Below are 42374 nucleotides of genomic sequence, written 5' to 3'. Positions count from 1 at the left end.
GGGGGGGGGGGGGGGGCCTTTTTCCCTGTCGGTTCCTGGCGGGGGGGGGGGGGGGGGGGGGGGGCCGGCCCCCCCCGGGGGGGGGGGGGGGGGGGCCCGGCGCCCCCCCCCCCCCCCGCCCCGACCGTGGTCGCGTTCTCGTGCGTCGGCCTGATCAGGCCTGCACGTCGCCCCGCCACCCGGTGTCGGTGGGTGCCGACTCGACGCGCTCCTTGTAGTTCTGCAGATCCTTCTTGATGGCGTGACCGCCGACGCCGACCGCTGCGCCGAGCTTCTCGAGGAAGCCGGAGGGCTCCCAGTCGATCTGCGCGGTGACGCGGGTCTCGTCGTCGGACAGCTTGTGGAAGGTGACGACGCCGGCGTGGTCGGTCTCGCCGTCCTTGACCGTCCACGCGACCCGCTCGTCGGGGTGCTGCTCGGTGATGAGGGCACGGAACTCGCGCTCCTGGCCGGCGACCTTCACGGTCCAGTCGGTGGTCTTGTCGTCGACCTGGACGATCTTCTCGACCTCGTCGAGGAACTCGGGGAACTCCTCGAAGCGGGTCCACTGGCCGTAGGCAGCTGCGACGGGGACGTTCACGTCGACGGTTTCGATGATCTGAGGCATGACCCGGACGGTAGGCGGCCACGGCTGGGCGCCGTACAGGGGCCTGTCCCCCGGGGCGCACTAGTGTGAGGGAGATGACTGAGCACGGGAAGCACGCGTTCCACGAACGGGACGAGCACGGCATCCTGGTGCGCCCGGCCCTGGCGTCGGACGTCCCGCACATCCAGCGGCTCATCTCGCCCTACGTCGACCGGCGGATCCTGCTCGGCAAGGAGAACGTCGCGCTCTACGGTTCGATCCAGCAGTTCCGGATCGCCGAAGGCCCCGACGGCGTCCCGATCGGGTGCGGTGCGCTCGCCGTGTTCTGGGACGACATCGCCGAGGTGCGCACGCTCGCCCTCGACGCCGACTGGATCCACAAGCGCGTCGGCCACCGCATGCTCGAGGCACTGGAGCACGACGCCCGCGAACTCGGCGTCGCCCGCATCTTCTGCCTCACGTTCGAGGTCGACTTCTTCACGAAGCACGGGTACCTCGAGATCGGCGAGAGCGTCGTCTCGCCCGAGGTGTACGCCGAGCTCGTCCGGTCGTCGGACGAAGGGGTCGCGGAGTTCCTCGACCTCGCACGGGTGAAGCCGAACACGCTCGGCAACACCCGCATGCTGAAGATCCTCTGACGCTTTCGCCTGCCCTCCGGCGGGGTTCCCTCGTCGGGCTCGCGCCGTTGTCTACCCTGTGCGCATGTCGTCGTTCCGTCACCCCGTCGGGCCCGAGAAGCCGGGCGTCTACTGGCGCCGTCGTGCGATGGTCATCGGGGTGCTGCTGCTGATCGTGGTCGTCGTCGTGTTGATCGTGGTCGGGCGGGGTGGGGCGTCTGCTGACCCGGGTTCTTCTCCCGCTTCCGCCTCCGCATCGTCTGCCGGGCCGTCGTCGTCGCCGCGTGCCACTCCCTCTGCAGCCGCTTCGCCCTCGGGGTCGGCCTCGGCCTCGGCTTCGGCGTCGGCGTCGGCGTCGGCCAAGGACGGGTCGACGTGTGTGAAGGAACAGATCGAGCTCACGCCCGTCGTCGACAAGACCTCGTACGGCCCCACCGAGGACCCGAAGATCGCGATGTCGATCAAGAACACCGGGTCGAACTCGTGCCACATGGACCTCGGGTCGTCCCAGCAGGTCCTCACGATCTCGTCCGGCGAGGAGCAGTACTGGTCGTCGAAGGACTGCCAGACCGGTGGGACCAACCAGGACGTCACGATCAAGGCCGGGCAGACCCTGACCACGCCGGCGATCGCCTGGGACCGGACGCGGTCGTCGACGTCGACGTGCGACTCGTCTCGGCCGTCGGTGACCGGTGGGGGTGCGAGCTACCACCTGCAGGTGGCGGTGGGGAACATCGAGTCGAAGGCGTCGGTGCAGTTCATCCTCGGGTAATCCGGCGGTGCTCACCGGCTACGATGAGGGCAAGTGGATTGGGAATGCCCGATCGGCGTCAACCCCCGGATCTCCGGGGGTTTTCGCTTGTCGCGGGGGTGTTCGCTTGTCAGGGGGAGGCCTTTTGAGGCCACGGTCCTCGGCGCTGTAACCGTGTCGTGAAATGGGAACGGGCCCGTCGTCACGAGGACGACGGGCCCGTTCGGGCTGGAGGAGATCAGCCGATGACGGAGATGTTCTCCGCCTGCGGGCCCTTGCGACCCTCGGTGATGTCGAACTCCACCTTCTGGTTCTCCTCGAGCGACTTGTAGCCGTTGCCAGCGATCGCGGAGAAGTGAGCGAAGACGTCAGCGGAGCCGTCGTCCGGGGCGATGAAGCCGAAGCCCTTTTCGTTGTTGAACCACTTGACGGTGCCGGTCGATGCCATGATGGCGTTCCTTACTTTCTTGCCAGTCGACATCTGCAGTCGACTGCCTTGCGATGCGGTATTCGCTACCGCCGATCCACCGACGGATGTCGTCAGATCGATGCGTCCTGCGGGCATGGGGCCGGTAGAACGGGTTCGGGGCCAGGCGGCCGGGGAAGGCCAGTGACCGATGGCGCTCGAGGTGCTGTGCACCGGAAGAACGATGGACTCCCGCCGAAGCGGTTGGTACCAATCTACAGTCTTGTGGCCACAAGGGAAGAGCCGAAGTCGCCGAACGTCCATGAATCTGGTGGACTGGGTCCCGATGGCAGACAAGGAACAGCGTTTCCGGAGCGAACAGCTCGAGGCGGCGCTCGAGAAGCAGGACGTCGCGGCGGTGGCCTTCGCGCTCCGCAACGACATCGTGATCGTCCCCCGGCTCGTCACCGGCAAGAAGGACATGCAGGTGCGGGTGTTCGGGCGTGAGGGCTCGGACAAGCGCATCCTGCTGCTGTTCTCGTCGGCAGACGCGTACACGGCGATGGTGCCGGACGAGAAGGTCCGGCAGGTGATGGTCTACGACGGGCCGCGACTCGAGGAGTTCATCGCGGCGCATCTGGACTCGCTCGAGGGTGTCTTCTTCGACATCGCGGGCCCGCACACGATGCAGGCGACGCCCGAGGACCTGCTGGCGGCGCTCCGAGCCTGACTCGCACTTGCGTGTGCGTCGTTCCGCGGCGTGTCGTACCGCCGGCTCTGCCGTGATCGGTGCTGCCGTGATCGGTCAGAACGCTCGATCGAGTTCGCGCTCCCGCTCGTTCGCGGCCAGGGAGAACGCGACCCGCAGTGCTTCGCGGAGGTGCTGGGCGTCCGCGCCGAGCACGGTCGTGAACCCGAGGCGTGCGGCTTCGCTCGCGCGCTGTTTCGTGCCGGTGGTCGGGCGGATCTCGCCCGCGAGGCTGATCTCGCCGACGGCCGCCAACGTGTGCGGGTACGGGCGGTCGCGGGCGGCACTCGCCAGGGCCAGCGCGATCGCGAGGTCGGCGCCGGGCTCGGTGAGCTTCATGCCGCCCACCGTGGAGACGTAGACGTCGGCATCCGACAGCTTCAGGCCGGCGCGACGTTCGAGCACGGCGAGCAGCATCGCCACGCGGGACGAGTCGACGCCGTTCACGACCCGGCGCGGCTGCGGCGCCGAGCTCGGGACGACGAGCGCCTGCACCTCGACCGGGAGCGCTCGGCGTCCCTCGAGCGCGACGGTCACGCACGTGCCGGACACCGGCGCGCCGTTCTTCGACATGAACAGGCCACTGGGGTCGGGGACCTCGTGGATGCCGTCGCCGGCCATGTCGAAGCAGCCGACCTCGTCCGTGGGGCCGAAGCGGTTCTTGAGCGCGCGGACGAACCGGAGTGCGGTCTGCCGATCGCCCTCGAAGTGGCACACGACGTCGACGAGGTGTTCGAGCAGTCGGGGTCCGGCGATCGTGCCGTCCTTCGTCACGTGCCCGACGATGAGGACCGGGAGAGCCCGGTCCTTCGCGACGCGGATCAGCGTGGAGGCGACCTCGCGCACCTGCGACGTACCACCGGCGATGCCGTCGATCGAGCTCGACGAGATGGTCTGCACCGAGTCGGCGATGAGGAGGTCCGGCTTGACCTGGTCGATCTGGCCGAGGATGACGCCGAGGTCGACCTCGCTCGCCAGGTAGAGGTCGTCGTGCATCGCCCCGGTGCGTTCGGCGCGGAGCCGGACCTGGTCGACGGATTCCTCGGCGCTGACGTAGAGGACGCGCTTGCCCGTCGCTGCCGCTCGTGAAGCGACCTCGAGCAGGAGCGTGGACTTGCCGACGCCGGGCTCGCCGGACAGCAGGACCGCCGCACCCGGGACGACTCCGCCGCCGAGGACTCGATCGAATTCGCCGATGCCGGTCTGCCAGCGTTGGACCGTCGTTCCACGGGATTCCGTGATGGGCCGTGCCACGCGGTTGCCCGTGACCGCCACCGAGGTGGTGCCCCGGACGCTGGCGGTGGCCGCGGTCGAGTCTTCGACTGTGCCCCAGGACTGGCACTCACCGCAGCGGCCGACCCACTTGATGCTGGTCCAGCCGCACTCGGTGCAACGGTAGAGGGACTGAGCGCGCGCCATGATGGCCAGGCTAGGCGGTGCCGCCGACATCACCCGTGCGATCGTCCGAACCGTCGGGGCGCTTGTCGGGTCCGGCGTCGGGCAGGGTGACGGATCCGGTCATGCGCTGGCGGAGGCGGTCGATGCGACCGGGACGCTCGGCGTGGTCGAGGGCCTCGGCCCCCTCGGTGTCCTGCTCGGCCCGCGCGGTCGCCACCGCTCCGGCTCCGGCACCGAGGTCTTCTGCCTCGCGCGCGGACAGGTAGTGCCGGATCGCGGCGACGACGTCGACCCGGGCATCGACCGCGGGTTCGAACGCGCTCGCCCAGATCTCGTAGCCCCGGTCGTTCGGGTGGAACAGATCGCCGTAGCTGTTGAAGAACGTCCGGCGCAGCCCGACCCGCTTCGTGATGGTGTGCAGCGGCGCGACCGTGAGACCGAACTCCTCCGCCACCCGGTGCACGATCTCGTTCGCCACGGCGACCTTGCGCTCGCGGTCGGGGACGAACATGCACGGCAGCTCGGCGACGATCGCGTGCGACGGGACCGCGCCGTAGATGTCGCGGATGTTCCGCTCGAACTTGTCGGGGTGGAAGTCGGCGATGTCGTTCGCGCCGATCGACACGGTGCAGATGTCGGGCGTGTAGTTGCGGAGCTTCGGGAGCTGGTCCTTCCGCGCGCCCCACGTCGTCGAGCCGGACACGCTGAGGTTCACCACGCGGACCGACGACCGGGAGCGGTGCCGGATCCGGCGGGCGAGCAGTCCGACGTACCCACGGTGGGGCTCGCTCGCACCGACGCCCTGTGCTGCCGAGTCGCCGATGGCCAGGTACGTGATCTGTCCTTCGTGCTGCAGGCGCTCGCGCCACCAGTCGGCGTGCACGGGCAGCAGTTCGCCGACGCGACGGGCAGCGGCGCGCTGGCCGCGGACGCCGGCCCGGGCGCCGAAGGCCGCGCCCCCCAGGACAGTGAGGCCACCGACGACCGACGACAGCAGTGCGATGAGCGTGCGAGATCTCATGCGGTGGACGTTACGCGGACTTCTTCGGGACGCGATCCGTCCCGACCTGGCCGTGGACGAGCGCTCCGGACCGGCCACCTGTGGAGGGGGAGCCGACGCGCGGTGGTGCGTCGCGCCTCCTGGATCGTGTAAACTCTTTCCCGGTACCGTGTCCGAGCGGCCGAAGGATCATGTCTCGAAAACATGTGTGGAGGCAACTCCACCGTGGGTTCAAATCCCACCGGTACCGCCACAGAAAACCCCCGTTCACGCGGGGGTTTTCTCTTTTTGAGGAGCCGCCTTGATGCATCTCTGGTGGGCTCTCGTGAGCGCACGACTCCGCACCGTGGCTGCCTCATCCTGACCAGCGGGGTCAGCCAGAGTGCGTCCGACCCGGTGTCCGAGGTTCACTCGCCCGTTCCTCGAGTGTGCGCAGCGAAGCGCAAGCTGTCACGTCAGTCTTCCCTAACGGCCTCGCCACTGCGATGCGCCACTCAAGCTCTAGATCAGCGCGAGGGGGGCCATATAACCACAGGTGTGCAGCTGGCCGCGACCGTGGCGCTGGGACATCTCCACGACCTCAGTGTCCTGAGACGGCTACGGCGGTATGAGTCGGCAACCCTACGGTTGCGGATGGGTGAGGAACTCTCGTAGGTTGCAGCTAACGAAGGAGATCCCTTGACTGAAGCAACAGCCCGCGCGGCGGAGCCCGACGAAGTGGACGAGATTGACGATGATCCTGATCTGAATTCCACCGCCGAGCAGGCAGAAGCCCTGAACTTGAGCACAGAGGAGAGGCGCCTCGTTACGCAGCCCTACGACCTCGGTGTGCGGGCGATCAGCGATGACATCAAAGCGGGCCGTATCAGTCTCACGATTGAGTACCAGCGCAAGTATGTGTGGGACCTCGGGAAAGCGTCCCGCCTGATTGAGTCCTTACTCCTCAACGTGCCAATTCCTGTCTGCTATTTTGCAGAAGACTCTAATGGCGTATTCGAAGTAATTGATGGGTTGCAGCGCCTGAGCACCATCAAGCAATTCCTTGATGGGGACGTGACTCTCACAGGGCTCTCGGTCCTAACGGAGCTCGAGGGGAAGGTCTTTGCCGAACTGGCGCCCCGTGATCAGCGACGTCTCGAGGGACGAACAATTCGGTGTATTGTCATCACCGAGGATAGTCACCCTGACATCAAGTTTGATGTGTTTGAGCGCCTCAATACGGGGGCGGCATCTCTCACTGCCCAGGAGTTGCGAAACTCGGTGTATAGGGGTTCCCTCAATGACGCACTGAAGACCCTGGCCAAGGAGCCGTACTTCACCCCGCTCATGGGTGTGCACGGGAACAAGCGGATGGATTACGAAGAGATCATCCTCCGATACCTCGCGCTCGTCACGGGTGAAAGCTACAAGCCGCCTCTCCGGCAGTTTCTGAACGAGTATATGCGAAGCAACCAAACGTCGACGCTATCGCGGGCAGAAGTGGATCGATTCGAAGACGTATGTCGAACGGTCTCTGAGGTTTTGGGAGATTCGCCATTCAGGCTGGCTGGATCCAAAACGCCGGTGAACAAGGCGTTTTTTGATGCCGTAATGGTCCCCGTTGCTTTCGCAGACCGCGATCAGGTGCGGGCCAAGGCGGGAGAAGTCCGCCAATTCGTCGAGAGCCTGAGCGACAACGACGACTTCCGAGCATCGATTGGACGTGCCACGGCTGACAGGACCCGGATGGTTAGTCGCGTCAACGCTGTCTCTGATGGGTTGGTGGCTCTCGGTGTGACGGTCAGTCTTCCGAGTCACCTTGCTCGGGCTTGAAGAATGGCCATGGATGCGGGGCCGCTCGGCAGCTTTGCTGCGGGAGTCGCAGAAGTTAGGACACTAGCCGCACTTACTGACGGTCGAACTGACGATGAGGCGGTGAATGCCTTATGTCGATCCAGCGTCGTGCTATTGGTGAGCCATTTTGAAGCCTTCGTAGGCAATTTGGCGGAAGACTTCATCGATGTATTGAGTACTGGCGAATTGTTCGCGCACCAAATCCCCGTAGGCGTGAGGGAGGTGCACACTCTGCCGCGACTCCAAGCAATCATCGAATCTAACGATGCTGAGCAACGCGGGGCCCTACTTAAAAAGCTGAGCGATGTAACGGCTTTATGGAATCCTCAAGCCAAACCGGCACCGGGAACGTTGAAACCGGCAACGTTGAAGCGCGAGGTCACCAACGCCCACGCGGAGACAATAGATGGGCTGTTTCATTTGATGGGCCAGCGCGGTGCGGTCTGCGACGGTGATCTTGATTACTCCGACGACGACAATGGTCGTACAAAAACGGCAAACATTCGTTTTTCCCTGCGGGACGCTGTTAAATGCAGGAATGACATCGCGCATGGCGATGTCGACCGGAAGCCGACGCCGGCCGACGTGAGCCGATATCTCAACTTCTTGGTCGCGCTGGCTGAGCGGCTTAGTCGAAAGCAAGACGATCTTGTCGAGCCGTACAGGCAGTTGGTTGTTTCTGAGCAGGGACAGGCCGCATCCTGACACGAGGTACATAATTAGCGCTTGACATTCGGTTCGGCGCGGTCGGACGAGCAGTTCTTCGGGTCCAACCAAGAGCCGGTTTGGACACCACGCCTGTCGCGATCGCTCTGGGCGTCGTCGAGGTCCGCCTGCGGTGCGATTTGGCGCATCGCCATCTGTCTCAAGGTGGCTCAGCTCGGCTCGATCAGCCAGCGGAAGTCCCGCAGACGCAGCGATTCGACCATCGGTCTCGTCCGTGCGGATGCGCGGCGATGGGTTCAAATCCCACCGGTACCGCCACAGAAAACCCCCGTCGACGCGGGGGTTTTCTTCTTTCCTGGTAGCCATCGGCATCACGAAGCGCCGCGCCCGCCTCCTGGACTGGCTGGCGCGGCTCCCCGTTAATGGTTGGTGAGCATCAGGGTCTGCCGATGCACCCGACGCGGCGACGCCTGGACGTACTGCCCGGTCCGGGCGCGCGAGGTCGTGCCGCTGACGTAGGTGCCTCGGGCGGTGGCGGGGACGCCGGTGAAGGTACCGACTCCGGAGACGACCAGGGAGCGGTTGACGTACTCCCCGGCTGGGACGGCCGGGACGGCCGGGGCCGCCGGGGCGGTTGTGACGGTCATCGTTCCTGCTCCTCAGATCTCGGGGTGCTGGTCGCGGACGGGGCTGACTGACTCGAGCAACGCCGCGACGTTGAACACGGTGGACTCGGCGTGCCACGGGCCGGCGATCTGGACGCCGATCGGCAGGCCGTCCGTGCTCGTGCCGAAGCGCATCGACAGGGCGGGCATCCCGGTGATGTTGAACTGGACCGTGAAGGTCTGGATGTGGGTGGCATCGACTGTCTGCCCGTCGATGACGAACTCGGTCTTGTCGTGCTCGTGCGCCGGGATCGGCAGGACCGGCAGCAGGACGGCGTCGAACCGCGTGAAGACCTCGGCGTAGGCGTCACGGATGCGCTCGAAGCCCTGCTCGGCCGCGACGTAGTCCTCGACGGAGGTGTCGGGGGTGGCGAGCATGGTCTTCGACATCGTGAACCGGAGGTCTTCGTGACCCTTGGTGGCTTCGGCCATCGCGGGCTTGAGCTCCATGACGTGCTGCTTGTTGAACAGCGCGAGCGGGTTGTCGTGGTGCAGGGTCGGGATGTCGATCTCCTCGACGAGGACGCCGGCGGCGGTGAGCGCTTCGGCTGCCTGGCGGACGGTGTCGGCGACCTGCGGGTCGACCGGCCCGAGGCCGGAGTCGGTGAACCACGCCACGCGGAGGTCCGAGGGGGCGGCGTCCGGCTTGCCGGTGTCGACCGTGTTCGGGGTGACGGCGAAGCCGTCCTGACCGTCGGGGCCGCGCATGATCCGGTAGCCGAGCTCGAGGTCGCGGACGGTGCGGGCCATGGGGCCGACGTGCCAGTCGCGTCGGGGGACGCGCGGCCAGACACCGGTCATCGGGATGCGGCCGTGGGTGGGCTTGATGGCGGCGATGCCGGTGTGGGACGCCGGGCCGCGGACCGAGATCGCGAGGTCGGTGCCGAGGCCGATCGGGCTGAGACCGGCGGCGATCGCTGCGGACTCGCCACCGCTCGAGCCGCCGGAGGTGCGGTCGAGGTTGTACGGGTTGTTCGTCCGGCCGGAGAGCAGGTTGACGCTCTCGGTCGAGTACGAGAACTCGGGCAGGTTGGTCTTGGCGAGCACGATGCCGCCGGCTGCCTTCATCCGGGCGACCGCCACCGCGTCCTCGTCGGGGGTCCGCCCCGTGAAGATGGGGGAGCCGCGCTGGGTGAGGATCCCGTCGGTGTCGATCGAGTCCTTCACCGTGAACGGCACACCGTGCAGCGGGCCGACCTCCTCGCCGGCAGCGAGCGCCGCGTCGGCGGCAGCGGCCTCGGCGAGAGCGTCGTCGTTGAGGGTGACGATCGCGTTGATCTTCGGGTCGACCGCCGCGATGCGGTCCAGGTACGCCTGCACGACCTGCACTGAGGTCAGCTGACCTGCCTTGATGCGAGCGGCCAGTTCGGTCGCGTCGAGGTAGAAGATGTCTTCGGCCATGATGTACTCCTTGCTAGTAGACCAGTCGTCTAGTGATGGTGGAAAGAGGACCGGGCCGGAGCCCGGTGGGTCAGAGGTGCAGTCGGACCTTCGTGCTGTCGAGGGCCCGCTGGAGTGGCTGGGCTGCGCGCTGGACCTTCGCCATGATGCTGGCGCCGAGCCAGATCTCGTAGAGCTCCTGCGCGAGCGACCGCGCGTCGTCGTCGAGGGTGACGGAGCCGTCGCGCTCGCCGGTGGTGATCATCCGCTCGAGGTGGTCGATGATGCCGGTGGTGCCGTCGACCAGCTGGAGTCGCATGGGCTCGGACAGGTCGGACACCTCGGCGGCGAGCTTCACGACCAGGCACTTCCCCTGGAAGTCGTCGAACGACTGCAGGTCGGTGAAGCGCTGCCAGTACTCGTCCAGCTGTTCCGCACCCGTCTTGGACGTGTCGCTCGCGATGCGGTCCATCGTCGCGAGGTAGTCGGTGAAGTAGCTCTTCATGAGCGCCTCGCCGAAGGCTTCCTTCGAGGAGAAGTAGTAGTAGAACGACCCCTTCGGGACATCGGCCTCGGACAGGACTTCCGTCAGGCCCACCGCGGTGTACCCCTTGCGCGCCATGAGGGTCTGGGCGGTGTCCAGGATGTGCTGCCTGGTGTCGATCTCCGTGGTGGCCATGGCTTGAGCGTACACGCTATTAGACCAGTCGTCTACAAGCGGGTCGATCCGCGATCCTCACTGCTCCCGCAGCAGTGTTCCGAGCAGCACGGCCAAGGCGCCGCGACCCGGTTCGTCGAGCGGTGCGAAGAGCTCCGACAGCACCTCCTCGGCGACGCGTCGACCGGACTGCAGGCGCTCCCGGCCCTCGTCGGTCAGCGCGTGCTCGATCCGTCGCCCGTGGCCGGCTGTTCGCACGATCAACCCCCGCTCGACGAGCCGGGTCGCGAGGGTCCCGAACGCCTGGTCGCTCTGGAACGTCGCAACGGCGAGGTCGTGCCCGGAGGCGTGGGGCATCCGGTCGATCGCCCGCAGCGCGTCCCACTGCACCAGGGTCACGCCGACCGGCCGGAGCGCTGCGTCCATCGTCCGGTGGTTCCGGTACTGCGCCCGCTTGATCGCCTGCCCGAGGGCTTCCAGGTCCGTCGTCACAGTGCTACCGTATCAACACCAGTAAATAAACATGTTGAGAAAGGCGTGCTCATGATCCCCACACTCCCCACTGACCTGCAGGTGATCGAGGCCGGCGTGCCCGGTTCACGGACGGCGCTGGTGCTGCACGGCGGCGGCGGCCCGCGGACGGTCGCGCCGCTCGTCGAGCACCTCGCCACGACGCACCACGTCCTCGCACCGACGCACCCCGGCTGGGACGGGACGAGCCGGCCCACGGACATCGACTCGGTGGCTGCACTCGCCGCCGCGTACCTCGAACTGCTCCTCGTCGACGGCGAACGCGACGTCGTGCTGATCGGTTCGTCGATCGGTGGGTGGATCGCCCTCGAGATGGCCGTCCAGGCTGCCGCCGATGACCGGTACGCGGGTGTGGTCGGCGCGGTGGTCGACGTCGACGGTGTCGGCGCCGTCGTCGAGGGCGAGCCGATCGCCGACTTCTTCGCGCTCGATGCTCGGGGTCTCGCCGAGGTCGCCTGGCACGACCCGGACCGCGGCTTCGTCGACCCGACCGCGCTCACGGACCAGCAGCGGGCGGTGCAGCAGTCGAACGGCGCGACGATGATCGCGGTCGCCGGGCGGACGATGAGTGACCCGACCCTCATGGAGCGGCTCGCCTCCGTCGCGGTGCCCACACTCATCGTGTTCGGGGAGAGCGACCGGGTCGTCACGCCGGCGTACGGTCGTCGAGTCGCAGCGGCCGTCCCGGGGGCGACGTTCGCCGAGGTGCCGGAAGCGGGGCACCTGCCCCACCTGGAGAACCCCGACGCGACGTGGCGCGTCCTCGACCCGTTCCTGCGCGAGCACTGACCCGCGGCCGTCGGGCCTCACGCCGGCCGGAAACGCCGCCCCACCGCTGCCGCGACCGCAGCCACGTCCACCTCCCCGTCGAGCGCAGCGAGCTGCTTCGCGAGCTTCCCCGGCCAGCAGACGTCGACACCGCGGACGGTGAACGACCCGCCCACGAGCGGCCAGTCCGCCCCGACGAAGCAAAGCGCGCCGTGCACGGGCACCGGGTCGACGAGCTCCCTGACGAGCGTCGCCTGGCGGAGGACACCGTCCACGAGCTTCGTCCGGTCGCCGCCGACGACGAGCTTCTCGACGCGCGGACGGAACAGTCCGCCCTCGACCACCAGCCGCGGCCGCTTGCCTCGGTAGTGCTTGGCGTCGACGATCCAGACGCCGGCCCGGGTGACGACGATGTGGTCGATGTTCGCGCGGGAGCCGGGGATGCGCCGGTCGTGGAGCACCACGACGTGGTCGGACGCGATGGCGTCGAGTCTCCGTCCGACCTCAGCCTCACCGACGGCGCCGGACCTCCACGCCGCGGTGCTCTGCCGCTCGCTCGAGAGTGCGACGGCGATCGTACCGATCCGCCCCTCGCCCCACGTCGAGCGGATCGTCGCCTCGTCGCGCGCCCTGCGGCGGTCGTACTCGCGCTGCGCGGACGCGCCGGCGCCGGTCGTGTGGTCGGTCCCCATGGACCCATCCAGGCAGACAGCCTGCCTCGTCCACGAGCCCCAGTGCGGGGCTCGCGAGCGACACGGCGGGACGGTCGGACCACCGGACTGGAGGTGCGGTGCCGGACGCCAGCCGCGCCTCCAGTCCGGCAAGCGGTCACGCTGGTCCGCGCGCGCCGACGGGGCGCAGAGTGGAGCGATGCCGACATCCGCACCCGATCCCTCCGCAGCGCCGCAGGCCGTGCGCCTCCTCGGCGCCCCCTGGGGCGACACGTCCCGCCGCGGCCGCCCCTACGCGAAGGACCCCTCCGTCATCCGGTTCGGCGGCCGGTACCTGCTGTACTGCTCCCTCCCGTCCGCGAGCGACGAGGAGCCCGAGGGCTGGTCCGTCGGCATCGCCGAGAGCGACGACCTCGTCACGTGGCGGACCGTGGCCGAGCTGCCGTCGTTCGGGGAGTACGACCGCAGCGGTGCGGCAGCGCCCGGCGCCGTGGTGATCGACGGACGCGTCCACCTCTTCTTCCAGACCTACGGCCGGGGCCGCGAGGACTCGATCTGCCACGCGGTCAGCGACGACGGCCTGACCTTCACGCCGAACCCGGAGAACCCGGTGTTCCGCCCGACGGGGGAGTGGACCTGCGGCCGAGCGATCGACGCGGACCTGGTGATCGCGGGCGACTGGTTGCTGCTCGGATGGGTGACGCGGGACCCGACGATGACGATGCAGCTGCTCGGGACGGCACGAGCGCCGCTGGGGAGCGCGTACGGTCGCGACGACTGGGAGCAGCTGTCCGTCGACGGGCCGGCGCTGGCCCCGGAGCTGCCCTGGGAGCAGGACTGCATCGAGGCGCCGGCGCTGCGGTGGGACGGCGAGACGTTCACGGTGTTCTACGCGGGCGCGTACAACAACAAGCCGCAGCAGATCGGGTGGGCGACGAGCCCGGACGGCCGGACGTGGACGCGCGGCTCCGACGAGCCGCTCGTGCCGGCGGGGCCCGAGGGGGCGTGGAACCACTCCGAGTCCGGCCACCCGGGCTTCTTCCGCGACGAGGACGGCCGCGAGTACCTGTTCTTCCAGGGCAACCCGGACGACGGACACACGTGGTGCATCGCTGCGACGGAACTGACCTTCGCCGACGGTGCGCCGGTCGTGCAGACGGACCCCGTGGGCTGACCCCGCCGGGTCGAGGCGGTCACGAACCGCGCCGTCGAGTGCGGGGCCGGCCCGCGCGCGTGGCAAGCTTGGACGTCCCCGACGCCCCCAACCAGGAAGGCCCCGGATGCTCGAGCTCCCGGCCGTGTTCGAAGTCGGCTCCCTGATCGCCATCGTCGCGATCCTGCTGGCCGACCTCCTCGTCGTCGCGCGGCGTCCGCACGTGCCGACGCTCAAGGAGTCCGGCCTGTGGGTGGGCCTCTACGTCGGCCTCGCGCTGCTGTTCGCCGTCGCGATGTTCGTCTTCGCCGGTGGGGAACCGGCCGGGCAGTTCCTCGCGGGCTGGCTGACCGAGTACAGCCTGAGCATCGACAACCTCTTCGTGTTCGTGATCCTCATGGCGCGGTTCTCCGTGCCGAAGGCGATCCAGCAGGAGGTGCTCATGCTCGGCATCATCATCGCGCTGGTCCTGCGCGGCGTCTTCATCCTGCTCGGCGCCCGCCTGATCGAGGACTTCTCGTGGATCTTCTACCTCTTCGGGGCGTGGCTGGTGTGGACGGCGATCCAGCAGCTCCGTGGCGAGGACGACGACGATGACAAGGACAGCCTCATCGTGCGGCTGCTCCGGCGTCGGATCCGCATCACCGACACCTACGACGGCATGAAGTTCCGCATCGTGCAGGACGGCGCACGGCACTTCACGCCGCTGCTGGTGGTCCTCATCGCGATCGGGACGACCGACCTGCTGTTCGCGCTCGACTCGATCCCGGCGATCTTCGGCATCACCGAGAGCGCGTTCATCGTGTTCACCGCGAACGTCTTCGCTCTGATGGGCCTCCGGCAGCTGTACTTCCTGCTCGGCGGGTTGCTCGAGCGGTTGGTCTACCTCAAGTACGGGATCGCGGCGATCCTCGCCTTCATCGGCGTGAAGCTCGTGCTGCACGCACTGCACGGCAACGAACTGCCGTTCATCAACGGTGGGGAGCACGTCGAGTGGGCGCCGGAGATCGGCACCGGGGTCTCGTTGCTGGTCATCGTCGTGGCGATGGGTGTGGCGACCGGGGCGAGCCTGCTGCGGATGCGCCGCGAGGACGAGTCGCACGACGAGGTCTCCCGCGACGCCGGCACGGCGTAGCGGTCCTGCACCGCGCCCGTCGCGCGCGTCCAGCTGTGGACGCACCACGAGACGGACTGGAGGCGCGGGTCGGGCCCGCACCGTCCCTCCAGGCACGGCCGTCACCCCGCTGGCGCGGTGCGCCGGAACCGGCTGGTGCGGTCCGCTAGCGTCGACACCGGACCCCGCCACCCCCTCACGAACCGGATCGAGCAACGATGCCTGACGTCCACCGCCCCGCCGACGACCGCTACGAGCGACTCCCGTACCAGCGCGTCGGGAGGAGCGGCCTGCTCCTGCCCCGCATCTCCCTCGGGCTGTGGAACAACTTCGGCGCCGACCGAGCGCTCACGACGCAGCGCGACATCGTGCTGCACGCGTTCGACCGCGGGATCACCCACTTCGACCTGGCGAACAACTACGGCCCGCCGCCCGGAGCCGCCGAGGAGCAGTTCGGTCGCATCCTCGAGTCGGACCTCCGACCGTTCCGCGACGAGATCGTGGTGTCGACGAAGGCCGGCTACGACATGTGGCCCGGTCCGTACGGCAACTGGGGCTCGCGCAAGTCCATGCTCGCCTCGCTCGACCAGTCGCTCGGACGCCTCGGGCTCGAGTACGTCGACGTCTTCTACTCGCACCGGCCGGACCCCGAGACCCCGATCGAGGAGACCGTCAGCGCCCTCGTGACCGCGGTCCGCTCGGGCAAGGCGCTCTACGCCGGCATCTCGAACTACGACCCGGCGCAGACGGCCGCCGCAGCCGAGGCGCTCGCCGCCGAGAACATCCACCTGCTCATCCACCAGCCGCGCTACAACATGTTCGACCGGGTCCCCGAGGACGGGCTCTTCCACGAGCTGCTCCGTCTGGGGACCGGCGCGATCGTGTTCTCCCCGCTGGCCGGTGGGCTCCTGACGGACCGCTACCTCGACGGCTCGGTGCCGGTCGGGTCGCGGGCGGCGGAGGGACGCTGGTTCGGCGCGGACCGGATCGACGACGAGTACCTGACGACCGCGCGCGCCCTGAACGACATCGCCGTGTCCCGTGGGCAGACGCTCGCGCAGCTCGCCATCACGTGGGTGCTCCGGCAGCCGGCGGTCACGTCCGCGCTCGTCGGGGCGTCGAGCGTCCGGCAGCTCGACGGGACGCTCGACGCGCTCGATGGTGCGCCGCTGACCGACGAGGAGCTCGCGGCCATCGACGCGCTGGTGCCGCGCGGCTGAGTCCGGGCGGCGCGCTGGCCGCGCGGCTGAGTCCGGGCGGCGCGCTGGCCGCGGGGCTGCGTCCGGGCCAGGATGGTCCCATGACGGACCACGCCGAGATGATCCACCCCGACGTCGCACCGAGCGGACCCGGGTGCGTCGAGTGCGACGCCACCGGGTCCTGGTGGGTGCACCTGCGCCGGTGCGCCGCGTGCGGCCACGTCGGCTGCTGCGACGACTCGCTCGACACCCACGCCACCCGACACTGGGAGGCGACCGGGCACGCGGTCATCCAGAGCTACGAGCCCGGCGAGACGTGGTCGTACGACTACCGCGACCACTCCACGTTCGAGGGCGTCGAGCTCGCGGCGCCGACGAGCCACCCCGTGGAACAGGCAGTCCCCGGGCCGGCGGATCGCCTGCCCGGGGACTGGTTGGAACTGCTCGGCGGGTCGCGCTGACCCGCCGGTGCCGATCAGGACGCGCTAGCTCGCGCTGACGGCCTCGTCGCGGCGCGGGAGCGTCCAGCCCGGGCGCACGAAGTGGCACGTGTAACCGTGCGGGTGCTTCTCGAGGTAGTCCTGGTGCTCCTCCTCGGCTTCCCAGAAGTCACCGGCGGGCTCGACCTCGGTGACGACCTTGCCCGGCCAGATGCCGGACGCGTCGACGTCGGCGATCGTGTCGAGGGCGACCTCACGCTGCTCGTCGGTGGTGTAGAACACCGCGGAGCGGTAGCTGCGGCCGACGTCGTTGCCCTGGCGGTCCTTCGTCGACGGGTCGTGGATCTGGAAGAAGAACTCGAGCAGGTCGCGGTACGAGATCTGCGACGGGTCGAAGACGATCTCGACCGACTCGGCGTGGTCGCCGTGGTTCCGGTAGGTGGCGTTCGGGGTGTCGCCGCCGGAGTACCCGACGCGCGTGCTGATCACACCGGGACGGCGACGGAGGAGCTGCTGCGCTCCCCAGAAACACCCGCCGGCGAGGATGGCGGTTTCGGTGGTGGTCATGGTGGCCTCCTGAGGTCGTCGTTGCCGCTGGCTGCGGCATCACCCGGTGCAACCGGCAACACCCGCCGACTGTTCCCGCGCTCAGCCCATCGTGCCCCTGGTCGCGCGACGCCGGAGGGCGGCCGTCCAGCCGAGGGACGTGACCCCGGCTCCGACCAGGGCCTTCGCGAGACCGCCGACGACGAAGGGGTACAGCCCGTACTCGAGCGTGTGCTGCAGATCGAGCCCGAGCGACACGGCGAGCCAGGCCATCCCGGCCGCGAACGTCACGACGGTGCCGAGCACGAAGGAGAGCAGCGCCGCGGTGAACCGGCGGTCGCCGAACCGCTCCGCGACCCACCCGACGAGCGCCGCGGCGGCGACGAACCCGACGACGTAGCCGCCCGTCGGGCCGACCAGGACGCCGGCTCCGCCGGTCCCGTCGGCGAAGACCGGCAGCCCCACGACGCCGAGCAGCGCGTAGACGAGCATCGACAGGGCGCCGCGACGCGCACCCAGGGCGCTGCCGACGAGCAGGACGGCCAGCGTCTGCCCGGTGATCGGCACCGGCCAGAGCGGGACGGACACCTGGGCGGCACCGGCGGTCAGCAGTGCGCCGCCGACGACGAGGGCGGTGCTGACCAGGGCGGTGCGGGGGAGCACGACGTCGGCGAGCGGGCGGAGGGCGGTGGTCCGGACGGGCGCGTGGGCGTGGTCGGTCATGGGGTGTCCTGTCGGGTCGTGTGTGGGTCGCGTCGTGTGTGTGTCGCGTCAGACGGCCGCTGCGGCGAGCAGGGCGTCGGCTTCGCGTCGGGCGGCGGCGACGGCGTCGGGGCCGAGCCCGCACGCGCGGAGGCAGGTGCCGGTGATCGCCTCGCGGTCGTGGTCGTCCACCTCGCCGGTGCGGCGCAGCTGGATGACGGTCTCGGCGAGCTGGATGAGGATGCCGCCCAGCAGCGCGGGCGCGACCGTGCCCCGGACGTCCTCGGTCGCGGCCAGGGCCCCGAGTCGGCCGTAGGTGTCCTGCAACTCCTGCCGATCAGTCCGGAAGCCCTCGTACCGCTCGCCCTGCACCTCCGGCAGGAGGTAGAGCGTGCCGATGTTGTGCGGCGTCCGCGCGAGGGTGTCGATGTCGATGAGGACCAGGGCCGCGAGTGCGCCCGCGGCGGAGACGGATCCGGGCACGCGTTCCTCGAGGCCGCGCACCACGTCGAGGCTCGGGCGGACCGAGGTCGTGAGGAGCTCGACGAGCACCTCGTCCTTGCCGGCGAAGTGGTAGTACAGCGAGGCCTGCCGGATGCCGACCCGTTCGGCGATCGCCCGGGTCGAGGTGGCGCTGAAGCCGTTCTCGACGAACAGGGCCGCCGCGGCGTCGAGGATCTGGTCGCGGGGGCTCAGCCCGGACGCGGTGTCCGGGACGACCCGCGGTCTGCCGAGTCGGGCGGGCCGGTCGTCGGAGGACATGGCCCCATCCTCGCAGCCGGCCGTCACACGCGCTCCCGGGCCGCGTGCTCCCGGTACGTCCGCCAGCCGCCGTGGTGCGTGATGTCCTCGGCGCCCTCGACGGCGACGGCCTCGACCGTGAACCCGGTGACGTCCGTGCCGTCGTCGAGCGTCACGGTGCCGATCGCCATCGGTGCGGGGAGCGCGGCGACGAAGGTCCCGAAGCCCGCCGCGGGGAGCCGCCAGACCTCTCCGGCGATGCCGGCGCCGTCCGGCGCCGCCGCCCCGGTGTCGGACGCGACCGAGCGCGTCCGGACCAGTCCGGGTTTGAGCGGCACCGTGTCGAGGGCGTACAGCCGGTAGTCGGAGGCGGTGCGCGCCTCCCGGACGAACGTCCCGCCCGCGGAGACGAGCTGCCCGTTCAGCGGCTGGTCCCGCAGGTGCGCGCCGACGACCATGACGTCGACCGTCGGTGCGGCGAAGGCCGCACCGAGTGCCGCGAGGCGGCGGTCGCTGAACGCGGGGCCGGTCAGCATGACGCCGAACGGCAGCCCGTCCACGAAGCCGGCCGGGACCGCGAGCGACGCCATGTCGAGCAGGTTCGCGAAGTTCGTGTACCGCCCCATCCGGCTGTTCGCGCCGACCGGGTCCGCGGCGACCTCGGCGAGGGTCGGGTGCCAGGTCGTGGTGGGGGTGAGCAGCGCGGTGGTGCCGTCGAGGGCGGCTCGACCGGCGGCGCCGAACGCGTCGAGTCGCTCCTGGTCGGCGAAGAGTTCTGCGGCGGTGGGGGTCGCGCCGCCGAGCACGATCCCGGCGACCGTCGGGTCGAGGTCGTCGCCGACCCGGTCGCGGTTCGCCTCGATGTGGGCGCCGACCGCGGCGTACCGCTCGGCCACGAACGCGCCCTCGTAGAGCAGCGCAGCGGCGTCGAGCAGCGGTGCGATGTCGACCTCGACGACCTCGTGCCCGAGGGCACGGAACCGGTCGACCGCCCGGCCGAACGCGTCCGCCCAGCCGGGTGCGAGCCCCTCGAGCTGCGACGGCAGCGGGACTGCGATCCGCGGCACGGCGGGGAGGACGACGAGCGAGCCGTTCACGAGCGCTGCGTCCGGTCGGGCGAGCGGGTCGATGCCGTCCGGGCCGGCCATCAGCTCGGTGGCGGTCCGGGCGAGGTCGAGCGACCGGGCGAAGACGGTGACGCAGTCCTGCGACCGGCAGGCCGGGACGACGCCGGTGTTCGGGACGAGACCCTTCGTGGGCTTCACGCCGACGAGGTGGTTCAGGGCAGCCGGCACCCGGCCGGAGCCCGCGGTGTCGGTACCGAGCGCGAAGTCGACGATGCCGAGGGCGACGGCGGTCGCGCTGCCGCTCGAGGAGCCTCCGGAGATCCGGGTGGGGTCCCAGGCGTTCCGGACGGCACCGAAGGGTGAGCGGGTGCCGACCAGCCCGGTGGCGAACTGGTCGAGGTTCGTCTTGCCGACGACGACCGCGCCCGCGGCCCGGAGACGAGCGACCGCGGTGGCGTCGGCCGTCGGCGTGTACGCGTAGGAGCGGGACGCGGCCGTGGTCGGGAGTCCGGCGACGTCGATGTTGTCCTTGACCGCGACGAGCATCCCGGCGAGCGGCAGGGCCGGGTCCGCGGCCGACGCCTCGGCGACGACGGCAGCGCGGTCGCGCAGGGTGATCCAGACCTCGGGGCGGTCGACGGCGTCGATCCGGTCGAAGGCTGCGTGCACGCGGTCCGCCGCGGTGCTGCCCCCGCTCACGCCGGTGCTCCGATCGCTGCCAGGACCTGCCCCGGGGCGACCTGGTCGCCCGGCTTGATGTAGACCTCCAACACGTGTCCTTCCACGGGTGCGTGCACCATCGACTCCATCTTCATCGCCTCCACGGCCAGCAGCCGCTGGCCCTCGTCCACCCGGTCGCCCGGTCGGACGTCCACCTGCCACACGGTCGAGGTGAACGGCGCGGTCACCGCGGTGGCGCCGGCGGGCAGGACCACCTCGTCCGGCAGCACCACGGCCGGTTCGTCGCGGACGTCGAACTCGCCCGAGGCCCGCCACCGTTCCTTCTCCTCGTCGAACGCCCGGGCCTGCTGGGCGCGGAAGTCCGCGATCGACGCGGCGTTCTCGCCGAGGAACCGCTTGTACGAGGCGATCGAGAACTCGCCGTCCACGGTCTCGAAGTCCCCGCGGCCGGCGTCGGTCTCGGCGCGCAGCTCGAGCAGTTCCTCCGCCCCGACCGGGTACCACTCGATGCGGTCGAAGAAGCGCAGTGCCCACGGGTCCTCCTGGAACAGGCCGCCGCGGCGGAACCGGTTCCAGATCTGCACGGTGCGGCCGACGAACTGGTAGCCGCCGGGCCCCTCCATGCCGTAGATGCAGAGGTAGGCGCCGCCGATGCCGACGGAGTTCTCCGCCGTCCAGGTGCGGGCGGGGTTGTACTTCGTCGTGACGAGCCGGTGCCGGGGGTCGAGCGGCGTGGCGACCGGCGCACCGAGGTACACGTCGCCCAGACCGAGCACGAGGTAGCTCGCGTCGAAGACCGTGCGGAACACGTCGTCCACGCTGTCGAGGCCGTTGATCCGCCGGATGAACTCGATGTTCCACGGCGTCCACGGGGCGTCGTTCCGTACGCCGGCCATGTACCGCTCGATCGCGAGCCGGGTGGCCGGGTCGTCCCACGACAGCGGCAGCTTGACGGTGCGCGACGGCACGACGAGCTGATCCGTCGGCGGGATCTCGTCCTCGAGCTCGCGCAGGAGGCCCGCCATCGTGCTCGCCTTCAGCACGCTCGCGTCGGTGTGCACCTGCAGCGAGCGGATGCCGGGGGTGATGTCGAGGATGCCGCGTGGCGCCTCCTCCTGCAGCTTCGTCATGAGGGCGTGCACGCGCATCCGCAGCGCGATGTCGAGGGTCATGTCGCCGTACTCGACGAGGACGTTGTCGTCGCCGTCGCGTCGGTACGCGACACCCGGTCGGGCGTCGGTCGCGTCCAGGCGCGCGATCACCCCGTCGTCGCCGTCGCCGCCGGTGCGGGGGACGGTCCGGGAGGCGCGGTTCGCCTCGAGCGCTGCGGCGTCGGCTTCGCGGACGGGCACGAACCGGACCGTGTCGCCCGGTCGGAGCTGGCCCAGCTTCCACAGGTCGCCGCTGGCGACCACCGCGGGGCAGACGAAGCCGCCGAGGGAGGGGCCGTCCGGTCCGAGGATGATCGGGGTGTCGCCGGTGAAGTCGATCGCCCCGACCGCGTACGGGGTGTCGTGGATGTTCGACGGGTGCAGGCCCGCCTCGCCGCCGTCGGTCCGTGCCCAGCCCGGTCGGGGGCCGATGAGCCGGACGCCGGTGCGTGCGGAGTTGTGGTGCACGGCGTAGTCGGTGGCGTAGAAGACGTCGAGGTCGGCGCGCGTGAAGAAGTCCGGCGCCGCGTGCGGTCCCTCGGTGACGGCGATCTCCCACGCGTCGGTGAGCGCGGTGCGTCGCTCGGCCGGGGTCGGGCCGCCGACCAGGCCGAGCCGGGTGCCGACCGGGAAGGCCGGGTGCGGGGCGTCCGAGTCCGGGGACCCGGGACGGAGCACGTCGCCGGCGAGCAAGGCCCGGCCGGCGTGGCCGCCGAACCCGCCGAGCGTGAACGTCGCGGCGGAACCGAGGTAGGTCGGGACGTCGAAGCCGCCGCGGACGGCCAGGTAGCTCCGGAGCCCGGGGCCGGGAGCGGCACCGATCGCGAGGGTCTGTCCGGCACCGACCTCGACGGGCTCCCAGAGCGGCACCGGCTCCCCGTCCAGGGTCACCGGAACCGGGGCGCCCGTGAGGGCCACGACGGCCGCGGTGGAGAACCGCAGCGTCGGACCGGTCGCGGTGATCTCCAGGGCGGGGGCGCCGTCCGGGTTGCCCACCGCACGGTTGGCCTCGGCGAAGGAGACACCGTCGAACGGACCACTCGGCGGCACACCGACCTGCCAGTACCCGACCCGACCGGGCAGGTCCTGGATCATCGTCATCGTGCCGGGCACGACGACGTCGATCCGCGGGTCCGGGTCGTCGGTCTCGTCGAGCGTCGACGTGGAGTGCGTGGCGGTGCGGAGCTCGAGGTCGTCGGTCAGGGAACGGAGCAGCCCGGCGTTCGTGACGATGCCGTCGACACGGGTGTCGGCGAGGGCGTCCCGGAGCAGGTCGAGGGCGTCGTCACGGGTCTCCCCGGTGGCGATGACCTTCGCGAGCATCGGGTCGTAGAACGCGGAGACCTCGGAGCCGGTCTCGACCCAGCCGTCGACGCGGACGCCGTCGCGCTCGGGGAACACCGCCTGGGTGACGAGGCCGCTCGACGGGAGCGATCCCTTGGCCGGGTCCTCGGCGTAGACGCGGGCCTCGACGGCGTGGCCGTTCGGGGTCCACGCGCGGGTGAACACCTCAGGGTCGATGCCGGCAGCGCCGTCGCGGGCCAGGCGGAGCATGAGCTCGACGAGGTCGACGCCGAAGACCTCCTCGGTCACCGGGTGCTCCACCTGGAGCCGGGTGTTCACCTCGAGGAACGACGCCTCCTCGCGGACCGGGTCGTAGACGAACTCGACCGTGCCTGCGCTGCGGTACCCGACGCTCTCGGCGAGCCGACGGGCGGACGCGTGCAGCGCCTCCCGGACCTGCTGGGGGAGCGCCGGGGCCGGAGCCTCCTCGATGACCTTCTGGTTGCGGCGCTGGAGCGAGCAGTCGCGGTCGCCGATCACGGCGACGCGGCCCTCGCCGTCGCCGAAGAGCTGGACCTCGACGTGCCGCGCCGGCCGGACCAGCCGCTCGAGGAAGATGCCGGCGGACCCGAACGCGGCGGAAGCGGTGCGCTCGACGCTCGCGTACGCCTGTCGGACCTCGTCCAGGGTCGCGCACGCCTGCATGCCGATCCCGCCGCCACCGCCGGTGGCCTTGAGCATGACCGGCAGGCCGATGCGATCCGCCTCGGCGACGGCCTCGTCGACGTCCGCGAGGAGACCGGTGCCCGCGAGCATCGGCACGCCGGCGGCAGCGGCGAGCTCGCGCGCCGTGTGCTTCGCGCCGAACTGCACGATCTGCTCGGCCGTCGGGCCGACGAAGCGGATCCCGGCGGCCTCGCACGTCGCGGCGAACGCGGTGTTCTCGGACAGGAACCCGTACCCGGGGTGCACGAGGCCGGCGCCGGAGTCGATCGCCGCGCGCACCACGGCGTCGATGTCGAGGTAGGACTCGCGGGCCGGTGCCGGGCCGAGCCGGACGGCGACGTCGGCCTCGCGGACGTGCGGGGCGGCGCGGTCGGCGTCCGAGTACACGGCGACGGTGCGCATCCCGAGCGCCTTCGCGGAGCGGATCACGCGGCGGGCGATCTCACCGCGGTTGGCGACGAGGACGGTGTCGGTGGAGAGCGCGGCGTTCACGGCTGGACCACGATCATCCGGAGAGGCGTGCAGGAGAAGTCGTTGCAGGGGTTGTTCATCTGCGGGCAGTTGGAGACGATCACGAGGACGTCCCGCTCGGCCCGGATCGCGACGCGCTTGCCGGGGGCGCTCATGCCGTCGACGATGCCGAGCGCGCCGTCCTCCTCGACGGGGACGTTCATGAACCAGTTGAGGTTCGACACGATGTCCCGAGCCCCCAGTCCGTGTCGGCCGGCCTCGGCGAGGAAGTTCTCGCGGCAGCCGTGCTGGTACTGCGTGTGGTGGCCGTAGCGGAGCGTGTTGGACTCCTTCGAGCACGCACCGCCGATGGTGTCCTGCCGGTCGATCTCGTTCGCGACGACCGTCATCAGGGGACGGCCCTCGTTCGACATGAGGACGGTGCCGGTGCGGACGTACGCGTTGCCCTGTGCCGCCAGGGTGTCCGGCACGCTGTAGCGCTCGTCGGGGTCGTGCGCGTCGTACACCAGGCAGTCGGCGCTCTGGTTGCCGCCGACGTCGACGATCGTGAGCACCTCGCCGGCGCGGACGACGGCGGACCACGGCGCGAGCGGCGCGACACGGTCGTCGCGGACGATCGTCCCGGGGACGAGGGACTCGCTCCAGTCGAGCGGGACGTCGGGGTCGTGGACGGCGCCCACCGGCACGGTCGTGGTCAGGGTTCCGGTCATCACAGGCCTCGCGCTTCCGCGTAGTCGATCGAGTTCAGGTGCGCCCGGTACAGCTCCGGGGTCGCGGTCGCCCGCGGGTCGGTGTGGGTGGTCGGCGTGCCGCGCCAGGCGTGCACGCGCAGGGGGCCGACCGTGTACTCGGGGCGGGGGTCGACCGGGTGGGCGACGTTCGCCACGAGGACGAGCAGGGGCAGCTCGGCGACCAGCGTGACGTGGTGACCAGGCCCGGCACTGCCCGTCGGCGTCAGCGAGCCGTCGGCCTCGACGTGGACGCCCTGGAAGAACGAGATGCTCGGGGGCAGGTCCCGCTTCGACAGCCCGTGCTTCGCCGCGGCCTTCGCGAGGAGCGACCGCCCGCTCGGCGTCGGTCCCTCGGGTGCCGCTCCGCCGTACTTGCGCTCGTTCCACGCGTCGGTGGAGGTGCCGCAGAAGGCGTCGTGGTGGCCGGAGGTGTCCTCGACCACGGTCGCCAGAACCCGGCCGTCGCCGCTGAGCAGGGGCGAGCCCTGGCCGAGGTACGCCTGCCACGGGATCTTCTGGGTGTCGGCCACGTTCAGGCGCTCCCACGGCTCCAGGGCGTTGAACACCAGCAGGTTCGCGCACGCGTCGCCGGTCGGGTCGTCGAACCGGAGCCGGGACCCGCGGGCGAGGACCTTGTGGGTGTACCCGCCCGGGGCGACCGTCTCGGCCCAGACGAGGTCGGCCGGGTCCACGCCCACTGGTGCGAACGGGGACGACGAGGCGGGGAGGTACGGCATCCAGTCGGACGTCGTGCCGCCCTGGGCGCGAGCGTCCGAGCGTGAGGCGGTCACGCTGTCGGTCTGGTGCAGGTCACGCACGGTGGTTCCTTCCGGTGGTGCGGGCGGTGCGGGTGCTGGTGTGCGGGGGCGGGCCGGTCCTGGCCGGTCCGCCCCTCGCTCAGGCGTCGACGGGGGTGGGTGCGGTGTGCGGCACCTCGGCCAACGTGATCGGCCCGTGTGCGCGGTGCCGCCACGACGACCACGCCCAGCCGACGAGCAGCACGGCGCCGATGAACAGCAGCGCGCTGTACTGCAGCCACCACGAGTCACCGGTGAGGTCGTAGATCTCCGGGCGGGGCCAGATCAGGTTGACCGCCATGCCGATCTGGAACGCGACGGCGAGGGCGTTCAGCGGGATCCCCCACCGACCGAGCGTGAAGAGCGGCGCCCCGGCCTCGTCGACGCCGCCGGGCAGCCCGGTGCGTCGGAGCCGGATGCGCTGGACGAGCAGCGGGCCCGTGACCCCGAGGTACGCCAGGTAGAGCATCGCGATGCAGAGGCTGGAGAGGGCGGTGAAGATCGCGGACTGGCCGATGTTGACGGCGAGGGCGAGTCCCGCACCGACGCCGACGACGACCGAGGCCGCGATCGGGGTGCCCGTGCGGGGCGAGACGCGGGCGAGCGTGCGGTGGAAGGGCAGCGCCTTCTCGCGGGCCATCGAGTAGACCATGCGGGCACCGGCCGTCTGCACCGCGAGCGTGCAGGCGAACACCGCGACCGCGACCGTGCAGAGGAGGAGTCGGCCGAAGACGTCGCCGAGGGTGGAGGTGATCACCCAGGCGAGCCCCTGCGTCGCGAGCTTGCCGTCGGTCAGGCTCGGTGCGGCGATGAGCGCGCCGATGATGAGCAGCCCGCCGCCGAGTCCGGACACGGTGAGCGCGCGGACGATCGTCTTCGGGGTCGTCCGCCGCGGGTTGTGCGTCTCCTCGGCGAGTTCGCCCGCCGAGTCGAAGCCGACCATCACGTAGGCGGCCATGAGCGACGAGGCGAGGAACGCCCACACGTACGGCTCGGTGCTCGTCGACCCCTCGGTCGAGAACACCACCGCGGGGCTCCGGTGCGGCAGGAGGAACAGGGCCGCGATCAGGACGACGACGCCGACGATCTCCACGAGCACGCCGAAGCTCGTCACGCGGGCCATGAACCGGACGCTCACGATGTTGACGACCGTGGTCACGGTGAGCATCACGAGCCCGAGGACCACCGCGTTGGCCGCACCGGTCGCCGAGGCGACGGACGGATCGGCGCCGGGACCGCCGACGACCTGGAAGCCGTCCCAGATCGCCGGCAGGACCGCCTGGACGGCGATCGCCGCGACGGCGACGGTGAGGATCTGGCCGATGATCATCGTCCAGCCGGTGAACCAGCCGAACCGGGGACCGGCGAGCCGGCTCGACCACTGGAAGATCGCGCCGGAGATCGGCCAGCGGGCGGCGAGCTGGGCGAAGTTCAGCGCGACGAGCAACTGGCCACCGAACACCAGCGGCCAGGCCCAGAAGAAGGCGGCGCCGCCGAGACCGAACCCGAGCCCGAACAGCTGGAAGACCGTGGTGAGGATGGAGACGAACGAGAAGCCGGCGGCGAAGGAGGAGAACGAGCCGACCCCGCGGTGGAGCTCCTGCTCGTAGCCGAGCCGGGCGAGGCCCTGGGCGTCGGCACTGGACGTGGCGCGGGGCGTGTGGAGCGGTGCTTCGGGAGAGCGCATGGCTGCAGGCCTTTCGCGGAGTACCTGTCGGGTGACAGGTAGTGCGACCAGTGTCGTGCCGGGCTGTGTCGTCGCCGTTGCCCGGCTGTTTCGGGCACGTGTCGGAAGTCGCCCGCGTGTAAACGTTCGGGGTCGTCGGGTGCGATCGGTGGCGCCCATGGACAAGAGGGATCCAAACCGATGTAGATTGGATCCGTCAAGTCCACCACGGTGAAAGGCACGTCGTGATCCAGACCGTCCTCGGGCCCGTCGAGTCGACCGGGACGGGCCCGGTGTCGATGCACGAGCACCTGCTCACCGACGCGAGCGCGCTGCAGCGGCCCGGGGTCGAGCAGCTCGAACCGAGCCTCGCCGTCACGGCGGACCTCGCCGCGGCCCTGCGGTGGAGTCAGCTGGCGCTGGCCGACAACCTGCGCCTCGACGACATCGACCTGCTCGCCGACGAGCTGCGGATCGCCGGTGCCGCCGGGCTCGGACTCGCGGTCGACCTCAGCTCGCTCGGCTTCGGGCCGGACCACGCCCGGCTGCCCGAACTCGCGCTGGCGAGCGGCGTCGACGTCGTCGCGGGCTACGGCGCCTACCTGCCGCGCCTGGTGCCGGACTGGTTCACCGAACTCGACACCGACGGGCGACAGGGGCTGTTCGAGCGCGCGCTCACCGACGCCGTCCCGGGAACCCACTACCGCGCCGGCATCCTCGGACTGATGGGCACCACGTCGGCGTTCGCCACCGCCGAGGGCACCGAGGAACGCCGGAGCCTGACGGCAGCGGCCCGGGCCGCCGTGACCACCGGTGCAGCCGTCGTCGTCCGGCTGGCGGCCGACGCCCGGAACGGGCTCGAGGTGCTCGCGCACGTGGTCGCCGAGGGTGTCGATCCGAGCCGCGTCGTCTTCTCGACGGTCGACGAGTTCCTCGACCTGCCGTACCTGCGGGACCTCGGGCAGGCCGGCGCCGTCCTCGAGCTCTGCTTCGGCAACGAGGGATCGCACGTCGGCCGGATCCGGAACGCCAGCGACCCCCAGCGCCTGGACGCCTTCCTGGCCCTGCGCGGATCGGCGCCGGAGACCCGGTGGGTGTTCGGCCACGCGACCTGGACCAAGGGGCAGCTCCGCCGTCACGGGGGACACGGCCTCGACCACCTCACCGCCCGCGTCGTCCCGGGGCTCCGCGCGCTCGGGGTGCCGGACGACGTCCTCACCCGCATCACGGTGGACGAGCCAGCCCGGTTGCTCGACCGCCCCTGAACCCACCACCGTTAGGACCCACCATGCGAGACACGCTCGCTCCCCTGGCCCCGCTCGAGCCGTTCCTCGTCGACGGGACCTGGACCGCACCGGACGGCGCCGAGCTGCTCGACGTCCTCGACCCGGCGACGGAGGCCCTGCTCACCCGGGTGCCGCAGGCCGGCCCCGTCGAGATCGACGCCGCCGTCGCCGCCGCCCGCCGGGCGCACGAGGACCGTCGGTGGAGCGGCATGAGCCCGCACGACCGCAGCCGGATCCTGGGTCGCGTCGCCGACCTCATCGAGGAGCGGCTCGAGGAGCTCGCTGTGCTCGAGACCCGCGACAACGGCAAGCCGATCGAGCGGTCTCGTGCGGACACCGCGACCTCGGCCCGGGTCTTCCGCTACTACGCGGGTGCGCCGTCGCGCCTGACCGGCACCGTCGTCCCGGTCGACGGCGGGCAGCACCACGTCTACACGACCCTCGAGCCCGTCGGCGTCGCGGCGCTCATCCTGCCCTGGAACTTCCCGATCATGACCGGGGCGTTCAAGCTCGCACCCGCGCTCGCCGCCGGGTGCACGGTCGTCGTGAAGCCCGCCGAGCAGACGCCGCTCACGATGCTCCGCGTCGCGGCGATCTGCGAGGAAGCCGGTGTCCCCGCCGGTGTCGTCAACGTCCTGACCGGTGACGGCCGCGTCGGCGCGGCGCTCACCGCGCACCCGGGCGTCGACAAGGTCTCGTTCACCGGCAGCACCGAGGTCGGTCGCAAGGTGATGACCGCCGCGAGCGCGGACTTCAAGCGACTGACGCTCGAGCTCGGCGGCAAGAGCCCGAACATCGTCTTCGAGGACGCCGACCTCGACGCGGTCGTCGTCACCGCGATGCGTGCGTCGTTCGGTCACTCCGGCCAGATGTGCACCGCCGGCAGCCGGCTGCTCGTCCAGCGATCGGTGCTCGACGCGGTCACCGAGCGTCTCGTCGCCGCCGTCCGGAAGGTCCCGGTCGGCGACGGCCTCGACGGCGGGATCACCGTCGGGCCGCTCGTGTCCGAGGAACAGCGGCAGCAGGTCCTCGGGTACATCGAGCAGGGCAAGGCCGAGGGCGCGACGGTCGCGGTCGGCGGCGGTGTCCCCGAGCGCCCCGGGTACTACGTCGAACCGACGCTCTTCACCGGTGTCTCGAACACGATGACCATCGCGCGCGAGGAGATCTTCGGACCCGTCGTCGGGGTCATCCCGTTCGACGACGAGGACGAGGCGATCGCCATCGCGAACGACCAGACGTACGGACTCGCGGCCGGCGTCTGGACACGCGACCTCGCCCGGGCGCACCGGATGGGCCAGCGCCTGCGCGCCGGGACGGTGTGGGTGAACACCTACAACTTGTTCGACCCGGCGCTGTCCTTCGGCGGCGTCGGGGAGTCGGGTCTCGGCCGGGACCTCGGCGAGGAGGCGCTGCGGGCGTTCTGCGAGTCGAAGAGCGTCGTCATCGCGCTCTGAGCCCACGCCCGGGGTCGCGACCCGGGCCGCGGCCACCGTCGTGCCTGCCGAGCGCGGGTACGGCGGTGAGCTGCAACAGGGCGAGCACCACCAGGGCCCAGCCGGAACCCACGGCGGACACCAGGACCCCGCCCGCGAGCGACCCCAGGGCGTAGCCGGCGCTCGTGACGGCCGAGAACACGCCCACACCGGTCGCGCGGCTGCGGTCGTCGAGTGCACGGGTGGCCAGGATCGTGAGCGTCGGGAACAGCGGCGAGTAGCCGGCGCCGACCAGCACGGCCCCGGCGGCGGCCGTCGGGAAGTCGCGCGCGAGGGCGAGGACGACGAGTCCGGCGGCGAGGACAACCAGGGCGCCCCTCGCCGTGCGGACGGGTCCGACCCGGTCCGGCAGGCCGCCGAGGAGCAGTCGCACGCCGACGACGCTCGCCGCGAAGACCGTGAAGACGTTCGCGGCACCGGTCAGCCCCTGCGCGCCGACGCCCTGTCCGACGAGGTGCTGGATGAGGAACGCGATCATGAAGCCCTCGGCGGCCCATGCGACGAGTCCGGCGGCGCCGGGGCGCACCACCGCGCGCAGCACCGGTGCGAGGCCGCTCCCCGTCGGCCGGGTCGAGCTGCGGTGCGCCGGCGAGGGAACCGGCGCCGACCCGCCGCGGGCGAGCAGCGCCACGGCGAGCCCGCCGAACTGTGCGCCGATCGCGACGATCCACACGGTGCGGTGCCCCGCGGACTGGTACAGGTTCTCGCCGACGACCGGCCCCAGCGCGAGGCCGATCCAGACGGCGAGCCCGAACAGGCCGAGTGCGCGGCTCCGCTGCGTCACGGGGATCTCGGCGACGACCCATGCGGTCAGGGCCGTGGCGGTCGCGGCGTTGCCCGCACCGAACACGACGCGGCTGACCGCGAGCGCCGGGAGGCTCAGTGCGACGAGCACGACCCCGAGTCCGCCCGCCGCCAGCAGCCCGGCGCCGAGCAGCACACGACGTGCTCCGAGCCGGTCGCTCAGGACGCCGGCCACGGGCATGGCCCCGATCGCGACGAAGCCCGCGAGCGAGACGAGGAGTCCGCCGAGTGCCGGGTCGGCGCCGAGCTGGTCCGTCGCCAGGCGCGGGACGACCGGGGTGCTCGCGCCGTTCACGACGTACCCGGCGGTCGAGGCCAGGACGAGGAACCAGAAGGCCGTTCCCCGGACGCCGGTCTCGGCGAGCGGTCTCACGCCCCGGCTCGGCGCGGGCGGCACTCCAGGCTGAGCCACAGCTCGAAGCAGGCGCTCCGCGACAGGGCCGTCGCGCCGATGGACGCCCGGCCCATCCGACCGACGTCCGGCCCGAACACGTCGAAGAGCAGGTCGCTCGCCGCGTTCGACACCTGGTTCAGCTGTTCGAAGCCGGGCGGGCAAAGGACGAAGCACAGCCCTCGGGAGAGTGCGGCGACCTCGTCCAGCGAGCCGAGTGCGTACCGGATCATGCCGAGGGCGTTCACCGCCGTGTACCGGGCGGCCTCCTGCGCCTGCTCGAGCGTGATGTCGACGCCCACGGCGCCCGGGTGCAGCATCGTGCCGTCCCGCGACTCCGGCGTCATGCCGCTCAGTTCCAGCAGGTCACCGGTGCGGTGGAACGCGCGGAGCGAACTGCCGTAGCGGCCACCGTAGGGCGGGTTCGCGTAGTCCGGGATGACGAGTCCGAGTTCCTGGGCGCGGGCTTCAGCGGAGTGCTCCATGCGGCAACAGTATCCGGCGGTGGCGTGAATGGATACAACCTGTTTATGATGGGATCCATTCAGCGTCCGGGGGTGACGCGCACGAGGGAGGACCCGCCACATGACGATCGGTCTGGAGGACGGCACACGCGCCGACCCGGCAACGGCGGTGATCGACGTGGCCGCCGAGCGGTCACGCACGGCCGGCACCGCGGGACGCCACTACTTCAACGCGGCCGGCGCCGGCCTGGTCAGCGACGGTGTCCTGGAGGCCGTGGTCGCCCACCTGCGTCGCGAACAGCGGGTCGGTGGGTACGAAGCAGCCAACGAGGTCGCCGACGACGTCGCGGCGGTGTACACGTCGGCCGCCGCGCTGCTCGGCGCCGAGGCGGACGAGATCGCCCTGTTCGACAGCGCGACGAGCGGCCTCCGCGGCGTCTTCGACGCGCTCCGGCTCGGTGCCGGCGACACCGTCGTCGCGCCACGGTCGAGCTACGTGAGCCAGGCGCTCCGGCTGCTCGCCATGCAGCGGCACGACGACGTCCGGCTGGTGGTCGTGCCGAGCGACGCCAGCGGTGCGATGGACCTCGAGGCGCTCGAGGGTGCCGTCGCCGGGGCCACCGGTCGGGTCGTGGTGAGCGCCGTGCACGTCCCGACATCGTCCGGGCTCGTCGAACCGGTCGCCGAGATCGCGGCCGTCGCCCGTCGGCACGGGGCCCTGACGGTCGTCGACGCCACGCAGTCCGTGGGTCAGATCGACATCGACGTCCGGGCCGTCGACTGCGACGCACTCGTCACGACCGGCCGGAAGTTCCTCCGTGGTCCGCGCGGGACGGGCATGGCGTACCTGCGTCGCGGCACGCTCGAGGGCGTCGGTGCGTGGGCGCCGGATGTCCGCGGTGCGGTCTGGACGGGCGAAGATGAGTGGACGATGGACGGGACCGCCAGGCAGCTCGAGACGTGGGAGTGCTCCGTCGCCGCGCGGCTCGGCCTCGGGGTGGCGCTGCGCGAGGCGCTCGAGCGTGGACCCGCGGCGACCGAGGCGCACCTCGTCGGCCTCGGCTCCCGGATCCGGGACGCCCTCGACGGTCTCGACGGCGTGCGCGTCGCCGACCCGGTCGCGTCACCCTCCGCGATCGTCACCTTCACGGTCGACGGGGTCGCCTCGAAGGAGGTCTCCGCGCGACTGCGCCACCGCCGGATCGACTCGATCTCGGTTCCAGCCAGCCACGCGCAGTGGGACCTCGGAGCCCGCGGACTGCCCAGTGTCGTCCGGGTGTCGCCGCACGTGTACAACGACGACGAGGACGTCCGGGTCCTGCTCGACGGCATCGCCGACGTCGTGGCCGAGGCCCGGGCATGACCGCGGTGCACGACGTCGTCGTCCTCGGTCTCGGGATCCACGGGTCCGCGGCGACACACGAACTCGCCCGCCGTGGCCTCGACGTCGTCGCGGTGGAGCGGTTCGCCCCGGGGCACACCAGGGGCTCGTCGCACGGCGCGACGCGGATGATCCGCCGCGCCTACCCGAGCCCGGTCTGGAACGACCTGGTCGACCGTGCGTACCGCGGGTGGGAACGGTGGGGGACCGCAGCCGGTGCGCCCTTCCTGCACCCGACCGGCGGACTGTACGCCCACCGGGGCGAGCCGACGATGCAGGGCGGGGCGAGCCTCCCGGTCGATCGCGAGGCGTGGCGGACGCTCGCGCCCTCACTGCGTCCCCCCGAGACGTACGGGGCGGTCCACGACCCCGACGCCGGCGTCCTCGAGGCCGCACGTGCGCTCGCCTTCGCGCAGTCGGCGGCCGCTGCGGCCGGAGCCGACCTGCGCTTCGGCGAGACCGTGCTCGACCGGCGGGTCGACGACGGCGTCGTCACGGTCCGCACCGACCGCGGCAGCATCCACGCTCGCCGCCTCGTCCTGGCCGGCGGCGCCTGGGCGTCGCAGCTCGTGCCGGAGGCTGCCGCGTTCTTCGAGGTCTGGCGCATCGTCACCCTCACCGTCCCGACCGGTCAGGCGATCGCGCAACCGCCCGCACTCGGGTGCTTCTCCGTCGACCTGCCGGAGGGACTCGTCTTCGGCCTGCCCGAGGCCGCCGGGTCGGGCGCCAAGATCGGGATCGACGCCGGCCCGGTCTGGGACCCCGACGTGCCCGTCGCACCGCCGACCGAGGCGGAGGCCGCCCACCTGGCCGAGCTCTTCGAACGGTTCGTCCCCGGGATCGACACCGCGGGCGGCGAGGCGATCGCCTGCCTGTACACGATGACGCCGGACAAGCGCTTCGTCGTCGGGGCGCTGCCGCACGAGCCCGAGGTCCTCGTGGCCGCCGCCTGCTCCGGGCACGGGTTCAAGTTCGGGCCGGCGATCGGCGAGGCCGTCGCCGACCTGGTCCAGGGCGTCGACCGTCCTGATCTCGACTTCCTCAGCCCCGCACGGATGGTGACCACCGCATGACCGAGCCCACCGCACCCGGGTCCCGCCGGGTCGCCGTCGCCGCACCGCACCCCGCCGCGCTCGACGCCGCGGCGGAAGCGGTCGCGGCGGGCGGCGACGCGATCGACGCCGCGCTCGCAGCCGCCGCAGCGCTGACCGTCGTGTACCCGCACCAGTGCAGCATCGGCGGTGACCTCGTGGCCCTCGTCCGTCGGCCCGGACACGGCGTGACCGCCGTGGTCTCCGCCGGCGCCGCTCCGAGCGGGATCGACGTCGCCGCGATCGCGCAGCAGGAGCGGATGCCGCGGCAGGGCGCGCAGACCGTCACGGTGCCCGGTGTCGTCGCCGGCTGGCAGGCGATCGACGCGCTCGGCGGCCGGCTGGGCCTCCGTCCGGCGCTGCTCCGAGCCGCCGGACTCGCGGCCGAGGGGGCACCGGTCTCCGCCGGCCTCGCCCGTGCGGTCGCGCTCCGCGAGCACGAGATCCGCGCCGACGCCGGCATGACCGACGTCTTCGGCGACGGCGCCGGCGGGCTGCTCGGCACGGGCGACCGGCTCGTGCAGCCCGCGCTCGCCGCGACGCTCACCGAACTGGCTGCGGACCCCGGGGCGATGTACCGCGGTCGGATCGCCGCGTCGATCACGGCACGGCTCCGGGAACTGGGCGGCGCGCACACCGAGGGAGACTTCGCCGCGCACGAGGCCGAGCTCGCCGAGCCGGAGCAGGCCGACGTCGCCGGCGTCCGATGGTGGGTGGCGCCGCCGCCCACGCAGGGCGTCGTACTCCTCGGCATCCTGCCGGAGGCGCTCGCCGACGGGGCGGGAGCCGCTGACCGCACGGCCGAGCTCGTCGACGCCGTGCACCGCGCCGCGCTCGTCCGGCAGGCCGAGCTGGGCGACCCCCGTGGCGGTCCGATCGACGTCGCCGCGATGACGGATCCGCGCGACACCGGCCGCGCGGGCGCCCTGCCCCGGGCCGGACGTGCACTCGGCGACACGGTCGCGGTGACCGCGGCGGACACCGACGGCACCGTGGTCACCCTCATCCAGAGCGTCTACCAGCTGTTCGGGTCGGGCATCCTCGACCCCGGTACCGGGGTCGTCCTGCACAACCGCGGCTCCGCCTTCAGCACGGACCCCGCGCACCCGGGCCACGTCGGTCCCGGGCTGCGCCCGCCGCACACACTGCTGCCGGTCATCGCCGAGACCGACGGTCTCGTCGTCGCCCTCGGGTGCCAGGGCGGCAGCGCCCAGCCGTGGATCCTCGCCCAGGTCGCCAGCGACCTCGTCGACGCCGACAGCGACCCCGTGGCCGTGCTCGGCCGCCCACGCTTCGTGGTCGGTGCGCGCGATCTCGGCCACGAGGAGATGACGCTCGTCGCCGAACCGGGGACCGACGACGCGATCGCCGCCGCGGGAGTGCTCGGCCTGCCCGTCGCACGGACCGCCGGCCCGGTCGACGAGGCCGGGCACGTGCAGACCGTCCGACTGCACGCCGACGGCCACCTCGACGCCGCGAGCGATCCCCGCGCGGACGGTCGCGCCGTCGTCCTGCACGCCAACTGATCCCCGATCCACCCGAGAAGGAAGCCCATGAGCAGCACCGCCCACGTCCTCGATCCGCTCACCTCCGCCGAGATCGCCTCCTTCGTCGCCGCGGTCCGCCGTTCCGGTCGGATCGGTGCACGACCGCGCTTCTGGGGGATCGCCCTCGACGAGGAGAAGGCCCGGGGGACCGTGGCCGGCGGTGCCCGGCCGGTCCGCATGGTCGTGATGGACCCGGACGCCCACGCCGCCTGGGAGGTGCGCGGCTGGACCGCGGGCCCGGACTCGCCGGCGATCGTCGAGCTGTGGACCGACGTCGACCACCGCCGCCCGGGTGTCTCGAGCGACGAGGCCCGGCTCATCGCGCAGGCCGCTCGGAAGTCGCCGCTCATCATCGAGGCGCTGGCCAAGCGCGGCATCACCGACACCTCGCTCGTCTGGGTCGACCCGGAGTCGATCACCGGCTTCGTCCCGGAGGACCTCGCCGACCGCCGTCTCAGTTGGGGCACCGTCTGGTACCGCGAGTTCCCCGAGGACAACGGCTACGCCCGGCCGGTCGCGGGGCTCGTCCCGATCCTCGACCTGGACACGCTCGAGGTCATCCGCATCGAGGACCACGGCGTCGTCCCGATGGCGAGCGAGACCGGCGTCTACACCTCCGGTACCTGGGGGCCCGACCGCGAGGTGTCGGCGCTCGACATCGTCCAGCCGAACGGTCCCGGCTTCACGATCGACGGGCACGAGGTCCGCTGGCAGAACTGGACGTTCCGTGTCGGCTTCTCGCACCGCGAGGGGCTCGTGCTGCACGACCTGTCCTACCGCGACGGCGACGTCGAGCGACCGGTGCTGCACCGCGCGGCCGTCAACGAGATGTACGTGCCGTACCTGGACAGCGACCCGACCGCGTACCGGAAGAACTTCTTCGACTGGGGCGAGTACGGCGCCGGCCCGCTCACGGCGAGCCTCGAGCTCGGCTGCGACTGCCTCGGGGAGATCCGGTACTTCGACGTCGACTTCCTGGACGGCCACGGCGAGCCGCAGACCATCGTCAACGGCATCTGCCTGCACGAGGAGGACGACTCGATCCTCTGGAAGCACGTCAACACCCGCACCGGCAGTGCCGAGGTCCGGCGCAGCCGTCGACTCGTGGTCTCGAGCTTCGCGACCGTGGCGAACTACGACTACGGCTTCTACTGGTCCCTCTACCAGGACGGCTCGATCGAGCTCGAGGTGAAGCTCACCGGGATCATGTCGGTGTCCGGCATCGCCGACGGGGAGACGCCGCGGTACGGCCGGATGGTGGCGCCGAACGTCCAGGCACCGACCCACCAGCACTACTTCGCCGTCCGCCTCGACACCGCCGTCGACGGGCCGTTGAACCGGTTGGTCGAAGTGCACGCCGAGCCCGAGCCCGACGAGGCCCTGAACCCCTACGGCAACGCCTGCATCGCGGTCGAGACGCCGATCGGTTCCGAGGCCGACGGCGCCCGGATGACCGACCCGGCGCGCGCGCTGCACTGGCGCATCGAGAGCGAGTCGGCGCAGAACCGGTACGGCGAGAGCACGGCCTACCGACTGGCCGTCCAGAACACGGCGCAGCTGCACGTCCGGCCCGGCAGCATCGTGGAGCGCAAGGCGCCGTTCGTCGCGAAGCACCTGTGGGCGAGCGCGTTCGACCCCGAGGAGCGCTTCATCGCCGGCGAGTACCCGAACCAGGGCGAGCTCGGTGACGACGGTGTGCACGTCTGGCAGCAGGCGGACCGGTCGCTCGAGAACGAGCGGCTCGTGCTGTGGCCGGTCCTCGGCGTGCACCACTTCCCGCGGCCCGAGCAGTGGCCGATCATGCCCGTCGACCGGATCGGCTTCCGGCTCGAACCGGACGGCTTCTTCGACCGGAACCCCTCGCTCGACGTCCCGCCGTCGGCGACCGACCACTGCGCGCCGGGCGCCGGCCACGACCACGACCACGCGGCGCACGACCACCACACCGACGCCGCACACGACGGGCACGTCCACGCCGAGCAGCAGCACGACCACGAGGGCGGCCGCTGATGCCCGCGCCCGAGCACACCCCGGAGCACCTCGCCGACTGGTCCGCCGTCCGCCTGGCCGACGCCGTCGCGAACCGCGAGGTGTCGGCGGTGGAGGTGATGCGCGCCCACCTGGACCGGATCGAGGAGCGCAACCCGCGCCTCCGGGCAGTCGTCTCCCAGCAACCCGACTCGGTCTCGCTCGCCGCCGCGGAGGCCGCCGACCGCCGCACCGCCGAGGCCCGCGCCGCCGGCGAACCCCTCCCGCTCCTGCACGGCCTGCCCACCGCGGTGAAGGACCTGATGGACGTCGCCGGTCTGCCGACCACGAACGGTTCGGCGGCCTTCGCCGACGCGCGTCCGGCCGAGCACGACAGCGTCCTCGCGACGCTCCTGCGCGATGCCGGCGCGATCATCATCGGGAAGACGAACACGCCGGAGATGGGGCAGGGCGTCCTCACCTTCAACCCGGTGTTCGGCACGACCGTGAACCCCTGGGACACCTCGCGGCACGCCGGTGGATCGAGCGGTGGGGCCGCGGCGGCCCTGGCCGGTCGGATGCTGCCGATCGCCGACGGCTCCGACAGCGGCGGGAGCCTGCGCTACCCGGCCGCGTTCTGCAACGTCGTCGGTGTCCGGCCGAGCCCCGGTCGTGTGCCGAGCGGCCGGACCGGCAACGCCTGGACGCCGCACGGGGTCACCGGGCCGATGGCGCGCGACTCGGCGGACGCAGCGCGATTCATGGACGCCCTGGCGGTCGAGCAGTCGGTCTGGCCGATGTCCGCGATGACCCGGCACCCGGTGCGTCCGGTCGAGGTCGAGGGACTCCGGGTGGCGTGGAGCGACGACGCCGGCGGCCTGCCGATCGACCCGTCGGTCCGAGCCGTGCACCGTGCGTTCGCCGAGCAGCTCACGGGCCTCGGGGCGGTGGTCGAGGCGTCCGAGCCCGACTTCGCCGGCGCCGACGAGGCCTGGGAGACCATCGAGACGTTCGAGTTCTTCCTCGGCGGTCGGCACGCCGTCGACGCCGGAGCGAAGGGGTTCCGACCGGACTACGTCCGCAACGTCGAACAGGGGCGCGCCACGACCGCGACGCAGCTGGCCGACGCGTACGAGCGGCGGACGCGCCTGTACCGGGACACGGCCGCGGTCCTCGACCGGTACGACGTGCTGGTCCTGCCGGCGACACCGGTCGTCGCGCCGCCCGCCGACGTCGAGTGGGTCGACGAGGTCGACGGGCACCGCTTCGAGCGCTACTTCACGTGGCAGATGCTCGCGAACCGGCTCACGCTGACCGCGCACCCCGTCGTGGTGACCTCCGCCGGGTTCACGCCGGAGGGGCTGCCGGTGGGCGTGCAGGTCGTCGGGCGGTACGGCCGCGAGGCGCAGCTGCTCGCGGTGACGCGCGCGATCGAGGAGGCCACCGGCTGGATCCGGCGGGCTCCGACCCGGTAGACGAGGCGGGAGGCCGGGAGGCGCGGGTCGACCCCGCCTCTCGGGCTCGGCCGGGTGCTCGACTCAGCCGGTGAAGACGGTGGACGAGCGGCGCTCGTACCAGTGGGCGAGGTGCTCGCCGGCCCGGAGCACGTGGTCGCGCATGAGCCCGGCCGCACGCTCGTGGTCACCGGCGACGAAGGCCTCGATGAGTTCCTCGTGCTCGCGGAAGTTCTCCTCGCGGTGCCGGGAGTTCTCGCGCAGCACGAGTGCCGAGACGTTGCGCGGGAACGCGTCGTTGATCTCGACGAGCATGCGGGTCAGTCGGGTGTTGCCGGACGCCTGGTAGATGAGCCCGTGGAACTGGTCGTTGTCGACGCCCTCGCGCTGCTTCGGCTGCTCCCCCTCGGCCGCGGCGAGCGAGCGCTCGTACATCGCCTGGTTCACCGACCGCAGCTGCGTGATGGTGGCGTCGTCGAGGCGGTCGACGGCGCGACGGGCGGCGAGGGACTCGAGCTCGGCGCGGACCTCGTAGGCCTCGCGGACCTCCCACGGCACGGGCACGCGCACGACGGCGCCGCGGTTCGGCACGACCTCGATGAGCCCGCCGGTCTGCAGCTGCCGCAGGGCCTCGCGCACCGGGGTGCGGCTGATCCCGAACTGTGCCGCGAGGTCGGCCTGGCGCAGCGGGGCGCCGATCGGGATCTCGCCGGACATGATCTTCGCGCGGATCCGGGCGGCGAGGTCGTCGACGAGTGCGTTGCCGTCGGTGGTGGTCACGGAAGTGGTCTCCTCGGTGCGTCATCGCAGCGAGCCCCCGCTGCGGATCCAATCCTGCCAGGTGTTGGATCCCGTTGCCGGATCCGACTCACCCATGATTGGATCCAATCATGACCGTGCTGATCGCCGTGACCCTCAGTGGGTCGCTCGTGGCCCTCGTGCTGGGCGCCGCCGGGCACCGGCGCGTGGGGTGGTCGGCGCTCGTCGGCGAGGTCGTGATGCTCGCCGCGATGGCGGACGTCCACCTGCCGGCCCTGGGCCTCGTACCGGCGCCGTTCTGGGCGGTCATGCTCGGCGGCTGCGCGATGGTGACCGCGCTGGTCGACCGGGTCCGCCGCCCGAGCCGCCCGCAGGGAGACCACCTGCACGCGCTCGGCATGCTGCTCGGCGCGGTGTTCGTGCTCCTGGGCACGGTGCACGCCGGTGGCGCCGGCGGACACCACCACGGTGGGGCACTGCTGCTGCCGATCGCCGTCGCGGTCGCGGTGCACGTCGGCGCCGTCGTGTGGGGCGTCGGGCGGCGCCGCGCCGCTCGCGTGGAGTCGGTGCGCCGGATCGCGTCGCTCGTTGGGGTGCTCGCGATGGGGGCGATGGTCGCCGTCCACTGAGCCACCCGGTCCCGTGACGGACGCGGACGAGGCGGGCCGCGCCTCCTGGACCGACCGGGCGCTACCAAATTGGATCCAATTCTGGCAGTATCGGATGACATGTGGGGCGGATCGTCCCCGCGAGCAGCCGACGAGGAGACGCCCACGATGATCATCGACGCCTACAACACCACGCAGGACCGCCGTGGCCGCAGCGACTACCTCAGTGGCGTCCGACCGGGCGAGGAGCCGCCCGCGTACACGCCGTTCGACGCGAACCGGATCCTCGACCGCATGGACGCAGCCGGTGTCGACCGCGCGATGGTGTGCTCGCTCGCCCAGGGGATCGAGAACGACTTCCTGATGGACCTCGTCGCCGCGCACCCGGACCGGCTGTTCGGCTTCGGGCAGGTGATGCCGCAGTGGGAGAACGCGACCGACGAGATCCGTCGCTTCGCCGACGGCGGACTGGTCGGCCTGAAGCTGCACCCGAGCCTGCACGGGTACCACGTGGCGGACCACGGCCTGCTCGACCCGCTGTTCGAGGTGTGCGCCGAGCTGGGACTGCCCGTGCTCATCAACGCCCTCGACGACGCGTTCTGTGCGCCGTTCGCGATCGAGGAGATCGCCAAGGGCTTCCCGACGGTGCCGACGATCATCGCCCACATGGGCGCGGTGTGGAACGTGCCCGAGGCGATCATCGTCGCCGAGCGGAACCCGCACGTCTACCTCGAGACCTCGGCGACGCTGATGTCCGACGTCAAGCGCGCCTACGCCCGGCTGGGCGCGGAGAAGATCCTGCTCGGGTCCGAGTGGCCGGGCAGCGACTTCGACCTCGAACGCATGAAGATCGCGAAGGCGATCCCGGACGAGGCCGACCGGGCGCTCGTCGAGGGCGGCAACATGGCGCGGATCCTGGGCTGGTCGTGAGCGACGGGCGCGCACCGGCGTCGTCGGACCGTCCGGTCCTGGACGGGCCGCCTCCCGGCATGGACGCGGCCGACCGTTCGCTGCTCGCCGTCGCGACCGACGTGCTCGAGCGCCGGTACCGCGCCGGCGTCCACGAGGTCGCCGCGGCACTCCGCCTGGTGGACGGCACCGTCGTCACGGGTCTGCACGTCGAGGCGTCGGCGGGCAGGGCCTCCGTGTGCGCGGAGTCCGCGGCCCTGAGCGCAGCGGTCGTCGCCGGCGCCGCGGTCGAGTCCGTCGTCGGCGTCCTGCGTCGACCGAGCGGGACGCTGCACCTCATCGAGCCGTGCGGGGTCTGCGCCGAGCTGCTCGGCGACCACGCCCCGGACGCGCGGGTGTGGGTCGCGGTCGGCGACGGGTTCGGCCCGGTCGGCGTGGCCGAGCTGCTGCCGTTCCGACGGCGCCGAGCGGCGCGGAGCGTGTCGGACTCCGCGAGCGGCGTCGAACTCCGCGACACCTGAGGTTTAACGCCGCTGTAACACCCATGACCCGTGCCGTGTCGGAAGCCGTCGGAGACTGGCGGCGACGGCGCGCACCGGTCCCCACCCGAGTGCACGATCCGTCGTGGAAGGAACCACCGCATGCTCGCCGTCTCCGGCAACCCCGTCCTGATCGTCGTCGACATCCAGGGCGGCGCCGCTTCGACGATGCCCACACCGGGCATCCCCGTCATGAGCGGTCGCGCGGAACGCGCGCCCCGCGTCCGCGACCTCATCGAGCACTGCCGGTCCGCCGGGGTGCCGGTCGTCTTCATCCAGGAGGTCCACAAGCCGGACCTCGTCGACATCGGCCGCGAACTCGACGGGGCCGAGGGCCCGCACTGCATCGAGGGTGACGAGCAGACCGAGCTCGCCTCGTGGATCGACCCCCGACCGGAGGAGTTCGTCATCCGCAAGCGTCGGTACTCGGCGTTCTTCGGGACGGAGCTCGAGATCGTGCTCAAGGCCTACCGCGCCGGCACCGTGCTGCTCGTCGGTGGTCTCACCGACGTGTGCATCCACTACACCGC

41 protein-coding genes and 1 tRNA gene (1 of these 42 cut by a window edge) are annotated in these 42374 nt (G+C 71.3%); 22 read left to right on the top strand and 20 right to left on the bottom strand.

Annotated elements, in window-relative coordinates:
• Window positions 1-154 precede the first annotated feature (154 nt).
• The gene (locus tag J2X60_RS09420) at window positions 155-607 is read right to left on the bottom strand and encodes an SRPBCC family protein (RefSeq protein ID WP_070417310.1); all 453 of its coding nucleotides are present in this window, start codon (window positions 605-607) and stop codon (window positions 155-157) included.
• 74 nt (window positions 608-681) lie between these two features.
• On the opposite strand from J2X60_RS09420, the gene J2X60_RS09415 reads away from it, so the two are divergent.
• Both J2X60_RS09415 and J2X60_RS09410 read left to right on the top strand, forming a co-directional pair.
• Entirely contained in the window at window positions 682-1224 is a 543-nt protein-coding gene (locus tag J2X60_RS09415; protein WP_070417309.1) for an amino-acid N-acetyltransferase, read from the top strand.
• A gap of 64 nt (window positions 1225-1288) precedes the next feature.
• On the top strand, window positions 1289-1975 hold the full coding sequence (locus tag J2X60_RS09410) for a hypothetical protein (protein WP_309887204.1): 687 nt from the start codon (window positions 1289-1291) through the stop codon (window positions 1973-1975).
• 217 nt (window positions 1976-2192) lie between these two features.
• Here J2X60_RS09410 and J2X60_RS09405 read toward each other — a convergent pair whose 3' ends face one another.
• A complete protein-coding gene (locus J2X60_RS09405) occupies window positions 2193-2402 on the bottom strand; it encodes a cold-shock protein (protein WP_022907629.1) in 210 nt (69 codons plus the stop codon).
• A gap of 304 nt (window positions 2403-2706) precedes the next feature.
• On the opposite strand from J2X60_RS09405, the gene J2X60_RS09400 reads away from it, so the two are divergent.
• Window positions 2707-3090, top strand: a complete 384-nt coding sequence (locus J2X60_RS09400) for an SseB family protein (protein ID WP_071296496.1) — start codon at window positions 2707-2709, stop codon at window positions 3088-3090.
• A 75-nt stretch (window positions 3091-3165) separates the two neighbouring features.
• Here J2X60_RS09400 and radA read toward each other — a convergent pair whose 3' ends face one another.
• Together radA and J2X60_RS09390 are read right to left on the bottom strand one after the other, a co-directional pair.
• A complete protein-coding gene (radA, locus tag J2X60_RS09395) occupies window positions 3166-4527 on the bottom strand; it encodes a DNA repair protein RadA (protein WP_070419292.1) in 1362 nt (453 codons plus the stop codon).
• A 10-nt stretch (window positions 4528-4537) separates the two neighbouring features.
• Window positions 4538-5527, bottom strand: a complete 990-nt coding sequence (locus J2X60_RS09390; protein ID WP_309887203.1) for an SGNH/GDSL hydrolase family protein — start codon at window positions 5525-5527, stop codon at window positions 4538-4540.
• Window positions 5528-5669: 142 nt separating this feature from the next.
• On the opposite strand from J2X60_RS09390, the gene J2X60_RS09385 reads away from it, so the two are divergent.
• The 3 genes from J2X60_RS09385 to J2X60_RS09375 all read left to right on the top strand — a co-directional run bounded on the left by J2X60_RS09385 (window position 5670) and on the right by J2X60_RS09375 (window position 8044).
• Window positions 5670-5759: transfer RNA gene (locus J2X60_RS09385), tRNA-Ser, on the top strand.
• A gap of 425 nt (window positions 5760-6184) precedes the next feature.
• The gene (locus tag J2X60_RS09380; protein ID WP_309887202.1) at window positions 6185-7318 is read left to right on the top strand and encodes a DUF262 domain-containing protein; all 1134 of its coding nucleotides are present in this window, start codon (window positions 6185-6187) and stop codon (window positions 7316-7318) included.
• A 3-nt stretch (window positions 7319-7321) separates the two neighbouring features.
• Window positions 7322-8044: an MAE_28990/MAE_18760 family HEPN-like nuclease gene (locus J2X60_RS09375; protein ID WP_309887201.1), complete on the top strand. Its 723-nt coding sequence runs from the start codon at window positions 7322-7324 to the stop codon at window positions 8042-8044.
• A gap of 380 nt (window positions 8045-8424) precedes the next feature.
• On the opposite strand, the gene J2X60_RS09370 is transcribed toward J2X60_RS09375, so the two are convergent.
• The 4 genes from J2X60_RS09370 to J2X60_RS09355 form a co-directional block, all read right to left on the bottom strand.
• A complete protein-coding gene (locus tag J2X60_RS09370) occupies window positions 8425-8652 on the bottom strand; it encodes a hypothetical protein (RefSeq protein WP_309777889.1) in 228 nt (75 codons plus the stop codon).
• 12 nt (window positions 8653-8664) lie between these two features.
• Window positions 8665-10071, bottom strand: coding sequence for an amidase (locus tag J2X60_RS09365; protein WP_309887200.1), 1407 nt, complete (start codon window positions 10069-10071; stop codon window positions 8665-8667).
• Window positions 10072-10141: 70 nt separating this feature from the next.
• Window positions 10142-10729, bottom strand: a complete 588-nt coding sequence (locus J2X60_RS09360) for a TetR/AcrR family transcriptional regulator (RefSeq protein WP_309777891.1) — start codon at window positions 10727-10729, stop codon at window positions 10142-10144.
• 57 nt (window positions 10730-10786) lie between these two features.
• On the bottom strand, window positions 10787-11200 hold the full coding sequence (locus tag J2X60_RS09355; protein WP_309887199.1) for a MarR family transcriptional regulator: 414 nt from the start codon (window positions 11198-11200) through the stop codon (window positions 10787-10789).
• 51 nt (window positions 11201-11251) lie between these two features.
• On the opposite strand from J2X60_RS09355, the gene J2X60_RS09350 reads away from it, so the two are divergent.
• Complete coding sequence (locus tag J2X60_RS09350) at window positions 11252-12028, top strand: alpha/beta hydrolase (protein WP_309887198.1); 777 nt, start codon at window positions 11252-11254, stop codon at window positions 12026-12028.
• A 17-nt stretch (window positions 12029-12045) separates the two neighbouring features.
• Here the strand turns inward: J2X60_RS09350 and J2X60_RS09345 are convergent, their stop codons facing one another.
• On the bottom strand, window positions 12046-12699 hold the full coding sequence (locus tag J2X60_RS09345) for a nuclease-related domain-containing protein (RefSeq protein ID WP_309887197.1): 654 nt from the start codon (window positions 12697-12699) through the stop codon (window positions 12046-12048).
• Between the two features lie 178 nt (window positions 12700-12877).
• On the opposite strand from J2X60_RS09345, the gene J2X60_RS09340 reads away from it, so the two are divergent.
• From J2X60_RS09340 to J2X60_RS09325, 4 genes are all read left to right on the top strand, one after another.
• On the top strand, window positions 12878-13852 hold the full coding sequence (locus J2X60_RS09340) for a family 43 glycosylhydrolase (protein WP_309887196.1): 975 nt from the start codon (window positions 12878-12880) through the stop codon (window positions 13850-13852).
• Window positions 13853-13958: 106 nt separating this feature from the next.
• A complete protein-coding gene (locus tag J2X60_RS09335; RefSeq protein ID WP_071296470.1) occupies window positions 13959-14966 on the top strand; it encodes a TerC/Alx family metal homeostasis membrane protein in 1008 nt (335 codons plus the stop codon).
• Between the two features lie 197 nt (window positions 14967-15163).
• Window positions 15164-16165 carry an aldo/keto reductase gene (locus J2X60_RS09330; protein WP_309887195.1) on the top strand — a complete coding sequence of 334 codons (1002 nt, stop codon included), beginning with the start codon at window positions 15164-15166 and terminating at the stop codon, window positions 16163-16165.
• A gap of 80 nt (window positions 16166-16245) precedes the next feature.
• Entirely contained in the window at window positions 16246-16605 is a 360-nt protein-coding gene (locus J2X60_RS09325; RefSeq protein ID WP_229085849.1) for a UBP-type zinc finger domain-containing protein, read from the top strand.
• A 24-nt stretch (window positions 16606-16629) separates the two neighbouring features.
• Here the strand turns inward: J2X60_RS09325 and msrA are convergent, their stop codons facing one another.
• The 8 genes from msrA to J2X60_RS09285 form a co-directional block, all read right to left on the bottom strand.
• Window positions 16630-17151, bottom strand: a complete 522-nt coding sequence (msrA, locus tag J2X60_RS09320) for a peptide-methionine (S)-S-oxide reductase MsrA (RefSeq protein WP_070417299.1) — start codon at window positions 17149-17151, stop codon at window positions 16630-16632.
• 81 nt (window positions 17152-17232) lie between these two features.
• A complete protein-coding gene (locus J2X60_RS09315; protein ID WP_309887194.1) occupies window positions 17233-17853 on the bottom strand; it encodes a biotin transporter BioY in 621 nt (206 codons plus the stop codon).
• A 48-nt stretch (window positions 17854-17901) separates the two neighbouring features.
• Entirely contained in the window at window positions 17902-18594 is a 693-nt protein-coding gene (locus J2X60_RS09310; protein WP_309887193.1) for a helix-turn-helix domain-containing protein, read from the bottom strand.
• Between the two features lie 23 nt (window positions 18595-18617).
• Window positions 18618-20339 carry an allophanate hydrolase gene (atzF, locus tag J2X60_RS09305; RefSeq protein ID WP_309887192.1) on the bottom strand — a complete coding sequence of 574 codons (1722 nt, stop codon included), beginning with the start codon at window positions 20337-20339 and terminating at the stop codon, window positions 18618-18620.
• Window positions 20336-23974 (bottom strand): urea carboxylase, encoded by a 3639-nt coding sequence (gene uca / locus J2X60_RS09300; RefSeq protein WP_309887191.1) that lies wholly within the window; start codon window positions 23972-23974, stop codon window positions 20336-20338. Before uca ends, atzF begins: the two co-directional genes overlap by 4 nt.
• Window positions 23971-24663, bottom strand: a complete 693-nt coding sequence (locus tag J2X60_RS09295) for an urea amidolyase associated protein UAAP2 (RefSeq protein WP_309887190.1) — start codon at window positions 24661-24663, stop codon at window positions 23971-23973. Before J2X60_RS09295 ends, uca begins: the two co-directional genes overlap by 4 nt.
• Entirely contained in the window at window positions 24663-25502 is an 840-nt protein-coding gene (locus J2X60_RS09290) for an urea amidolyase associated protein UAAP1 (RefSeq protein ID WP_309887189.1), read from the bottom strand. The genes J2X60_RS09295 and J2X60_RS09290 overlap by 1 nt, the downstream gene beginning before the upstream one ends.
• A 79-nt stretch (window positions 25503-25581) precedes the next feature.
• Complete coding sequence (locus tag J2X60_RS09285; protein ID WP_309887188.1) at window positions 25582-27168, bottom strand: amino acid permease; 1587 nt, start codon at window positions 27166-27168, stop codon at window positions 25582-25584.
• 224 nt (window positions 27169-27392) lie between these two features.
• On the opposite strand from J2X60_RS09285, the gene J2X60_RS09280 reads away from it, so the two are divergent.
• On the top strand, window positions 27393-28412 hold the full coding sequence (locus J2X60_RS09280; protein WP_309887187.1) for a hypothetical protein: 1020 nt from the start codon (window positions 27393-27395) through the stop codon (window positions 28410-28412).
• A gap of 23 nt (window positions 28413-28435) precedes the next feature.
• Window positions 28436-29890: an aldehyde dehydrogenase family protein gene (locus J2X60_RS09275; protein WP_309887186.1), complete on the top strand. Its 1455-nt coding sequence runs from the start codon at window positions 28436-28438 to the stop codon at window positions 29888-29890.
• Here J2X60_RS09275 and J2X60_RS09270 read toward each other — a convergent pair.
• The gene (locus J2X60_RS09270) at window positions 29877-31106 is read right to left on the bottom strand and encodes an MFS transporter (RefSeq protein WP_309887185.1); all 1230 of its coding nucleotides are present in this window, start codon (window positions 31104-31106) and stop codon (window positions 29877-29879) included. The genes J2X60_RS09275 and J2X60_RS09270 overlap by 14 nt on opposite strands.
• Window positions 31103-31609 carry a RidA family protein gene (locus tag J2X60_RS09265; protein ID WP_309777920.1) on the bottom strand — a complete coding sequence of 169 codons (507 nt, stop codon included), beginning with the start codon at window positions 31607-31609 and terminating at the stop codon, window positions 31103-31105. The genes J2X60_RS09270 and J2X60_RS09265 overlap by 4 nt, the downstream gene beginning before the upstream one ends.
• Window positions 31610-31709: 100 nt before the next feature.
• Between J2X60_RS09265 and J2X60_RS09260 the strand changes: the two genes are divergently transcribed.
• From J2X60_RS09260 to J2X60_RS09240, 5 genes are read left to right on the top strand one after another with little or no spacing between them, the layout of a single operon-like run.
• Window positions 31710-32951 carry an aminotransferase class V-fold PLP-dependent enzyme gene (locus J2X60_RS09260; protein WP_309777922.1) on the top strand — a complete coding sequence of 414 codons (1242 nt, stop codon included), beginning with the start codon at window positions 31710-31712 and terminating at the stop codon, window positions 32949-32951.
• Window positions 32948-34042: an FAD-dependent oxidoreductase gene (locus J2X60_RS09255; protein ID WP_309887184.1), complete on the top strand. Its 1095-nt coding sequence runs from the start codon at window positions 32948-32950 to the stop codon at window positions 34040-34042. Before J2X60_RS09260 ends, J2X60_RS09255 begins: the two co-directional genes overlap by 4 nt.
• Window positions 34039-35586, top strand: coding sequence for a gamma-glutamyltransferase (locus tag J2X60_RS09250; protein ID WP_309887183.1), 1548 nt, complete (start codon window positions 34039-34041; stop codon window positions 35584-35586). The genes J2X60_RS09255 and J2X60_RS09250 overlap by 4 nt, the downstream gene beginning before the upstream one ends.
• A gap of 27 nt (window positions 35587-35613) precedes the next feature.
• Window positions 35614-37617 carry a primary-amine oxidase gene (locus tag J2X60_RS09245; RefSeq protein ID WP_309887182.1) on the top strand — a complete coding sequence of 668 codons (2004 nt, stop codon included), beginning with the start codon at window positions 35614-35616 and terminating at the stop codon, window positions 37615-37617.
• A complete protein-coding gene (locus J2X60_RS09240; protein WP_309887181.1) occupies window positions 37617-39050 on the top strand; it encodes an amidase family protein in 1434 nt (477 codons plus the stop codon). The genes J2X60_RS09245 and J2X60_RS09240 overlap by 1 nt, the downstream gene beginning before the upstream one ends.
• Window positions 39051-39113: 63 nt before the next feature.
• Here J2X60_RS09240 and J2X60_RS09235 read toward each other — a convergent pair whose 3' ends face one another.
• On the bottom strand, window positions 39114-39809 hold the full coding sequence (locus J2X60_RS09235; RefSeq protein WP_217647266.1) for a GntR family transcriptional regulator: 696 nt from the start codon (window positions 39807-39809) through the stop codon (window positions 39114-39116).
• 110 nt (window positions 39810-39919) lie between these two features.
• Between J2X60_RS09235 and J2X60_RS09230 the strand changes: the two genes are divergently transcribed.
• The 4 genes from J2X60_RS09230 to J2X60_RS09215 all read left to right on the top strand — a co-directional run.
• Entirely contained in the window at window positions 39920-40417 is a 498-nt protein-coding gene (locus tag J2X60_RS09230) for a hypothetical protein (RefSeq protein WP_309887180.1), read from the top strand.
• A gap of 147 nt (window positions 40418-40564) precedes the next feature.
• Window positions 40565-41326, top strand: coding sequence for an amidohydrolase family protein (locus J2X60_RS09225; RefSeq protein WP_123655205.1), 762 nt, complete (start codon window positions 40565-40567; stop codon window positions 41324-41326).
• Complete coding sequence (locus J2X60_RS09220) at window positions 41323-41826, top strand: hypothetical protein (protein WP_309887179.1); 504 nt, start codon at window positions 41323-41325, stop codon at window positions 41824-41826. Before J2X60_RS09225 ends, J2X60_RS09220 begins: the two co-directional genes overlap by 4 nt.
• A 120-nt stretch (window positions 41827-41946) precedes the next feature.
• Window positions 41947-42374: the 5' portion of a cysteine hydrolase family protein gene (locus J2X60_RS09215; protein WP_092387987.1), read on the top strand. Its footprint extends 178 nt past the window's final position; the window shows 428 of its 606 coding nt (coding positions 1-428); the start codon lies at window positions 41947-41949; its stop codon lies off the right edge, out of view.

The organism is Curtobacterium sp. 320 (assembly GCF_031455235.1).
Classification (GTDB): domain Bacteria; phylum Actinomycetota; class Actinomycetes; order Actinomycetales; family Microbacteriaceae; genus Curtobacterium.
This window is presented reverse-complemented; position numbering and strand designations above follow the sequence as displayed.

What these genes read in the sequence shown, in the direction of transcription:
- J2X60_RS09420 (WP_070417310.1), bottom strand. Translation starts at nt 607, where the DNA reads ATGCCTCAGATCATCGAAACCGTCGACGTGAACGTCCCCGTCGCAGCT.
- J2X60_RS09415 (WP_070417309.1), top strand. Translation starts at nt 682, where the DNA reads ATGACTGAGCACGGGAAGCACGCGTTCCACGAACGGGACGAGCACGGC.
- J2X60_RS09410 (WP_309887204.1), top strand. Translation starts at nt 1,289, where the DNA reads ATGTCGTCGTTCCGTCACCCCGTCGGGCCCGAGAAGCCGGGCGTCTAC.
- J2X60_RS09405 (WP_022907629.1), bottom strand. Translation starts at nt 2,402, where the DNA reads ATGGCATCGACCGGCACCGTCAAGTGGTTCAACAACGAAAAGGGCTTC.
- J2X60_RS09400 (WP_071296496.1), top strand. Translation starts at nt 2,707, where the DNA reads ATGGCAGACAAGGAACAGCGTTTCCGGAGCGAACAGCTCGAGGCGGCG.
- radA (WP_070419292.1), bottom strand. Translation starts at nt 4,527, where the DNA reads ATGGCGCGCGCTCAGTCCCTCTACCGTTGCACCGAGTGCGGCTGGACC.
- J2X60_RS09390 (WP_309887203.1), bottom strand. Translation starts at nt 5,527, where the DNA reads ATGAGATCTCGCACGCTCATCGCACTGCTGTCGTCGGTCGTCGGTGGC.
- J2X60_RS09375 (WP_309887201.1), top strand. Translation starts at nt 7,322, where the DNA reads ATGGCCATGGATGCGGGGCCGCTCGGCAGCTTTGCTGCGGGAGTCGCA.
- J2X60_RS09370 (WP_309777889.1), bottom strand. Translation starts at nt 8,652, where the DNA reads ATGACCGTCACAACCGCCCCGGCGGCCCCGGCCGTCCCGGCCGTCCCA.
- J2X60_RS09365 (WP_309887200.1), bottom strand. Translation starts at nt 10,071, where the DNA reads ATGGCCGAAGACATCTTCTACCTCGACGCGACCGAACTGGCCGCTCGC.
- J2X60_RS09360 (WP_309777891.1), bottom strand. Translation starts at nt 10,729, where the DNA reads ATGGCCACCACGGAGATCGACACCAGGCAGCACATCCTGGACACCGCC.
- J2X60_RS09350 (WP_309887198.1), top strand. Translation starts at nt 11,252, where the DNA reads ATGATCCCCACACTCCCCACTGACCTGCAGGTGATCGAGGCCGGCGTG.
- J2X60_RS09345 (WP_309887197.1), bottom strand. Translation starts at nt 12,699, where the DNA reads ATGGGGACCGACCACACGACCGGCGCCGGCGCGTCCGCGCAGCGCGAG.
- J2X60_RS09340 (WP_309887196.1), top strand. Translation starts at nt 12,878, where the DNA reads ATGCCGACATCCGCACCCGATCCCTCCGCAGCGCCGCAGGCCGTGCGC.
- J2X60_RS09335 (WP_071296470.1), top strand. Translation starts at nt 13,959, where the DNA reads ATGCTCGAGCTCCCGGCCGTGTTCGAAGTCGGCTCCCTGATCGCCATC.
- J2X60_RS09330 (WP_309887195.1), top strand. Translation starts at nt 15,164, where the DNA reads ATGCCTGACGTCCACCGCCCCGCCGACGACCGCTACGAGCGACTCCCG.
- J2X60_RS09325 (WP_229085849.1), top strand. Translation starts at nt 16,246, where the DNA reads ATGACGGACCACGCCGAGATGATCCACCCCGACGTCGCACCGAGCGGA.
- msrA (WP_070417299.1), bottom strand. Translation starts at nt 17,151, where the DNA reads ATGACCACCACCGAAACCGCCATCCTCGCCGGCGGGTGTTTCTGGGGA.
- J2X60_RS09315 (WP_309887194.1), bottom strand. Translation starts at nt 17,853, where the DNA reads ATGACCGACCACGCCCACGCGCCCGTCCGGACCACCGCCCTCCGCCCG.
- J2X60_RS09310 (WP_309887193.1), bottom strand. Translation starts at nt 18,594, where the DNA reads ATGTCCTCCGACGACCGGCCCGCCCGACTCGGCAGACCGCGGGTCGTC.
- J2X60_RS09295 (WP_309887190.1), bottom strand. Translation starts at nt 24,663, where the DNA reads ATGACCGGAACCCTGACCACGACCGTGCCGGTGGGCGCCGTCCACGAC.
- J2X60_RS09285 (WP_309887188.1), bottom strand. Translation starts at nt 27,168, where the DNA reads ATGCGCTCTCCCGAAGCACCGCTCCACACGCCCCGCGCCACGTCCAGT.
- J2X60_RS09275 (WP_309887186.1), top strand. Translation starts at nt 28,436, where the DNA reads ATGCGAGACACGCTCGCTCCCCTGGCCCCGCTCGAGCCGTTCCTCGTC.
- J2X60_RS09265 (WP_309777920.1), bottom strand. Translation starts at nt 31,609, where the DNA reads ATGGAGCACTCCGCTGAAGCCCGCGCCCAGGAACTCGGACTCGTCATC.
- J2X60_RS09260 (WP_309777922.1), top strand. Translation starts at nt 31,710, where the DNA reads ATGACGATCGGTCTGGAGGACGGCACACGCGCCGACCCGGCAACGGCG.
- J2X60_RS09255 (WP_309887184.1), top strand. Translation starts at nt 32,948, where the DNA reads ATGACCGCGGTGCACGACGTCGTCGTCCTCGGTCTCGGGATCCACGGG.
- J2X60_RS09250 (WP_309887183.1), top strand. Translation starts at nt 34,039, where the DNA reads ATGACCGAGCCCACCGCACCCGGGTCCCGCCGGGTCGCCGTCGCCGCA.
- J2X60_RS09245 (WP_309887182.1), top strand. Translation starts at nt 35,614, where the DNA reads ATGAGCAGCACCGCCCACGTCCTCGATCCGCTCACCTCCGCCGAGATC.
- J2X60_RS09240 (WP_309887181.1), top strand. Translation starts at nt 37,617, where the DNA reads ATGCCCGCGCCCGAGCACACCCCGGAGCACCTCGCCGACTGGTCCGCC.
- J2X60_RS09230 (WP_309887180.1), top strand. Translation starts at nt 39,920, where the DNA reads ATGACCGTGCTGATCGCCGTGACCCTCAGTGGGTCGCTCGTGGCCCTC.
- J2X60_RS09225 (WP_123655205.1), top strand. Translation starts at nt 40,565, where the DNA reads ATGATCATCGACGCCTACAACACCACGCAGGACCGCCGTGGCCGCAGC.